This window comes from Alphaproteobacteria bacterium (assembly GCA_040220875.1).
Taxonomy (GTDB): Bacteria; Pseudomonadota; Alphaproteobacteria; order JAVJVX01; family JAVJVX01; genus JAVJVX01.
In genome coordinates this window covers 111,199-168,520 of record JAVJVX010000007.1, presented here as the reverse complement: position 1 = coordinate 168,520, position 57,322 = coordinate 111,199, and the positions used below count along the sequence as shown (strand labels likewise).

Annotated in this window: 53 protein-coding genes (2 of these 53 running past the window's edge); 13 read left to right on the top strand and 40 right to left on the bottom strand. The window is 63.1% G+C overall.

Annotated elements, in window-relative coordinates:
- The 4 genes from trpC to lexA all read left to right on the top strand — a co-directional run.
- Window positions 1-751, top strand: partial view of an indole-3-glycerol phosphate synthase TrpC gene (trpC, locus tag RLQ26_09375; GenBank protein MEQ9088937.1) — the 3' portion only. The gene continues 107 nt to the left of window position 1, outside the view; the window shows 751 of its 858 coding nt (coding positions 108-858); its start codon lies off the left edge, out of view; it ends in the stop codon at window positions 749-751.
- Entirely contained in the window at window positions 741-1,235 is a 495-nt protein-coding gene (gene moaC / locus RLQ26_09370; GenBank protein ID MEQ9088936.1) for a cyclic pyranopterin monophosphate synthase MoaC, read from the top strand. The genes trpC and moaC overlap by 11 nt, the downstream gene beginning before the upstream one ends.
- Window positions 1,232-2,452: a molybdopterin molybdotransferase MoeA gene (locus RLQ26_09365; GenBank protein ID MEQ9088935.1), complete on the top strand. Its 1,221-nt coding sequence runs from the start codon at window positions 1,232-1,234 to the stop codon at window positions 2,450-2,452. The genes moaC and RLQ26_09365 overlap by 4 nt, the downstream gene beginning before the upstream one ends.
- A 94-nt stretch (window positions 2,453-2,546) precedes the next feature.
- Window positions 2,547-3,278: a transcriptional repressor LexA gene (gene lexA, locus RLQ26_09360; protein ID MEQ9088934.1), complete on the top strand. Its 732-nt coding sequence runs from the start codon at window positions 2,547-2,549 to the stop codon at window positions 3,276-3,278.
- A 25-nt stretch (window positions 3,279-3,303) separates the two neighbouring features.
- Here the strand turns inward: lexA and RLQ26_09355 are convergent, their stop codons facing one another.
- Window positions 3,304-5,625 carry a ComEC/Rec2 family competence protein gene (locus tag RLQ26_09355; protein MEQ9088933.1) on the bottom strand — a complete coding sequence of 774 codons (2,322 nt, stop codon included), beginning with the start codon at window positions 5,623-5,625 and terminating at the stop codon, window positions 3,304-3,306.
- A 163-nt stretch (window positions 5,626-5,788) separates the two neighbouring features.
- Between RLQ26_09355 and gltX the strand changes: the two genes are divergently transcribed.
- The 5 genes from gltX to RLQ26_09330 all read left to right on the top strand — a co-directional run bounded on the left by gltX (window position 5,789) and on the right by RLQ26_09330 (window position 11,756).
- Entirely contained in the window at window positions 5,789-7,219 is a 1,431-nt protein-coding gene (gene gltX, locus RLQ26_09350) for a glutamate--tRNA ligase (protein ID MEQ9088932.1), read from the top strand.
- Window positions 7,220-7,436: 217 nt separating this feature from the next.
- On the top strand, window positions 7,437-8,726 hold the full coding sequence (gltA, locus tag RLQ26_09345) for a citrate synthase (protein MEQ9088931.1): 1,290 nt from the start codon (window positions 7,437-7,439) through the stop codon (window positions 8,724-8,726).
- Between the two features lie 205 nt (window positions 8,727-8,931).
- Window positions 8,932-9,201, top strand: coding sequence for a hypothetical protein (locus RLQ26_09340; protein ID MEQ9088930.1), 270 nt, complete (start codon window positions 8,932-8,934; stop codon window positions 9,199-9,201).
- Window positions 9,202-9,778: 577 nt separating this feature from the next.
- Complete coding sequence (locus RLQ26_09335) at window positions 9,779-10,075, top strand: hypothetical protein (GenBank protein MEQ9088929.1); 297 nt, start codon at window positions 9,779-9,781, stop codon at window positions 10,073-10,075.
- Window positions 10,065-11,756, top strand: coding sequence for a sensor histidine kinase (locus tag RLQ26_09330; GenBank protein MEQ9088928.1), 1,692 nt, complete (start codon window positions 10,065-10,067; stop codon window positions 11,754-11,756). The genes RLQ26_09335 and RLQ26_09330 overlap by 11 nt, the downstream gene beginning before the upstream one ends.
- Before the next feature lie 12 nt (window positions 11,757-11,768).
- Here the strand turns inward: RLQ26_09330 and RLQ26_09325 are convergent, their stop codons facing one another.
- Window positions 11,769-12,425, bottom strand: a complete 657-nt coding sequence (locus RLQ26_09325) for a response regulator transcription factor (protein ID MEQ9088927.1) — start codon at window positions 12,423-12,425, stop codon at window positions 11,769-11,771.
- 603 nt (window positions 12,426-13,028) lie between these two features.
- The gene (locus RLQ26_09320) at window positions 13,029-14,060 is read right to left on the bottom strand and encodes a sigma-54 dependent transcriptional regulator (GenBank protein MEQ9088926.1); all 1,032 of its coding nucleotides are present in this window, start codon (window positions 14,058-14,060) and stop codon (window positions 13,029-13,031) included.
- A 552-nt stretch (window positions 14,061-14,612) separates the two neighbouring features.
- Between RLQ26_09320 and RLQ26_09315 the strand changes: the two genes are divergently transcribed.
- Entirely contained in the window at window positions 14,613-16,004 is a 1,392-nt protein-coding gene (locus RLQ26_09315; GenBank protein MEQ9088925.1) for an acetate kinase, read from the top strand.
- Window positions 16,005-16,084: 80 nt separating this feature from the next.
- Here RLQ26_09315 and RLQ26_09310 read toward each other — a convergent pair whose 3' ends face one another.
- The 6 genes from RLQ26_09310 to RLQ26_09285 all read right to left on the bottom strand — a co-directional run bounded on the left by RLQ26_09310 (window position 16,085) and on the right by RLQ26_09285 (window position 22,419).
- The gene (locus RLQ26_09310) at window positions 16,085-17,503 is read right to left on the bottom strand and encodes a hypothetical protein (GenBank protein ID MEQ9088924.1); all 1,419 of its coding nucleotides are present in this window, start codon (window positions 17,501-17,503) and stop codon (window positions 16,085-16,087) included.
- 13 nt (window positions 17,504-17,516) lie between these two features.
- The gene (locus RLQ26_09305) at window positions 17,517-18,224 is read right to left on the bottom strand and encodes a C39 family peptidase (protein MEQ9088923.1); all 708 of its coding nucleotides are present in this window, start codon (window positions 18,222-18,224) and stop codon (window positions 17,517-17,519) included.
- 33 nt (window positions 18,225-18,257) lie between these two features.
- Window positions 18,258-18,611: a hypothetical protein gene (locus RLQ26_09300; GenBank protein MEQ9088922.1), complete on the bottom strand. Its 354-nt coding sequence runs from the start codon at window positions 18,609-18,611 to the stop codon at window positions 18,258-18,260.
- Between the two features lie 95 nt (window positions 18,612-18,706).
- The gene (locus tag RLQ26_09295) at window positions 18,707-21,124 is read right to left on the bottom strand and encodes a hypothetical protein (protein ID MEQ9088921.1); all 2,418 of its coding nucleotides are present in this window, start codon (window positions 21,122-21,124) and stop codon (window positions 18,707-18,709) included.
- A 285-nt stretch (window positions 21,125-21,409) separates the two neighbouring features.
- Complete coding sequence (locus RLQ26_09290) at window positions 21,410-21,973, bottom strand: peptidoglycan-binding domain-containing protein (GenBank protein MEQ9088920.1); 564 nt, start codon at window positions 21,971-21,973, stop codon at window positions 21,410-21,412.
- 110 nt (window positions 21,974-22,083) lie between these two features.
- Window positions 22,084-22,419 carry a hypothetical protein gene (locus RLQ26_09285; GenBank protein MEQ9088919.1) on the bottom strand — a complete coding sequence of 112 codons (336 nt, stop codon included), beginning with the start codon at window positions 22,417-22,419 and terminating at the stop codon, window positions 22,084-22,086.
- Between the two features lie 367 nt (window positions 22,420-22,786).
- Here RLQ26_09285 and RLQ26_09280 point away from each other — a divergent pair, with 367 nt between their 5' ends.
- The 3 genes from RLQ26_09280 (at window position 22,787) to RLQ26_09270 (ending at window position 24,221) form a co-directional block, all read left to right on the top strand.
- Window positions 22,787-23,218, top strand: a complete 432-nt coding sequence (locus RLQ26_09280; protein ID MEQ9088918.1) for a DUF3775 domain-containing protein — start codon at window positions 22,787-22,789, stop codon at window positions 23,216-23,218.
- A gap of 32 nt (window positions 23,219-23,250) precedes the next feature.
- Window positions 23,251-23,682 (top strand): DUF2267 domain-containing protein, encoded by a 432-nt coding sequence (locus RLQ26_09275; protein MEQ9088917.1) that lies wholly within the window; start codon window positions 23,251-23,253, stop codon window positions 23,680-23,682.
- Between the two features lie 125 nt (window positions 23,683-23,807).
- A complete protein-coding gene (locus RLQ26_09270; GenBank protein ID MEQ9088916.1) occupies window positions 23,808-24,221 on the top strand; it encodes a CBS domain-containing protein in 414 nt (137 codons plus the stop codon).
- A 106-nt stretch (window positions 24,222-24,327) separates the two neighbouring features.
- On the opposite strand, the gene gloA is transcribed toward RLQ26_09270, so the two are convergent.
- The 31 genes from gloA to nuoK form a co-directional block, all read right to left on the bottom strand.
- The gene (gene gloA, locus RLQ26_09265) at window positions 24,328-24,729 is read right to left on the bottom strand and encodes a lactoylglutathione lyase (GenBank protein ID MEQ9088915.1); all 402 of its coding nucleotides are present in this window, start codon (window positions 24,727-24,729) and stop codon (window positions 24,328-24,330) included.
- A 12-nt stretch (window positions 24,730-24,741) separates the two neighbouring features.
- Window positions 24,742-25,935: a lipid-A-disaccharide synthase gene (gene lpxB / locus RLQ26_09260; protein MEQ9088914.1), complete on the bottom strand. Its 1,194-nt coding sequence runs from the start codon at window positions 25,933-25,935 to the stop codon at window positions 24,742-24,744.
- Window positions 25,932-26,774 carry a UDP-2,3-diacylglucosamine diphosphatase LpxI gene (gene lpxI, locus RLQ26_09255; GenBank protein ID MEQ9088913.1) on the bottom strand — a complete coding sequence of 281 codons (843 nt, stop codon included), beginning with the start codon at window positions 26,772-26,774 and terminating at the stop codon, window positions 25,932-25,934. The genes lpxB and lpxI overlap by 4 nt, the downstream gene beginning before the upstream one ends.
- 12 nt (window positions 26,775-26,786) lie before the next feature.
- Window positions 26,787-27,650, bottom strand: coding sequence for an acyl-ACP--UDP-N-acetylglucosamine O-acyltransferase (gene lpxA, locus RLQ26_09250; protein MEQ9088912.1), 864 nt, complete (start codon window positions 27,648-27,650; stop codon window positions 26,787-26,789).
- A gap of 2 nt (window positions 27,651-27,652) precedes the next feature.
- Window positions 27,653-28,120 carry a 3-hydroxyacyl-ACP dehydratase FabZ gene (fabZ, locus tag RLQ26_09245; protein MEQ9088911.1) on the bottom strand — a complete coding sequence of 156 codons (468 nt, stop codon included), beginning with the start codon at window positions 28,118-28,120 and terminating at the stop codon, window positions 27,653-27,655.
- The gene (gene lpxD / locus RLQ26_09240) at window positions 28,121-29,149 is read right to left on the bottom strand and encodes a UDP-3-O-(3-hydroxymyristoyl)glucosamine N-acyltransferase (GenBank protein MEQ9088910.1); all 1,029 of its coding nucleotides are present in this window, start codon (window positions 29,147-29,149) and stop codon (window positions 28,121-28,123) included. It lies immediately after the preceding gene.
- 2 nt (window positions 29,150-29,151) lie between these two features.
- The gene (locus tag RLQ26_09235) at window positions 29,152-29,703 is read right to left on the bottom strand and encodes an OmpH family outer membrane protein (GenBank protein MEQ9088909.1); all 552 of its coding nucleotides are present in this window, start codon (window positions 29,701-29,703) and stop codon (window positions 29,152-29,154) included.
- A 14-nt stretch (window positions 29,704-29,717) separates the two neighbouring features.
- Window positions 29,718-32,420, bottom strand: a complete 2,703-nt coding sequence (gene bamA / locus RLQ26_09230) for an outer membrane protein assembly factor BamA (protein MEQ9088908.1) — start codon at window positions 32,418-32,420, stop codon at window positions 29,718-29,720.
- The gene (gene rseP, locus RLQ26_09225) at window positions 32,420-33,616 is read right to left on the bottom strand and encodes an RIP metalloprotease RseP (protein MEQ9088907.1); all 1,197 of its coding nucleotides are present in this window, start codon (window positions 33,614-33,616) and stop codon (window positions 32,420-32,422) included. Before rseP ends, bamA begins: the two co-directional genes overlap by 1 nt.
- 5 nt (window positions 33,617-33,621) lie before the next feature.
- Window positions 33,622-34,818: a 1-deoxy-D-xylulose-5-phosphate reductoisomerase gene (locus tag RLQ26_09220; GenBank protein ID MEQ9088906.1), complete on the bottom strand. Its 1,197-nt coding sequence runs from the start codon at window positions 34,816-34,818 to the stop codon at window positions 33,622-33,624.
- Window positions 34,809-35,636 (bottom strand): phosphatidate cytidylyltransferase, encoded by an 828-nt coding sequence (locus tag RLQ26_09215; GenBank protein MEQ9088905.1) that lies wholly within the window; start codon window positions 35,634-35,636, stop codon window positions 34,809-34,811. The genes RLQ26_09220 and RLQ26_09215 overlap by 10 nt, the downstream gene beginning before the upstream one ends.
- Window positions 35,626-36,351, bottom strand: a complete 726-nt coding sequence (locus RLQ26_09210) for an isoprenyl transferase (protein ID MEQ9088904.1) — start codon at window positions 36,349-36,351, stop codon at window positions 35,626-35,628. Before RLQ26_09210 ends, RLQ26_09215 begins: the two co-directional genes overlap by 11 nt.
- 2 nt (window positions 36,352-36,353) lie before the next feature.
- Window positions 36,354-36,911 (bottom strand): ribosome recycling factor, encoded by a 558-nt coding sequence (frr, locus tag RLQ26_09205; protein ID MEQ9088903.1) that lies wholly within the window; start codon window positions 36,909-36,911, stop codon window positions 36,354-36,356.
- A 5-nt stretch (window positions 36,912-36,916) separates the two neighbouring features.
- Window positions 36,917-37,681, bottom strand: a complete 765-nt coding sequence (gene pyrH, locus RLQ26_09200; GenBank protein MEQ9088902.1) for a UMP kinase — start codon at window positions 37,679-37,681, stop codon at window positions 36,917-36,919.
- An 82-nt stretch (window positions 37,682-37,763) separates the two neighbouring features.
- A complete protein-coding gene (tsf, locus tag RLQ26_09195; protein ID MEQ9088901.1) occupies window positions 37,764-38,690 on the bottom strand; it encodes a translation elongation factor Ts in 927 nt (308 codons plus the stop codon).
- Window positions 38,691-38,773: 83 nt separating this feature from the next.
- Window positions 38,774-39,583: a 30S ribosomal protein S2 gene (gene rpsB / locus RLQ26_09190; protein ID MEQ9088900.1), complete on the bottom strand. Its 810-nt coding sequence runs from the start codon at window positions 39,581-39,583 to the stop codon at window positions 38,774-38,776.
- A gap of 230 nt (window positions 39,584-39,813) precedes the next feature.
- Window positions 39,814-43,299 (bottom strand): DNA polymerase III subunit alpha, encoded by a 3,486-nt coding sequence (gene dnaE, locus RLQ26_09185; protein ID MEQ9088899.1) that lies wholly within the window; start codon window positions 43,297-43,299, stop codon window positions 39,814-39,816.
- A 92-nt stretch (window positions 43,300-43,391) separates the two neighbouring features.
- The gene (locus RLQ26_09180; GenBank protein ID MEQ9088898.1) at window positions 43,392-44,072 is read right to left on the bottom strand and encodes an ABC transporter ATP-binding protein; all 681 of its coding nucleotides are present in this window, start codon (window positions 44,070-44,072) and stop codon (window positions 43,392-43,394) included.
- Window positions 44,073-44,078: 6 nt separating this feature from the next.
- Window positions 44,079-45,332 carry a lipoprotein-releasing ABC transporter permease subunit gene (locus tag RLQ26_09175; GenBank protein MEQ9088897.1) on the bottom strand — a complete coding sequence of 418 codons (1,254 nt, stop codon included), beginning with the start codon at window positions 45,330-45,332 and terminating at the stop codon, window positions 44,079-44,081.
- Window positions 45,329-46,633: a proline--tRNA ligase gene (locus RLQ26_09170; protein ID MEQ9088896.1), complete on the bottom strand. Its 1,305-nt coding sequence runs from the start codon at window positions 46,631-46,633 to the stop codon at window positions 45,329-45,331. Before RLQ26_09170 ends, RLQ26_09175 begins: the two co-directional genes overlap by 4 nt.
- Before the next feature lie 159 nt (window positions 46,634-46,792).
- The gene (locus RLQ26_09165) at window positions 46,793-47,296 is read right to left on the bottom strand and encodes a hypothetical protein (GenBank protein MEQ9088895.1); all 504 of its coding nucleotides are present in this window, start codon (window positions 47,294-47,296) and stop codon (window positions 46,793-46,795) included.
- Between the two features lie 442 nt (window positions 47,297-47,738).
- Window positions 47,739-48,296: a DNA-3-methyladenine glycosylase I gene (locus RLQ26_09160; protein MEQ9088894.1), complete on the bottom strand. Its 558-nt coding sequence runs from the start codon at window positions 48,294-48,296 to the stop codon at window positions 47,739-47,741.
- 4 nt (window positions 48,297-48,300) lie between these two features.
- A complete protein-coding gene (locus RLQ26_09155; GenBank protein ID MEQ9088893.1) occupies window positions 48,301-48,552 on the bottom strand; it encodes a DUF1467 family protein in 252 nt (83 codons plus the stop codon).
- Window position 48,553: 1 nt separating this feature from the next.
- The gene (gene mce, locus RLQ26_09150) at window positions 48,554-48,958 is read right to left on the bottom strand and encodes a methylmalonyl-CoA epimerase (protein MEQ9088892.1); all 405 of its coding nucleotides are present in this window, start codon (window positions 48,956-48,958) and stop codon (window positions 48,554-48,556) included.
- A gap of 45 nt (window positions 48,959-49,003) precedes the next feature.
- Window positions 49,004-50,701: a ribonuclease J gene (locus RLQ26_09145; GenBank protein MEQ9088891.1), complete on the bottom strand. Its 1,698-nt coding sequence runs from the start codon at window positions 50,699-50,701 to the stop codon at window positions 49,004-49,006.
- The gene (locus RLQ26_09140; GenBank protein MEQ9088890.1) at window positions 50,698-51,477 is read right to left on the bottom strand and encodes a type III pantothenate kinase; all 780 of its coding nucleotides are present in this window, start codon (window positions 51,475-51,477) and stop codon (window positions 50,698-50,700) included. The genes RLQ26_09145 and RLQ26_09140 overlap by 4 nt, the downstream gene beginning before the upstream one ends.
- Window positions 51,477-52,232: a biotin--[acetyl-CoA-carboxylase] ligase gene (locus RLQ26_09135; GenBank protein MEQ9088889.1), complete on the bottom strand. Its 756-nt coding sequence runs from the start codon at window positions 52,230-52,232 to the stop codon at window positions 51,477-51,479. The genes RLQ26_09140 and RLQ26_09135 overlap by 1 nt, the downstream gene beginning before the upstream one ends.
- A 9-nt stretch (window positions 52,233-52,241) precedes the next feature.
- Window positions 52,242-53,687, bottom strand: coding sequence for an NADH-quinone oxidoreductase subunit NuoN (gene nuoN / locus RLQ26_09130; GenBank protein ID MEQ9088888.1), 1,446 nt, complete (start codon window positions 53,685-53,687; stop codon window positions 52,242-52,244).
- 9 nt (window positions 53,688-53,696) lie between these two features.
- The gene (locus RLQ26_09125) at window positions 53,697-55,238 is read right to left on the bottom strand and encodes an NADH-quinone oxidoreductase subunit M (protein MEQ9088887.1); all 1,542 of its coding nucleotides are present in this window, start codon (window positions 55,236-55,238) and stop codon (window positions 53,697-53,699) included.
- Between the two features lie 3 nt (window positions 55,239-55,241).
- Window positions 55,242-57,173, bottom strand: coding sequence for an NADH-quinone oxidoreductase subunit L (nuoL, locus tag RLQ26_09120; GenBank protein ID MEQ9088886.1), 1,932 nt, complete (start codon window positions 57,171-57,173; stop codon window positions 55,242-55,244).
- A gap of 8 nt (window positions 57,174-57,181) precedes the next feature.
- Window positions 57,182-57,322: the 3' portion of an NADH-quinone oxidoreductase subunit NuoK gene (nuoK, locus tag RLQ26_09115; protein ID MEQ9088885.1), read on the bottom strand. It continues 171 nt past the right edge of the window; only the last 141 of its 312 coding nucleotides appear in the window; the start codon falls outside the window, past its right edge; its stop codon occupies window positions 57,182-57,184.

Genomic DNA, 57,322 nt, shown 5'->3' with positions numbered 1-57,322 from the left:
CGCGGATGCGCCGCACCCGCGCGACTTCATCGGTGCCCTCGCCGCCCGTGCTGACGGCGGTAGCTACCCGCTAATCGCCGAAATCAAGAAGGCCTCGCCCTCCCGCGGCCTCATTCGCAAGGATTTCGATCCCGCTGCGCTCGCCCGCATCTACGCCGAAAACGGGGCAAGCTGCCTGTCCGTTCTCACGGACAGGCCCTACTTCCAAGGAGAGGACGCGCATCTCCTCCAGGCAAGAAAGTCTGTGGATCTGCCTATTCTGCGCAAGGATTTCACCATCGATCCCTATCAGATCTTTGAAGCGCGGGTACTTGGGGCCGATGCCGTCCTGATTATCCTGGCCGCGATTCCGGATAATCTGGCAGCGGAGCTGATCGGCCTGGCCGATGAGCTGGGACTGGCCAGCCTGGTCGAGATTCATGACCGGGCCGAGCTGGATCGGGCGGTCGCGCTCGGCGGAAAAATGATCGGTGTTAATAATAGAAATCTCAAGACATTAGAGGTTAATCTTAAGATTTCCGAAGAGCTTATTCCCGCGCTTCCCCGCAACGTACTGGCAGTCGCGGAAAGTGGCCTTGGCACACCCGAGGATCTGGCCCGCGCCTGGCGCGCGGGCGCGCGCGCCTTCCTGATCGGCGAGCGGTTCATGCGCGAGCCCGATGTCGGCGTTGCCGTCCGGGCGATGATCGACGACGGCCCGCCGGACGATGGCGCGGGCCACCGCGACCAGAGGAAGCGGGATGACGGATAAGTCCGACCAGTTCACCCATTTTGACGAAGCCGGCCATGCCCGGATGGTCGATATCGCCGACAAGGCGGTTTCAAGCCGGATTGCGGTCGCGGGCGGACGGATCGTCATGCGGCCGGCAACCCTCGACAAGATTCTGGCCGGTTCGATGGACAAGGGCGATGTCCTTGGTACGGCGCGCCTCGCCGGCATCCAGGCCGCCAAGCGGACGTCGGACCTCATTCCGCTGTGCCATCCCCTGGCGCTTTCCTCGGTGGCGGTGGAGTTCCGGCCGGTGCCGGCGGAATCCGCGCTTGAAATCACGGCCGTCTGCCGGGTTACCGGGCGAACGGGGGTGGAGATGGAGGCCCTGACCGCGGTTTCCGTGGCCGCGCTCACCATCTACGACATGTGCAAGGCGGTGGATCGGGAGATGGTATTGGGCGAGATTCGGCTCCTGCGCAAATCAGGCGGCGCGTCAGGCGATTTCGAGCGCCCGGACACATGATCCCGGTCGAAGAGGCGATTGCCCGGGTCCGGGCCGGGCTCGAGCCGGTCGAAAGCGAGACCGTCCCGCTCGCCGCCGCCCTCGAGCGCGTGACGGCGGCCGCCATTGCCGCCCGCGTCGCCCACCCGCCTCAGGATATGTCGGCCATGGACGGCTACGCCGTTCGCGCCACCGATATCGCCAGCCCGCCCGTCGAACTCGGCGTCATCGGCGAGGCGCCCGCCGGTGCCGCCTACGCAGGCGTGGTGGGCCCCGGCCAGGCCGTCAGGATTTTCACTGGCGGGCCGGTGCCCGCAGGCGCCGACACCGTCGTCATTCAGGAAGATACCGAGGCGGTTCCGGCCCGGCACCGGGTCCGCATCCTTCAGTCGCCCGAGAGGGGCCGATACATCCGGCCGGCCGGCATGGATTTCATGGCAGGCGAAACGGTGATCGCGGCCGGCCGGCGTATTACCGCCCGGACACTGGCATTGCTTGCAGCGATGAATATCGCCGAAGTGCCGGTGCGCCGCCGGCCCCGCATCGCCCTTCTTTCGCTCGGCAGCGAACTGGTCGAGGTGGGCGCGCAGCCGGGCCCCTACAGCGTGATCAATTCCAACAGCCACGGCCTGGCCGCCTTCTTCCGGGCGGAGGGGGCCGAGGTCACGGATCTGGGGATCGCGCCCGACGACGCGGCCGCCACCGGCGACAGGCTCGAGCAGCTCAAGGATGCCGGGGCGGATCTGCTGGTGACGACCGGCGGCGCGTCCGTCGGCGACCACGATCTGATCCGGGACGTTCTGGGAGACCGCGGTTTCGAGACCGCCTTCTGGAAAGTCGCGATGCGGCCCGGCAAACCCTCGTTCTTCGGCCGGTTGAGGGGGCCGGGTTTCGGGAACCTGCCGGTGCTGGGCCTGCCCGGCAATCCGGTCTCGGCCCTGGTCTCGGCGGTGCTCTATGCCCGTCCCTTCCTGGCCGCCCGGCTGGGCCGCGCCGAAGCGGTAAACCGCCCCGTCGCAGCCCGGCTGACCACTGCCCTTGCGGCCAATGACTCCCGCCAGGATTACCTGCGCGCCGCCGTCGAACTCGACGAAACGGGAATGTATCGGGCGAGCCCCTTCCCCCGGCAGGACAGCGCCATGATCCTGCCTCTCGAGCGGGCGGACGGGCTGATCGTGCGCCCGCCCCACGCGCCCGCCCGGGCCGCCGGCGAAACCGTCCCAGTAATTCTCCTCTGAAAGTTGCGGCGCTTGACGGAAGGCCGGAACTAAACTAGAACATGTCGCGATGTTTTTGGTTTGTTCTATATCTAGTAGGTGAGAAGCCGCAGTCATGCTGACACGCAAACAGGCCGAACTGCTGACATTCATCAACGAGCACTTGCAACGGAGCGGCGTGGCGCCGTCCTTCGACGAAATGAAGGACGCCCTTGGCCTCAGCTCGAAATCAGGCATTCACCGTCTGATCACCGCCCTGGAGGAGCGCGGCTTCATTCGCCGCCTTGCCCACCGCGCCCGTGCTCTCGAGGTTCTGCGCCTGCCTGACGCAACAGCGCTGGGCCAGGCCGGGTCCGGCGATGCATCGCAACCGGTCCGCCGGCCGAGTTTCAAGCCAAACGTAATCGAAGGCGATTTCGGCGGTGCTCTCTCTGGGGCGACCGGCTCGGCCAACGACGAGTCCGTGGGGCTTCCGCTTTACGGCCGTATCGCGGCCGGCACTCCCATCGAGGCGCTGCGCGATCCGGGCAATTTCATCTCGGTCCCTGGATTCATGCTTGATGGAAGGGGCGAGCATTACTGCCTTGAAGTCGCTGGAGATTCCATGGAAGAAGCCGGCATCGTCGATGGTGACACGGTCATCATCCGCCGGGCCGATACGGCCAATAGCGGCCAGATCGTGGTGGCGCTGATCGATGACGAGGAAGTGACTCTGAAGCGGCTGCGCCGACGGGGCGGCTCGATCGCGCTCGAACCCGCCAACAGGGCCTACGAAACGCGGATTTTTGGCCCCGACCGGGTCAAGGTGCAGGGCGAACTCGTGGGGCTCCTGCGCCGCTACCACTAAGCCGGCACATGGCCCGAGAAACCGGCTAATCCGCGCCCGGCCGCACGCGCCACGGCCGGTCACCCTGGCGCTCAGCCACAGTCTCGATCCCGATGGCCTGGGGCGACAGCCAGACAGCGTGCCCGCCATTACGCCAAAGATCGAAACGGTCGATCAGCCGCACCCCGCCGCATCGTCCGGTATCGGGCACGGCCGCGATCACGAGACGGGCTGCCCTGCCGCAATCTTCGGCGAGTGCGGCCCAGCCGGCGCCAAGAGAAACCTCGCTGCCATCGGCCGTCCGCAGGACACAGGCAAGGGAATCGCACGCCAGGCGCGCTGATCCGAGCCGGGCCAGAACGAGATCGAGAGCGCCGGCTCCGGGCCCGGGGAACGTTCGTATCCGGGAGGATTCGTGCCCGAAATGGCGCGCCCAGGCCGTGCGTTCGAAATCATTTTCACGGCCAGGCGAAACGAACGCGGCGCCATCGGCCGACCGGACCATGAATGTGCGCCCGTCCCCCGTAACCAGTATATCCGGCCCCTGAGGGGCAACCGGCAGGATGGCCAGGCCAAGGCCAATGGCGCCGAGGCCGTAGAGGCGCCAGCGCGTTCGCCAGAGACAGAGCCAGAGACCGCCGATGACGAGGAGCGCGAAACTCGCCGGGGGCATGGCCGGGTGGGAAAAGGCCGCCATGGGCCACGCCGCGATGGCCGTCGCCGTGCCGATCACCGCATCGATCCCCCACCCCATGGGACCGAGCGCGACGGAAGCGAGGCCGAACGGCATCAGCGCCAGGGCAACGACGCCGAACGGCATGATCCAGAGCGCCGTCAGCGGCACCGCGATCAAATTTGCGACCAGACCGAAGGCCGCGACCCGGTTGAAGTGAAAGGCCGCAAAGGGGCTGGTCGCCAGGCTGGCGACCAGTGTCGTCAGCGCGGTACCGGCCAGATAAATGCCGACAAACAGCGCCACGCGCAGGAGCGGGTTCGCGCTCTCCTGAGCCCTGCGCTGCATGCTTCGTCGCCACCCCCGGTCCCGATACAAAGCCTCGTACGCCGCGACCAGCGCGATAACCGCCGCGAAGGACATCTGAAACCCCGCCTCCATCAGGCTTTCCGGGGCGAAAATCAGGATGAGCGCGGCCGCCCAGGCAACGATCCGCATGGAGATCGCCTCGCGGTCGACCGCGACCGCGATCATCACCAGCCCCAGCATGATCACTGCGCGTTGTGTCGGGATCGTCGCGCCCGACAGGATGAGATAGAACGCGGCCCCGAGAAATCCGATCAGCGCGGCGTATTTCTTGATCGGATGACGAAGCGCCAGGGACGGCATCGCCGCCATCGTCGCACGCGCGGCGAAAAACAGGATCCCCGCGACCAGCCCCACATGCAATCCCGAAATGGCGAGCAGATGCGCGAGCCCCGAATCTCTCACGGCCTGCATGACATCGGGCGGAATAGCGCTTCGATCCCCGGTCAGCAGGGCGACCGCAATCGCCCCGGTGGCACCGTCCAGCTCTTGTGTGACCTCCTGAAAGACGGCCCGGCGAAGCGCCTCGACCCGGGCCTGCAGTTGAAAGCCCGGGCCCGACGGCGCCATTTCGGGCGCTGCTTCGGGCAGGGAGAGCGCGAAGCCATAGCCGCCGATGCCCTGAAAAAAGGACCGGCGCTGAAAATCGTAGCCGCCCGGCAAGGCGGGCCGTGGCGGCGGCACCAGAGCAGCGCGAAACCGGACGCAGGCACCGGGCCTGAGATTTGCCGCGCCCTCCCCGGCAAGCGCCGCATGCCAGAGCTTGATACGCAGTTCGCGGGGAAGGGTGCCTGGGGCAAACCCGTCGATCTGCAGCGGTACGATGAGGACACGGGGCCCGTCGGGCCGCATGTCGATGCGCCGGACACACCCGGCCAGAGTGACGGGCCGGGTCTTTTCGGCGATCACCGGCGCGCGCAGCAACTCGGTCCGCAAGGCGGCGGAACCGAATCCGGTCCCGCCAAGAAGCAGGCCGAGACACAGAAGAACGGACCAGAGTGCTCCCGGCCCCTCTTGCCCCAGTCCTTGCCCCAGTCCTTGCCCCGGTCCTTGCCCCGGTCCTGGCGCCCGGCCGCGGCGAAACAGGCCGACAAGACCGAGCCCGCCGGCAAGCGCGACGAGCGGACCTGCCCAGAGAGGCGGCTCGCTCCCGAGAGCGAAGTACCAGGCGATCCCGCCGCCAAGTGCGACCGGCATGAAGAGCACCCAGCGCTCGCGCTCCGCGAGACCAGCGGCCATCAACTCGCGCGCCCGCCAGGGCAGCACCGGGATCGCGCGCCGTTTCGGGCCGCCCCCGGTTTCCGACTTTGCCGCCCCCGCCAGGTCCATGCTAAACACCCGCGTCCCAGTCTCCGCGCCCTGCCCGACCAGCCTAGCGCATCGGCCCGGAGCGGACTCCGGAAAAAAGGGCGTTTACGCGCCTGCCATATCCGTCAATCCTGCCGGCCCAGCAATCGCACGAGGCCAAAGCGTCGGGGAGCCCATCGCAACCATGACCACCGTGACCCGTTTCGCCCCTTCGCCCACGGGGTTTCTCCACATCGGTGGCGCCCGCACGGCGCTTTTCAACTGGCTTTACGCACGCCATACCTCGGGCAGTTTCCTGCTGCGCATCGAGGATACCGACCGCGCCCGTTCGACCGAGGAGGCGATCGCCGCCATCCTCGACGGGTTGCGCTGGCTCGAGCTCGACTGGGACGGCGCCGAAATCTACCAATCCTCGCGGCGCGATCCGCACGTGGCGGCCGCGGAACGCCTTCTGGCCGACGGCAAGGCCTATCGCTGCTATTGCACGCCCGAGGAGCTTCAGGCCATGCGCGAGAAAGCGCGGGCGGAGAGCCGGCCATTACGGTACGACGGCACCTGGCGTGACCGCGACCCGGCCACGGCACCGGCAGAGGCACCTTTCGTCATCCGTTTTCGCGCGCCGCAGACCGGGGAGACGGTGATACAGGACCGGGTCCAGGGCGAGGTAAGGGTCCAGAATGCCGAACTCGACGACATGGTCCTCCTGCGCGCCGACGGCAGCCCCACCTACATGCTGTCGGTCGTGGTTGACGATCACGACATGGGCGTAACTCATGTGATTCGTGGTGACGACCACCTGACCAACGCATTTCGCCAGACCCAGCTGTTCCAGGCGCTGGCCTGGGCACCGCCGGTCTACGCCCATATCCCGCTCATTCACGGTCCCGACGGAGCCAAGCTGTCCAAGCGCCACGGTGCGCTGGGCGTGGGCGCTTATCGGGAGATGGGAATACTGCCCGAAGCGCTGTGCAATTATCTCCTTCGGCTTGGCTGGGGACACGGCGACGACGAGATCATCTCGCGCGAACAGGCCATCGAATGGTTTGATCTGCCGCAGGTGGGCCGATCGGCCGCGCGGTTCGATATGGCGAAGCTGACCGCCCTCAATGCCCATTACTTGCGGGAGGCAGATGATGCGCGGCTGGTCGGCCTCGTGCGCCCGCTCCTCGAGACGACTCTCGCCCGAACCCTTGCCGAGAGCGAATGCGAGATGCTGCGCCAGGCCATGCCGGGGCTGAAGCAGCGGGCAAAGTCGGTCGTGGAACTGGCCGGGAATGCCGCGTTTTACGTGCGCGCGCGACCGCTTCCCTTCAATGACGGCGCGCGCAAAATTCTCGATGCCGCTGGACTCGCTGCCCTCGAGACGGCTACGGCCGTCCTGCGCGAACTGGCGCCTGAGGACTGGAGCCAGGCGACGCTGGAAGCGCGAATCCGGATTGTGGCGGACGACGCCGGGTTGAAACTGGGCAAGGTGGCCCAGCCCCTCAGGGCTGCGCTCTCGGGCTCCGACACCTCACCCGGCGTGTTCGAGGTGCTTGAGATCCTCGGCCGGGAAGAAAGCCTGGCGCGCCTCGAGGACGTGCTCACAGCCGGTGGACAACCGGGCGGCGCCTGAAACTACGCTTGTTTTCCAGCATCTTAGAGGGAAGCTTTCGGTTCCCAACACGTCAATTGCCACTGAAGCCCGCTGCCTCTATGGTGCGGCCAACCCAATCAGGCACAGGGGCCGGGTTCCCGCCTAACACCTTAGAAACTGGCGGAGAATCGCTCGGGCAGGGCTTTCGGATAAAGGCCCGCTCGCCGGTCGGCTCCCAACATAAGAGGTAGGTAGAATGACGGACCAGAAGGCGAAACTCACCGATCACAATGGCAAGGATTTCGGCTTGCCGGTCCTCAAGGGCTCGGTCGGGCCTGACGTCATCGATATCCGCAAGCTGTATGCGCAAAGCGGCCACTTCACTTACGACCCCGCCTTCACGTCAACGGCAAGCTGCGAATCGAAGATCACCTATATCGATGGCGAGGCCGGAGTGCTGCTGCACCGGGGCTACCCCATCGGCCAGCTTGCCGAGCAGGGCGATTTCATCGAGGTCTGTTACCTGCTGCTCCATGGCGAATTGCCGACGGCGGAACAGAAGGCCGAATTCAACCACCACGTCACTTACCACACCATGCTGCACGAGCAGCTGACCGGCTTCTTCAGGGGATTCCGCCGGACCAGCCACCCGATGGCGATCCTGTGCGGGACAGTCGGGGCCATGTCGGCCTTCTATCACGACAGCACCGATATCCTGGATCCCAAGCAGCGCGAGATCGCGAGCTTCCGCCTGATTGCCAAGATGCCAACGATCGCCGCCATGGCCTATAAATTCAGCGTCGGCCAGCCCTTTGTCTATCCCCGCAACGACCTGAATTACGCCGAGAACTTCCTGCATATGACCTTTTCGGTGCCGTGCGAGGAATACCGGGTGAATCCGGTCCTGGCCAACGCCATGGACAAGATTCTCATTCTCCATGCCGACCACGAGCAGAACGCCTCGACCTCGACCGTGCGCATGGCCGGCTCGTCGGGCGCCAACCCCTTCGCCTGCATTGCCGCCGGCATTGCCTCGCTCTGGGGCCCCGCCCATGGCGGCGCAAACGAGGCGGTGCTCAACATGCTGAACGAAATCGGCCACAAGGACCGCATCGGCGAATATGTGAAAAAGGCAAAATCGAAGGACGATCCCTTCCGTCTCTTCGGCTTCGGCCACCGGGTCTACAAGAACTACGACCCCCGCGCCAAGGTGATGCGCGAGACCTGCCATGAAGTGCTCCAGGATCTCGGCATCGACGACCCGCTCCTCGATCTTGCCATGGCACTCGAGAAAGTGGCGCTCGAGGACGAATATTTCGTCGAGAAGAAGCTCTATCCCAATGTCGATTTCTACTCCGGGATCATTCTCAAGGCGATGGGCTTCCCCACCAACATGTTCACGGTGATCTTCGCGCTGGCGCGCACCGTTGGCTGGATCGCCCAGTGGAAAGAAATGATCGAGGACCCGCACCAGCGTATTGGCCGGCCCCGGCAGCTATACACGGGCTATACCGAACGCGATTACGTGCCGATCGACAAGCGCTGACACCGGCTCGCCAAACGGCCTCCGCGACGAGGGCTCCTTTCCCGGAAAGGTTCCGGGTTCATTGGAGGTAGCCCCAACGCCCCCCGTTGTCCACAGGCTCCGGCCACCCACTTTTGGTATACTCGTGCCACCACGGCGTCGCGGCCGCAGCGGAGCGACCAACGGCCACGCCAGGCAGGCAAACCTAACCGCGGGATGGACGACAGTGAACTCCACCAAGCCGATCAGCCAGGGCCAGCGCTTCGTGAAAACAGAAGCCCCGCGGACAGTGTGGGTCGTGGGCGAGACGCTCCATCTCCATAGCCGCTCGGCCCACGTCTCGATCTATCGGGAAAACGATCCGAGCGAGCAACGCACGATCGCCCTTTCCGCCCTCGGCAACCCGCGCCATTTTCTCGCGCTCGGCCCCGGGCCCGGCGACGCCACCGCCACGATTCATGACGCCGGCGCCCTGACGGAAAAGCTCGGGTTCTGAGCCACCCGCCCGAGCGGCCCACCCAAGCACCCCGCCCGAACCGGCCGCATGACGCCGGGTGGCGCCGCACTCCACCGCCTACCCTCCTCCTCCAGAGCGTGTAAATTTTCCGGCCCCGCTGTTTCCTGATCGTTACAGGGGCGGGCATCTCCGGTTTCTCGCCGCCAGGACTATTTCGCGCCATCGTCGCGACTTACGCCTACCCCCATTGGCGGCATGCTTCTTGCTGAGATCTGCCCGGTAACAGGCGGTGGAGACAATGCAGGTCAACAACAAACGCGGTCTTTTCGGACCGCCCTACGACGCGACGACCCCGTTTCCAACCCCTGCCTGGATCGTCGATCCGGCGGCCGGCATTCCGCGACCTGAAAAGCCGCACCCGGATAACGGACCTGACAGCAGACAGAACAACGTACCCGGCAATGGGCAGAACAGCCATGATGACGGAGAGAGCCCGAGCGAAGAGCCTGTCGAGCCACCCTTACAACCGTCACGAGGTGTTGGCGTCGCGGAGAGACGGCACGGACCACCGTCGAAAGATTCGCCGTCGAAGGCAAATCCGTTAGGGGAGTTCAACATGGATCCGCGAAAATATGCCGAGCTCATCTACGACTCCCTGCCAGGTTACTGGCGCCCTCTCGAAAGCGAAAAAGATGCGTGGATCGATTTCATGGCCTACTATCTGAAATCCGCTGTCGAAGACGAGGAGAGACTCTGGCGCGCCGCCCTTCGGCTCGCCAGGATGTCGCTGCCAAACGATGCCGAGAATGTCGAAAGAGTGGTCGAGCGCCTGAGGTCGATCGATACCGCGATGCCACTCACGCGAAACCCTTTCGAAGGGACGACGTCATTGTCGACGGAGAATGGCGGATAACGGCTCGCCCATACATTTCCGCCGCTCCCACGCATTTGATTCGCCGCGTGACCGCGAATCGACCGAAGAGGGTATCGCCTGGCTTCTGACCGCACACCCCAGGGCGGCCGGCCCGATTTCCGATGTGCTTCTGGCCGGCGGTGAAATTTCCCGCTGGCTCGAATCGGGTCGCCAGGTCCTCGAAGCATTGATCCCCGGCGGCTTCTGTCTCGCCGATGCGGATTTCGTTCCGGTAACCTGGAACGAACGCTTTCTGGATGTTCTTTCGTGCAGTGGTTCGGAGATGAAAAGCGGCGAGCGGTTCTCGAATTGTCTGGAAGCCGCGGGGCTGCTGCGCTCTGTCCGGGACGCGTTGTCCGGAAGGGAAGACACGAAAAATGAAAGTGAGCCGGTCCAACTGACCGGATTCGAAAAAACGAAAAATCACAACACCCGGTTCGAGCTGCTGTTGCTGCCCCTCGGACGCTGGTTACTTCACGAAATATCCCCGGACTCTCCAGGTCGAGGCGAGGGAGCCGCCAGCGCTGACGCCCGTTTGGCCGCCAGTGCGATGACGACACTCATGCATGATCTGCGGCAATCACTTCAGGCGCTCCGGCTGCTGACCACTTCCGTGCCGTCTGAGCCCGAAAACACGAAGTGGCACGAACATTTCGATGCGGTGCGCCATCTTGTCGAGGAATCCAACAATTACCTCTCGGTCATGGCCAGCCTCGACCCGTATCAAAAGGATGGCGTTCGACCACGACAGGCCGAGATATTTCTGCCCGATTTTCTTCACCAGCATGAGGTGATATTTCGCTCCCAGGCGGACCTTAAGGGGATCGGCTATATCACCCACAGCGCCCCCCTGACCGTTCTCTCCGACCCGCTTCTTCTGGGGCGAATCATGGGCAATGCCATCACCAACGCGATCGAACATACGAGCGGCGGTGAAATCCGGGTGGATGCGTGGCAGGACGGACCCGACGCCGTCATAGAAGTCATCGATAGCGGCAGCGGAATCCCGCAGGCCGAGCTCGCCCGGATTTTTGGCGACGGAGACAACACGCCGGCGCCCGGCGGCGGCGGCCTCGGTCTTTACATCATCAAGATGCTGGCTGACCGTCTCGGCCACCCCCTGTCAGTGACTTCCGAACCCGAGCGCGGAACCCGGCTGCGACTTCGCGTCTCCCGCGCACGCGCCTCGCCGCCGCCCCTGCCGGAGAGCATGGACCGTGCGGGGACCACCGCCGCGGCACCTGCCCTGGCGGAAGGAGCGCCGGCCAGCGGGCCCGCCACGCGCCGGGCCACACGGGTCCTCTGGCTCGGCGCCGGGCATCGCCCGGCCGAACCCCTGCTTGGGGCGCTCTCGCAGTCCGGAATTGAAGTCGCTTTCGAGGATGATCTCCCGGCGCCGCGAGGCCGGCCCGAAAGCCGGGCCCCCGATGTCATCATTCTGGAGGAGAGGCTGGCCGCTTGCTTGCCCGGGGTCAGGCTCGACACTCTCCTGGCTCACCGTTTCAGACGGGCCGTCCCCGTTCTGCTGGTTGCGACCAGGCCCGGGACGGCGCCCCCACCGGGACTCGGATCGGCGCCGGTTCTTTACGGCCCGCTCTCTGCGGACAGGCTGGAGGCGGAAGTCCTGAAGCTGGCGAAACATCCCGCAGCGGGCAGCATTCCGAGTGATGGGACAGCGTAACCGACCTGCCGGTCAGATGTTCCCCCTTCCCGGATAATGACCCGCGCCAAGCACCGCAGCCTGTGTCCTGTTCTGCACTTTCAGGCTCCGCAGGATCGCCTTGACATGGACCTTGACCGTACCTTCCAGCATGTTCAGCTCGCGCCCGATCTCCTTGTTGGATCGGCCGCCGGAAAGAAGTTGCAGGACGTCGCGCTGGCGCGGCGTCAACGAGTCCATTCTTTTCTGAACGCCGGATTCCCGGTGACCGAAATCCCAGACCGTAAAACATTCCACCGCTTTCGAGGGAATATAGGTTTCCCCCTTGAGCACCAGATCGATGGCGTGGACAAACGCCGATGGTGCCGCCGACTTCGGAATGAAACCGCGGCAGCCAAGGCGCAGAACATGGGCCATTTCGAACGGATTCTCGATAGCGGAATACGCCACGACAGGCGTTTGCCCGTCGATGCGCCTGAGAAATTTCTTCAGATCTTCGAGAGAATCGTCCCTCGGCATCTTCAGGTCGAGCAGAATAAGATCGAAATCATCGTCATGAATAAACAGACGATAAATGTCGTCATAACAAGATGCCTCGACGACCTCGGCACCATCGAAATTTTCCGTAAGAACAGATTTGGTGCCAAGGCGCATGAAGACGTGGTCATCGGCAATCAAAAAACGGAGCATGGGGTCCGACCCCGCTATCCTGCTTTTTGCACCATCGGGCATTTCACCGGACCTTCCGGCGTCCACCTTTCTGACTTCACTCTGGTTATCCATCGTTCGGCTTTCCATTTCTTGTTGCCTACCAGAAGCAGCTCCTGCAGGCATTTCCCTTGTATCCGTTTATTTTGACGCATCTGTTTATTTTGACCAGTCAGGTCGCCCATTGAACCGTCGCGGGCACCGCGCTGCCGAAACCAGTTTCAGGCCAGGTCGTTCATCGTACCCGTTGGCCTCTTGTCCGGGAGTTCGTTCCCTGCACGTCCCCATAGGCACGCGCCTTGAACGGTTCTATTATCCGGAGAAACCGGGCCGAAAACCTTGATCCTGATCAAAGTGTCGTCCCAAAGCCGACCGGCATGGCAATGAATCGATTTGCGCGTCCTGGGTTTCGTGGCTCCCGACGCCTTGCCGGAGCGTGCCCCTCCTTCAGGCGGCACGGGCCGGTGTCACGCTGCCCCTCGTTGGCGCCGGCCAGCGTGCCTCTCTCAGCCACGTCCATTAAACAGGTTCTCTATTTCATCTTAATGTTCGCGCGCCATCAATCGAGAACGGCGGAAGATTCTATCACGCGAATGGCCGTTCGGCACCTTGCGCAGTCTTTTCCGCCGAGATGCCGTGTTTCTCGAGGAGCCGGTAGAGGGTCACCCGGGAAATTCCCAATTCACGGGCAGTCTTGAGAATATTCTGACGATTCCGGGTGAGTGCCGTCCGCATCACCTGGCGCTCCGCCCGATTCCGGGCTTCACGGAGTGACAGCGGCCGGTCCGGTTCGCCCGCCGCCGGCCCTGACGTCTCGCAGCCCCCGTCCAGACCTCGCGGCGTTCCGATCAAAGCGCCGTCGGCGTCAGCACGCAGATCCGGTCGCAGATCAAGCTCGGCCGCGGTTATTTCGATACTTTCGGCCATGACGATCGTGCGGCGAAGAACAGAAATCAGTTCCCGGATATTTCCCGGCCACCCATGGGACCTGAGTGCCGCCATGGCGTCAGGTGTCAGGCGAGGACAGGGAAAACCCATTTCCCGCGCCAGGCGATGGAGAAAAAATCCGACCAGAATCTCGACATCGCCCTCACGCTCCCGGAGCGGCGGCAGAGTCAGTGTCAGCACATGGAGGCGATAAAACAGGTCCTCCCGAAACTCTTTCTTCTGAACTTTTTTCCACAATGGCACGTTCGTGGCCGCAACCACGCGCACATCCACATGAATCGGCAGCGCCGTCCCCAGCCGCTCGATCGTGCCTTCCTGGAGAAATCGCAACAGATGAGGTTGCAGATCGAGCGGAAGATCGCCGATTTCATCGAGAAAGAGCGTCCCGCCGGCCGCCGCCTCGATACGGCCCTTGCGGCGCTGATGGGCGCCGGTGAAAGCCCCCTTCTCATGCCCGAACAGCTCGGACGCGATGAGCTCGGGCGGCAGCGCCCCGCAATTGACCGGCACGAAGGGTTTGGCCGCGTATTGGGATCTTTCATGGATGGCCCGGGCGGCAAGCTCCTTGCCCGTTCCGCTTTCGCCCTGGATGAGGACGGGGGCACTGGTCACGGCATATCGGCGGAGAAGCCGGAAGGCCCGCCGCATTTGCGGGCTTTCACCGACCATGATTTCTTCCTCCCCACCCGGCACGGTCGCACCATCAGGCGCCGACACCAGGGAACGCGCGTCCCCGGCAACGCCGTTTCCTGCGCCGCGGGTATCACTTTGGAGGTCATCCGACGTGGCCCGCGAATCCTTTCGATGAGGATGCTCCGTTGCCACATGCCCCGACATAAGATACTAACCCCTTGTTTTTGCGTTCTAAAGACTCTCCCAACGCCCCTTAAGTGTTGCTCAATCGGGTATTGAATTAAACTGGTCGATTGGTACGCCTCCTACTCCCTCCGCCCTACCTCCAAAAGGCCGGCTGGGGTCCGATTTTTTCCTTTTTTCTAAGTGACTTAGTTTTTCCTCGGGAAAGATCCGAAAGGACCGGGACGAGGTCGCGCCCGAGGACATCCGGAGAGCCTGGCTCATTGCAATCAGCCCGAATAAACGGGCATAACTGTCGTCGAAATGTTGAAACAGCTATTTCTCTAGTATAGAGAACAACATAGACTGGACTTTCAGGTCCGGTTCCGACCGACGACCGGTCCGACGTTTTGGGGAGGCAGGAAATTGTCAGCAGGTCCCGTATTCTCTGGCCAGCCCGGCCAGACGCGAACGCCCCTGCGGGTGATGGACGGCCGGACGTGGCCCGCCCTTTTGGCCACCACGCTCCTTGTCGGCGCGTCCCCTGCCCTCGCCAACGAGCCGGCCCCGGCGGCCGCCACGCCTGCTTCCCAGATCGCGGCCACCGGCACCGCATCCCAAGACTATGTCGGGCGCGAAGAGTTCGAGTGGGTTCAGAAGGTTCTCCAGGCCCAGCAGCGCAAGCTCGCTGAACAGGAAGAGTATCTTCAGCAATATTCGGACATGGTGAAAATCCAGCAGGAACAGCTCGATTCCTATGTCGCGCAGATGAAGCGGCTGTCGGCCGCGGTGACACCGGGCTCGCAGACCTGGCCGCAGGAACAGCCGCGCTTCTTTCGCGCGGTATACAAGGAAACCCCGCCTCCGGACGGCCAGCAAATCGCGCAGGTGACGGGCGAGGTGGAAAAACCTCTCCCTGAAATCACGATCATCCGCGACAAGGGGGGCGCGCTCCTGCCGCAGGGCCAGATGGTGATCGAACCCTCTTTCTCGTTTACTTTCTCTCAGGTCAACCGGGTGGAGATCGCCGGTTTCTCGCTTTTGCCGGCGATCCTGATCGGCCAATTCGAACTGACAGAATCGCGCCGCAACACCTTCACAGTTGCAAACACCGTGCGCCTGGGCGTCACCAACGATTTTGAAGTCGAGTTGCGCGTGCCCTACGTCTTCCGGGACGATGAGATTACGAGCCGTCCCTTTGGAACAGGCTCGGCCCAGGACACGACCCGTGCGCTTTCGGATTCAAACCTCGGCGATATCGAATTCGCGGGACATTACCAGATCAATCGCGGTCTCAACGACTGGCCAATTTTCATCGGCAATTTCCGTTTCAAGACGCGCACCGGCGAAGATCCCTTTGAAGTCGCGCGCGACCAGAACGGGCAGGAACTGGAGCTTCCGACCGGGTCCGGCTTTTACAGTCTGCAACCCAGCATCACCGCCATTCTGCCGACCGACCCGGCGGTCCTGTTCGCCAATCTCAGCTACACATTCAATCTTGAGCGGGATGTGGGCGGCACCTTCGGTGACGTGGATTCAGGCGATGTGTTCGGGGCCAATTTCGGTGCCGGCATCGCCCTCAACGAGCGGACATCGATCTCACTTGGCTATGAGCACAGCGTTGTCGGCAAGACTGAGCAGAATGGCAGCGATGTCCCCGGCTCGGACACACTGCAGGTCGGCTCCTTCCTGTTCGGCGGGTCGTTCCGCCTGAACGATCGGGTATCGTTCAACGTCACGACCAGCCTCGGCGCAACCGAGGATGCGCCGGATACGGAAATCCTCGTCCGGATCCCCATTTCGCTGAGCGTTTTCTAGCAGTTCATCCCCGCCCATTGAAAAGGCCGCCCCCGAGGGGCGGCCTTTTTTGTGTTCGTAAGACGGGTCTGCAGTCCGCACTACCGCAGTGAGAGGATTTGCATGGTCGTCAAATCGTTCACGAGATTTGTTTTCTGAATGACAGAGGCATTGAGAACATCGACGGTGATCGCCGTCATCTGCTGGATCGTCACGTTGTTCAGGCTGTTCTGGACCACGTTGACGATACCGTTCGCCCGTTGGAACGAGTCGGTGACCACGTTGCCGGTGCCACTGTTTATAACGTTCAGAATGGCCGTTGCGGCCGCGTTCCCCGACAGGCCGGCCTGCTGATTGAACCCGTCGACGCTATGGGTGATGAGATTACCATTTGTCGCGAGGTTCATGGAGAACTGCTGCGTGCCATTGAGAAGCGTCGTCACCGTCATGCCAATATTGAGAACCATGCCATTGGGCAGGACAAATCCGCCCCGGTGACCCGAAAGCTCGCCTTCATCCAGCGCGGCAACCTGGAACGGCACTTCTTTCGCGCCGTCCACCGGAACGTCGCTCAGCTCGGCCTCCTCGATAGTATCGGCCTGGTTGGCTTCGGCAGTTCCGGCTTCCCGGGCCGGGGCGAGGGCAGCGGAAGACAAGGGTGCCGAGGATGGCTCGGGGACCGCCGGCTCGGGGACGGGGTCCGGGCGAGGCATGGGAGAAGGCGGGACGGAAATCCCGGCCTTCTCCCCGAGACGGGCGTCGGTGGGCGCCGCAGTAGCCGGGCTTTCCTCCGGGGGGCGGGTCGCAACGGCCGAGGGACTGGCCGGTTCGGCTGTCCCTCCCGTCTCGACCGCTTCGGGGGAGCCGGGTACGCGCGTCAGATCCGCCGTTTTCCCCGTCTCAAAACCTGTATCGGCAAGCGTTGGCGCGGGGCCAGTGCTCACCCGACCGACAAAATCGACCTGCCGCTGATAGGCGCCAAGCGCCACGACCACGGGCACGGGGCTTTCCTCGGCCCCGAGCTGCCGCCCGTTCTTCTCATCAGTTTCCCGGGTCCCGTTCGCGATCGTCCCTTCGGCATCTGCGGCATCTGCGGCATCTGCCGCGCCCCGAAGGGCGGCCGAAAGATAGGGGGGCGCCAGCAGCACTTCCTGCCGGGGCAACTGGCGAGCCGCGACGGCCCTGATCGCGCCATCGAGCGCCGGCGCTTCCGTTATCGCGCAGCCCGGCCCCTGCCAGGCGCCGAACCGGATATATCCGCTCTGGAGCGCCAGGATGGATCCGGCCGTTTCCTGAAGGGGCGGGCCGAAATCCAGGCGGCTGGCGGTTATGCCCGCGCGAGCGGAGGCCGGATCGTCGAACCCGCCATATTTGGCCGCGAGCTCGACCGGGCCGGCCAGGGTCAGCCCCAGGATGGTCAGGGACGCGCAGATCCGCCGTCCCTTGTCGCCCCTGTTCGGGGTGATCCAGCCTTGCGCCCGGGGGGCGCCCCCTGCCTGCAAGCTTCTTAAAATGCACATCTGGGACGTGTCCTCAAAAGTCGCCCACTCTCGGCAAATGGAGAGTGAACGAAGCCAGTTTGTGAAGGTTGAGTGCAGTGCCGAATGGGGCAGTCTGATTGACCGCCCAAATTTCGCTCTGGTTGAAGGAATCGCGGCCCTTGTTGAGCTCCTGGTTGATGACGAAGACGATGCCGTTCCACATGTCCCGGAACTCGTCCACGTCATAGGTCTTGACGCCGAGCGCGGGATCCCCGACCAGAACACGGTCGTCTTCGATTCCCTTGATGACGACGAAATGAAGATAGCCCCGCACATTGACCAGAACGATTGCCGGGATCCCCACCTCGCCCAGCTTTTCGAGAGACACCCGGTATCCGTCGGCCTTGAAGCCCCGCGAGTTGAGGTAATCTTTCATGTCCAGAAGGGAAAATCCTGCGGTCTCGATGAGGTCCTTGTCGCCGGCTTCATACATGGCATCGAAGACCTCGCGCTCCTTCGTCTCGACGCCATAATGAAAGGTCAGCAAAGTCGCGACAGCGGCCGACCCGCAGCTGAAATCATAAGCCTGCCGGATGACCGAGTTGAACCGCGCTTCGCGGATACTTGTCACGCCGACAGAAAAACTCCCTCCCGCTCCGGTGATCTCGACCGATCCCGCGAGCGAGGGGGAGGCTGTCAGCCCAAGGAAGCCAAGGCTGAGCCCTGACAGAAAGAGGAGCGATCTGATGCGGGTTTTCATTATCGAACTCCCTTTGGCTGACAACTCTCCGGTTCACTGATAGAAATTGACCGCGACCATGGTCGCCGTCTGTACGATGACATTGTTGCCGGTGTTCTGAACGACCGTGACGACACCGGTTGCTTCGTTGAACGACCCTTGCAGCATGTTGCTGCCGAACGAGCCACCCTCGGCGAAATTACCCGTCAATGTGGCATTCATTACCGCGTCCATGTCCGCATTCAGCGGAAGGGCCATCCCACGTGAGGCTTCAAGCTCGCCGTCCGAAGCGAGCTCCCATCCCGCGGCCGGAAGGCTTCCGCGGAACGCGTCATTCGCAGCGGCCGGGACGACCCCGCTCAGGGAAAAGGCGAGGACGCCGAGGGCCGTTATCCGGAGACGCTTCATCTGATTTGTCCTTTGACCGAAAAAAACTTTGTTACGGGTCACTGTCGGAACGATACCGGCGGCGGCCCAAGCCGCCGCCGGCATTGTCGGTCCGGTTACGGAACCAGGTTCAGACCACTGACATTCGCAGTCACGGTGATCGCCGACTGAACGGCGTTGTTGTCACCATTGTTCTGCTGCAGTGTGTAGATACCCTGGAAGCCGTTCATCGACGCATGGGCTGTGTTAAGCCGCCCGGGGAACCCGGCCGTCGGCTGAATGACCGACGTGTTGCCCGAAACCACTGCGGACAGGTTGGTCACCGTCGAAGCCGTCGAGAAGGTACCGTCGTCAACCGCCGCGGCGATCGATTTTGCAGCGCTGACGGCGTTGTTGCTGCCGTTGTTCTGCTGCATGGTCACAACGCCAAGGGCGTTGTTGAATGTACCACCACTCACGTTGTTGTGACGGTCGCTCACGGCATCCGAGAAGGCCTCGTTACCGATGACGTCCGCGTGTACATCCGTTCCGTTGGCAACGTTCTCCAGGGTCTGAAGAGACGTTTCAACGTTCGCGGCTACTCCAGTCGAGGAACCAATGGCGTTATTGTTGCCATTGTTCTGCTGGACCGTGAACACGCCCTGGGATCCCTGGAAGGACGACGTAACGTCGTTCCGAAGGTTGGTGCCCGAGAAGCCGACATCGCCGTCGACATTCTCGTTGTAACGAACCGAAGCGTCGACGGAGGCAACCGCATCCATCACGTTCTCGATTTCATCATCGCTGGCGATATTCGCCGACACGGCAACGGCAGAGCCGATGACATTGTTATTGCCATTGTTCTGCTGAACCGTATACACGCCCTGAGCCCCGTTGAACGACGGGTTGATGACGTTCCGGCGATCATATTCGGGCGGTGGCCCGGAGAACGCCGTATCGAAGTTCTGGTTCTCCTCGACCGTTCCTTCGGTGCTCACGACCTGAACGTCCACATCCTCATCCGCGCCCAGCGGACCGCCGGGACCGAATGTGCTGCCAAGATCGAGCTTGGCGGCAATGGCAGAGCCCATGACGTTGGCATTGCCATTGTTCTGCTGGATGCTGCCGGCACCGAAGTTGTTGTTGAAGGAGCCGGAAACGCTGTTGATCCGCTCACCATCGATTCCGTTCGATCCGCCCGGATCGTTGTCGTCGAAGGTTTCGTGGGCGTTCGATGTACCGGTTACCGATACATACTGATCAACATCGTCTTCCGATCCGCGGTTTCCTTCCTGGTAGGCCGCGACTGCGTGTCCAATGCCCATGACATTGCTGTCACCGTTGTTTTGCTGCATGGACAGCAGGCCGTCGACCGAATTCACCGACCCGTTGATCGTGTTAAAACGCTCGGAATCGTCATCCGACGAGAAGAACTCGTAGACCGAGCCCGAGACGCTCACATCCTGAGAAACGTCGCCCTGGCCCGAATTGGCGGCCACGGCGGTGCCGCTCTGGATCACATTGGTCGAGCCGTTATTCTGCTGGGTTGAGAGGATTCCCTCGCTCCCATCGAAAGCACCGGTGGTGATATTGTTGTCCCGCTGGCCTTCCGTAACGGTCGGGCCTTCGTTGGATCCAACATGCCCTTCGACATCGACCCGCTGGTCGACATCGCTATTCGACGTGCTGGCAACCACTGCGCTCGCCACCCCCAGAACATTGGCATCGCCGTTATTCTGTTGCGTGGTCGAGATGCCACCGAAGTTCTTGTAGGCGTCGTCGATATCGTTCAGACGCTCGGACTCGAGATCCCAGATATTGCCGGGTGTCCAGTTGTCCTGGACCATTCCGTCCATTTCGACGTCCTGAACAGTGTTATTGGCGGCACCCGAATGGGCGATGATCTGGGCATTGCCAATGGCGTTGCCGTTTCCGTTGTTCTGCTGCACGGAGAAAGCGCCGCTGGACCCGTTGAAGGACCCGCCATTGACCTCATTCACGCGGTCAAGATCACCACCATTCAGGTCATCGTGATCAAGCGAGTTGTCCTCGACGACCTGGTCCATATCGATGTTCTGGTCGTGGATGGTGCCGCCGGCATCCGAGAATCCGTCCGTCACGGCGAAAGATGCACCGATCGCGTTGGAATCGCCGTTGTTCTGCTGGACGGCATGGCGGCCATTGCTGCCGACATGGGACCCGTTGATGAAGTTCTCGCGCTGCCGCAGGAAGATCGAATTCTCCTCAGCCGCATTATTCGTGACCGACTGGTCAAAATCGACGTTCTGATCGCTGTCGATCAGCCCGGCCGCGACGTCGGATTCCAGCCCGATGGCATTGTTGGTGCCATTGTTCTGTTGCGTATGGCTGATTCCGTTGGCGTTGTTCGACATACCGGCCGAAACGTCGTTCGTCCGCTTCTGCCCGGAGTCGACGCTGCTATTGCCGTCGACATCCTGGTCCAGGGTGACATCCTGGTCCGCAAGGGCGGGCACGGACAGGGTGAGCGCGATCGCGATCAGCGAAGCTCCCCCAAAAAGTTTTGCCCGATTCATGGAATTTCTCCTGTTTGATTGGTTTGGATTGGCGTCTGCTTTCGCGGGCGGTTCTGACCGGCCCCGCACCCCGGTTTCTGCAACCGCCATGCCAAACAAAAAGACGGCCCGAACGGGGCCGTCTGCTTGAGAAGTGATTGTGATCGGGCGAACTTCTGTTCGCGAATGAATCTATTTTGTACCAGTTTGTCCCTCTATTCTGTTTCGCTCACTGAACACTTGGGTCATCGACGCGTGGCCGCATGGCCTTTGGTAGCGCGGGAGAATTTTTACCTGGGAGAATTTTTAGTAGAGAAGCCGGGCACGCGTACGCGCGTCCGGCAGACCGGTGGACGCTAAACCGACGCTTTCCTGGAAAGCCTTGATCGCCGATTTGGTCTGCGGGCCGTACTGGCCATCAAGCGAACCGGTGTAAAGGTCTGCCTCGGACAGCTTTTTCTGAATCCGGGCAAGTGTTTCTACATAAATCTCCACACGGCCGCTTTCGTCCTGAATCTCGAGCCGGCCGCTTTTTTTGGCGAGTTTGTGCGAGTCCATGTCCCGAACGAAAATCTGCAGCGCCGTGCTGATGGACAGCGTCCCGTCCTGTCCACAAATGTGCCCGACCGCGCCCGCGATATGGTGGACCTGCCAGTCCGGCGCCACGTCATAGGTTCCATCACCAAGTTCGTTACGGGCCGTGATATAGCCGTTGATCCAGCTCCGGAGGACGTAATCCGGACCGTCGGCCGATTTCCGGCTCTCCAGGTAATCAGCGCAGGCGACGGTCCCGATTCCGCGGGTGTTGAAGTTCTTCTGCCCATCTGCCGCAATAACGGGCGAAACGCCGGCCGCCAGCGCCAGCAACATGAGTATCCTGCCGGTTGTCAGGACGATAAGCCGGCCTGCAGGAGCCCGGCCAGATCGGTTGGGGATGAGAGGATCTATAGACAATTGGGTACCTCGTTCGAAGCGGGTTTCTAATATCCAGACCGGCTCGAGATGCGACTCGTCGACGTTCCGCCCGCCTGTCGTCCGCCGGTACCTGTCTTCATGCGTCCGGTTTCGTCCCACAGGACCACCCCAGGCAGACCGCCCTGTCCGGTCGGGCCAATGACGGACGCCTCGGCGCCGAGTGCCCGATGGGCATCGAGGACCGCCACATCCACGCCGGGATTCGCAAAGGCGGGCCTCGCCTTTTCCGACTCCGCCATCGCGACGGATGACCAGAGCGCCGCGCCGGCCACGCACGCGAAGAACAGCCGGGAATAGCCGGACCTCGGACGTGAACCGGAAGGAAGCAGGCAGTGTGACATCGCGAACGGGCCTTCTATCAGAGTCAGTTTCGCCGTATCGCCACCCTGAGAGCAGGATTTATGCCACTTGACTGGCTGAGCCCACCCTCGACACACCGCTGCCACGGGACTGAAAACCATTGCGGGCGGGCAATTTCCACTGTCCCGGCAAAAAGCCGGGATCGCCCGGTGACAGAACCTGTTCAGACAATGAAACAGCCCGTGTTAGCTGCGAGTTACAGGGAATTTTCCCCTCACCCCTGGTGAATTGACCTGTGTAAAGGCATCACGGCCGGAAATCGGAAAGGATGTTTTCCGCCCCCGCCGTCACCCGGCTTTTCGACCCCCGGGCCAAGGTCGAGGTGGGAATCGGCCCTGAGGAAGAACGATGAGGAAGAACGATATGGTGGAACATGTTGTGGAACTGAACATAGATCCGCAGGCCGCCTTCTACATCCTGGTGAAGGCGCGGGAGTTTGATGAAAAGGCGGGCGACACCGGAGCCGAACTGGACGCCGACGACGAAGACGCCAGCACTATCCTGCTCGACCGCCCCGGCGACCCTACGTACCAGGAACTGATGACCGCCCTCAAAGAACTGAATATCGACGAGCAGATGGATCTCATCGTCCTTATGTGGGTAGGCCGCGGCGATTTCGAAATTGACGAATGGGAGACTGCCCGACGTCAGGCTTTGGAGATGAGCGACAAGCACATCCCCCAATACCTGTCCACGACACCCCTTCTCAGCGATTACCTCGCGGAAGGGCTGAACAGGGCGGGCTACGCCGTCGACGAGTTCGAGCTCGGACGGTTCTAGCCGGAACGCCCACAACGAATGAGGACAAAAGAATGAGCTCCACCGGCCTGCCGGTCTTTGACGAGACCCTTCATCTCACGAATATCTGGCTCAAGGACCTCGGGGACCTTCTCGATTCCGATGACCGAAGTCTCGCCTACAGGGCCCTGCGCGAAACCCTCCACATTCTGCGCGACCGCCTGCCCGTGAATGTCGCCGCTGCGCTTGCTGCGCAGCTTCCGCTCTTGCTGCGGGGTGCCTATTACGAGGGTTGGCGCCCGGCCGCCACGCCGACGAATGTGCGTCATACCGGCGAATTTGTCGCGCAGATCCGACAGGCGTTCAGGGACACCCCCGCGGACGAGCCCGAAAGGATAGTGCGGGCCGTGTTCAGCCTGCTGAGCGCGCGGGTGAGCCCCGGCGAAATCGAGAATGTCAAAAAATGCCTTCCGGAAGAGCTCCGCCATCTCTGGGCCTCCGTCTGACCTCGCACGCAGAATGGTCCCTTGGCCGGCGCCCGCGGACTATTGAGGAGGATCAATGCCGTCGGTCCAGTACGGCGTTATCAGATACCTCGAATACCGATAGCAGGGTAAGAGGAGGTCCGACCATGCAGATCAAGGAAATCATGACGCGGAACGTCAAGGTCGTGCCTCCAAGCACCACGTTGACCGAAGCCTCGCAATTGATGCGGGACCAGAACATCGGCGCTTTGGCCGTCGGTATTCGGGATGGCCAGCTCGGCATGATCACGGACCGCGACATCATCGTCCGGGCGGCGGCCGATCACCGGAATTTTGATTCGACCACCGTGAGTGAAATCATGTCCGAGAGAGCCGCCTGCTGTCACGAAAACGATACGGTTGAGAACGTGGTGCAGGAGATGGAGTCTCGCCAGATCCGCCGCATGCCGGTGCTCGACGCAAACGATCGATTGGCCGGAATCGTCTCGTTGGGCGATATCGCCACCCACGCCGGACACGAACTGTCGGGCGAGGCCATCGAGGCCATTTCCAGCCCCTAGAGACGCGCCGGCCGGGACGAAGCCGTGCCCCACCGCGCCAGTGCGCTCAAAGTCACGCTCGGAGTTGCGCCCAGAGTTGCGCCCAGAGTCGCGCCCAGAGTCGCGCTCAGTCGCGCTCGATCAGTTCGATCTTGTAGCCGTCCGGATCCTCGATGAAGGCGATCACGGTACTGCCGTGTTTCATCGGGCCCGGCGGGCGCGGCACCGCGACGCCCTCTGCCGCGAGGGCCTCGCAAGTCGCGTAAATATCGGGGACGGCGATGGCGATGTGTCCCCAGCCGTCACCCTTGTCATAATCGTCTTCCTGATCCCAGTTATGGGTCAGTTCTATCACCGTATGATCGTCCTCGCTGCCGTAGCCGACAAAGGCCAGGGTAAATCGACCCCCGTCGAAATCCTTCTTGCGAAGCTCCTTCATGCCGAGAAGCCGGGTATAGAAGTCGAGCGATTTCTCGAGATCCCTGACCCGGATCATCGTGTGCAGCAGGCGACCCTGAACATCGGCCATGGAAAGCTCCTTTTACGCGCCGGTTGCCCTTTTTGCGGACGCCAAGTCTAGCACAATCCGGGCCGCCCGTCGGCTGGGCGCCGGCCCGCCGGCGCCGAGGCGCGCCATCGCCGCGCGCAGATCCGAAACCTGTCGCGCCCGCGCCGTATCGTCGAATAGCAGAGCGCCAAGTTCCGACGCCAGAATGTCGCCCTGGCAATCTTCCTGCAGACGTTCGGGGACCGCTTCGCGGTCCAGCACCAGGTTGACCAGCGACGCGTAGGATATGCTGACAAGCCGGCGGGCGAGCCAGACACTCACCGGGTTCGCGCGGTAGGCCACAACCATTGGCGTACCTTCCCGGGCCAGTTCGACGGTCACCGTGCCGGAAGCCGCCAACGCCGCCCGGCTGGCGGCGAAGGCGTCACGTTTTCGCTGGCTGCCGGCGGCCGACTGGCTGTCGAACACATCGACCGGGACCGGCCAGTCGGCCGTCCGCGCCTCGACCAGCTCGCGCACCGCCGCCACCGTGGGACAGGCCAGGCGCCAGCGGCCGGGCGGCATCTTGGCTGCGAGACGCTCGACCGCCTCGCGAAACGGGGCGAGATGCCGGCGCACCTCGCTTTCCCGGCTGCCGAAAAGGACCGAGACCAGTATCTCCTCCTCGGTGAGGCCGGCCGCCTTGCGATAGGTGGCGCCATCCCCAAAGGGCATCTCATCCGACGCGGCCGGATGACCGACAAAACTGCACCCCAGTCCGACCTTCTCGAAATATGGCGGCTCGAACGGCAACAGGGCCAGAACGTGATCGAGGAATTGCGCCATCTTGCGTGCCCGGCCCGGCCGCCAGGCCCAGACGCTGGGCGCGACGTAATGGATGCGGGCCGCCGCCAGTCCCTGGGAGCGCAGTCTTTTCTGGAGCCGGAATGAAAAATCCGGGCTGTCGATCGTGACGACCGCGTCGGGATCAAAGGTCCGGGCGGCGGCCGAGGCACGGGCGAGCCGCGCCAGTATCTTCGGAATACGCGGCACGACTTCCAGAAACCCCATCACCGACAGATCGCGCATGGGGAACACCGATCGGAGCCCTGCCCCCTCCATCAGCGGGCCACCCACGCCGGCCACCTCGACATCGCCCCCGCTTTCCGCCTTGAGGGCAGCGATGAGATTGGCGCCAAGCTGGTCTCCGGACGGCTCGCCCGCGACCAGGAATACGCGCGGCGTCATGAGAGAAGCCGGCCCTGGACGAACAGGCCGTAACGATCAGCGCTACGAATAACCGCTTCGGCATCGAGCAACTGCACGCCGCCGGCCTCCAGGACGAGCCCCCGGAACCCGGCCCGGTAAGCCTCCTCGATGCTGCCCACACCGATCGTCGGTAAATCGAGGCGGGCGTCCTGTCCGGGCTTGCGGAGCTTGACCAGAACCGGTCCGAGTCCGGGCCGTTTGAGGGCGCCGGCCCGCCGGATCAAGGCATCGGTGCCTTCGATCGCCTCGACCCCCAGAACAAGCCCCTGCTGAATGGCGGCCGCCTGCCCGACATCGACGGCGCCGAGGGCGCGAACCACCTCGATCCCGCGCGTGATATCCTCCTCCGCATCCCCTGGCACCGCCAGGTGTCCGATCAGCCCGTCCGGACATAACAGCCCGCCCAGAATCTCGTGTGCGCCGACGACGCGAAACCCTTTTTGTTCGAGAATTTTGGCGATCGCGCTCAGGAGTCCGTCGTCGCCCAGTGCCCGGAATCCGATCCGTGCCAGGAGCTTTGCCGTCGCCGCATCCGGGCGAAGCGAAGACAGGCTTGGCCGGTCAACGCCGCCCGCCATGACGATGTCGACGACTCCCTCCGCCTTTAACCACTCGATCCCGCTGGCCGCCTCTCCGAAACGAAGCTCGCGGCTATGAGGTTCCTCGAGCAGTACGGAATCGGCGGCACCCTTGAGGGCCAGGATCGAGACCGGGCGTTCGCTGGCCTTGCAGGCCGCGAGAAGACGACGGGGCAACTCGCCCTTCCCGGCGATAAGTCCCAGCCGGGCATTGCCGTCGGTGGCGGGGTTACGCGCCATCCCCGATGCCCTTCACCCGCTGTCCGCGGAACTGCCGCCCGGCTCGGCCGTGGTTTCCTGGCGTTCGCGGGGCCGACAGATGGCGCGCGAGGTATCACCACGGAGAAAATCCACCACCTCCTCGACCGCTGCATACCCGGCAAAATCCCGCGCGACCTCGTCGATCCGGTCCGAGAGACTGCCGGTCCCGGCGAAGAGCGCGCGATACGCGCGCCGCAGCGCGTGCAGATCGTTCTTCTTGAAGCCTCGGCGCTTCAGCCCGACGATATTCAGTCCCTGAAGCCAGCCGCGCTCGCCAATGACGGAGCCATAGGGGATGACGTCGTTTTCCACGCCGGACATGCCGCCGATCATGGCATGCGCCCCGATTCGCACGAACTGGTGCACGGCCGTCAACCCGCCGAGAATGGCAAAATCGCCGACCACCACATGCCCCCCCAGCGTGGCATTATTGGCCAGGATCACGTGGTTGCCGATCTGGCAATCATGGGCGACATGCGCGGCCATCATGAACAGGCAGTTATCGCCCACGCGGGTGATCATGCCACCGCCCTCGGTCCCGGGATTCATGGTGACATGTTCGCGAATTCGATTGTTGCGGCCGATTTCAAGGCGCGATTTCTCGCCTTTGTACTTGAGATCCTGCGGGATTGTGCCAAGCGAGGCAAAGGGAAAGACCTCGGTCCCCTCGCCGATTGTCGTGATGCCGTCGACCACCACATGGCTTTTAAGACGAACGTTGTCGGCCAATGTCACCTCGGGACCGATGACGCAGAATGGCCCGATTTCGACCCCGTGGCCGAGCCGGGCTTCAGCGGCGACCACGGCCGTCGGGTGAATAAGCGTCTCCTGTATCCGGCTATCCAAGTCGGCCACCCTCAGTCATTCACGATCATGGCCGTGAAAACAGCTTCCGCCATCAGGTTGTCTTCGACCATCGCCTTGCCTTCGAACCGCCAGACATTGCCTCGGGCCTGCTGTTTGATGACGGGAATCCTGAGTTGATCGCCCGGATGAACCGGCCGGCGGAACCGGGCCTCGTTGATCGACATGAAATAGACGAGCTTGCCCTCGCTTTCCTTGCCCAGCGAGTGAACCACCAGCGCGCCGGCCGTCTGGGCCATGGCCTCGACGATCAGCACGCCAGGCATTACGGGATGGCCCGGAAAGTGTCCCTGGAAATACCACTCGTTGACGGTGACGTTTTTTATACCCGTCGCCGTCTCGCCCGCCACCATATCGACGACCTTGTCCACGAGAAGGAAGGGATAGCGGTGCGGGATGACCTCCTGCAGCCGATTCACATCCATTTCTGTTTCGGGCTCTTGCCCTGCCGCGCTGTCCATTTATTTTTCCGCCCGCGTTTTGGAGCGTGCAATCCGGGCCAGGGCCACGGTCTGGCGGTGCCAGTCCTTCAGCGGTACGGCCGGCGAGCCGCCCACCGCCCCGCCATCGGGGATGTCCCGCATCACTCCCGCCTTCCCGGCGATCTGGGCCCCCGTGCCGATCGTCAGATGGCCGGTCAGCCCCGCCTGTCCCCCCATCATGGCGTAGTCGCCGACTTTCGTGCTGCCGGAAATCCCGGTCTGCGCAGCGATGACGCAACCACGGCCAAGCACCACGTTGTGCCCGATTTGAACCAGATTATCAATAATGCAGCCTTCCCCGATCACCGTGTCGGGGCCGGTGCCGCGGTCGACCGTGGTATTGGCGCCGATCTCGGTGCCGTCCCCGATGATCACGCGTCCGAGCTGGGGAACCTTGACGGGCCCCGATTTCTCGAGCGCGTATCCGAACCCGTCCTGCCCGATCCGCCCGCCCGGGAATATCCGGACCCGCCTGCCAAGGTGACAATGGCTGAGAACGGCACCGGCGCCGATCCAGCAGCCGGCACCGATGATAACGCCGGGCCCGATGACCGCGTTCGCCTCGATCTTCGACGAGTCCCCGATCGTCACGTTCGCGCCGATGACGGCGCCCGGCCCGATCTCGACCTCGTCCCCGATCGCGGCCGAGGGATCGATGATTGCCGAGACATGGCGCTCACCCGTGGATGCCGCTTGCGGAAAGAAGGCTTGTGCCGCAAGCGCGAAACTTCGATAGGGAGTTTCGCTGATCAGAAGCGCCATCGATGCAGGTGCCCGCGCCACCATCTCAGGGTGCACGCAACAGGCACCGGCTTCACTTCGGGAAAACGCATCCGCATATTTGCGGTTATCGAGAAAGCTGAGGTCCCCCGGTCCCGCCTTATCGAGCGGCGCGACGCTTTCGATAAGGGTGTCGGGCGCACCTCGCTCCAGTCGCGCCCCGGCAAGTTCGGCGAGCGCGGCCAATGTAAGTGGCCCTTTCGACGAAAAGAACCGGGGATCAGGCATCGCTAGCTTTTCTCGACCTGCAGTTTGACGGTGCTGATTTTCTTGTTCAGCGCGATCAGGGACCGTTGAGTAATGTCGAGATCGGCCCCGACATAGAAGACCTGCCCCTTGACCAGCACGAGGTCGATGTCTCCCTCATCGGCGATTTTCTGAACCACCTGGTTCAAGGCCACTTCGATTTCCTTGAGACCACGGTTATAAGCCGCCTCCAGCGTGCGGCGGGCGGCGTCAGCCTCCTTCATCACCTGGGAGGCCTTTTGCTTCAGCGCCTGTGATTTTTCCTTGAGCTTGTCTTCGGCAAGAACCGTCGCCTGACGCTTGAGCTCCTCATCCTCGGAGCGCAGCTCGTTCTCCTTGCCCTTGAATTCCTCCTGCAGGGAGGTGTTGTATTTCTCGACCTGCGTTCGCAGGTCGGCCGCCGCGACAGATTCAGCGATAATCCGCTGAACGTCGAGTACCGCGACTACCGGCGGATCGAAATCGGCCGCATCCGCCTGTGTTGCGGGCGCGGCGGCAAAAAACAGCATTGCGGCAATCAGCCATAATTTCGTCATGCATCGCTTCATCGTCAAAACCTCGTTCCAAAACTGACACGGAAAGTTTCTAGTTCGTCGTGGTCTTCCTTAAGGATTGCCCTGCCCAGGTCAACACTAATAGGCCCGAAGGGCGAATCCCAACTCACGCCAATCCCGGCACTCGCCCGAAGCGAGCCGGCATCGACAATATTCGGGTCGATTTCGTCGATTTCGGTCAGCAGGCCGAAATCGGAAAAAATCCTCCCCTTGACTCCCAGTTCATCCGGGACCGGTGTAGGAAATTCGAGTTGAAGTGTCCCGGTAAAGGACTGATTTCCCCCAAGCGCGTCATCGAACAACAGGTCTCGCGGACCGATACCCGCAGGCTCGAACCCACGAAGATTATCACCACCCACAAAGAAACGGTTGGTAATCCTGACCGTACGCCCGCCAAAGCCGAAAACGTTTCCGGCACTGGCCCGAATGAGGCCAATCCAGTCCTGATCAAACGGATAGTAGTATCCGCCCCGAATTTCGGACCGGATAAAACGTTCACCGCCGCCAAGACCGGCCAGCGTGTTCGACAAGGTTGCAAACCAGCCGCGCGTCGTATTCTGCCGACTGTCCCGGGTATCGTAGGAAATGAAGTGCGAAATCGAGGACGTCGACCGTTCGCCTTCCTGCCTGCGAATGATCGGGGAGAGAAAGATCTCGGTCCCCTCGATGTCGTCCCGGCGCAGCGTGTAATTGAGGCCATGGCGAATGCGCTCGGACAGGTTATAGGCAAGGCGCAGGGTCAGCCCGACCGAATTCTGTTCGAAGGAACTCTCGTCGTCGAAATCCTGCTGGGTCAGAAAGAGATCAAACCCGGCCGACACGTCTCGGTCCAGAAAATAGGGTTCGGTAAAGCCGACATCGATCGCAGAATTTCGCTGGGAGATCGTGAAGTTCGCACGCACATCCTGGCCGCGACCGAGGAAATTCCGCTCCCGAATGCCGATCTGGCCCAGGGCGCCGGAGCCCGATGAGAATCCGGCGCCAAGGGAGAACTCTCCCGTGGGCTGTTCCTTGACCTCGACCTCAATCACCGTCAGGTCGGGCCTCGATCCGGGCCTGTTCCGCAACTCGACTTCCTCGAAAAATCCGAGATTATCGATCCGGGTTTCCGTCCGCTGCAGTTTCGCGGTGTTGAATGCATCGCCCTCGACAAGGCGGAACTCGCGACGGATGACCCGGTCGAGCGTCCGCGTGTTTCCAACGATGTTGATGCGCTCGATAAATACGCGGGGCGCCTCAGCGATCTGGAAAACCACGTGAACTTCGCGGTTTTCCCTGTCCCGCAGGGTTCGGGGCCGGATATCGACAAAGGCATAGCCAAGCTCGCCCACCCGATCCGTGATTTCGTCTACGGATTTCTCGACCTCCTCGCCATCGTAGATTTCCCCCGGTTGGACCAGAATTTCATTCTGGATCAGATCGCGGTCGATCTCCTCGATCTGCGAATTCACCTCTACCCGGCCGATCGTATACTGCTTGCCTTCTTCCACCGTGAAGGTGACGAAGAATCCCGACTTGTCCGGCGCCAATTCGGCCACCGCCGAAATAACGCTGAAATCGGCGTATCCGTTATTCAGGTAAAACCGGCGTAACGCATCCCGATCGAAGGCCAGCCGGTCAGGGTCGTAGGTGTCATTGCTCGACAAGATCCGCCACCAGGCCGTTTCCTTGGTGGCAATCACGCCTTTCAGTCGAAAGTCGCTGAATTCCGTGTTCCCGATGAAATTTATTTTCTTGATACCCGTAACTTCGCCTTCGTCTATCTCGAAGACCAGATCGACCCGATTCTGATCCAGCCGAATGATCTTTGGCTCGACCCGCGCGGCAAACCGCCCGCTTCGCTGGTAGAGTGTCGAGATCCGTCGCACCGCATTCTGGACCTTGGTTCGCGTGTAGACGACACGAGGCCTCAGGTCGATTTCCTCCTGAAGCTTGTCATCCTCGATCTTGCTGTTGCCTTCAAACACGAGGCGGTTGATGACCGGATTTTCCTCCACCTCCACCACAAGCTCGTTTCCTTCGCGGCGCACCTCCACGTCAGAAAAGAGCCCCGTCGCGAAGAGTTCCTTGAGTGAACGATCCATCCGCAACGGGTCGAAACGGTCCCCTTCCCTCAGCAGCAAATAACTCTCGACCGTCGCGCGCTCGATACGCTGGTTGCCACTGACACGGACACGCTCGACGACGCCGCCTTCGATGCCCTCCGCCGACGATCCTTCTCCCGGACCTGTCGCGGTCGCGCCGTCCCCTTCCGGGGGCGCGCTCGGCGCGGGCGCGCCGGCGCCGGGCGTCGTCGTCTCCGTGGCCGTCGGCAGGGGCTCGAGGATCGCGCCCGATGGCAGAATAATCCGCGCCGGCCGGGTGGTTGCAGGCGAATAGCGCTGAGTGGAATAGGTCTCGTATGTTGCCCCCGGCGTGCCGGCGGCGCGCGGTCGGGGGCTGGTGTAGGCCCCGCCGGGCGTCGCCGGGGCGGAACCTGGCGCCGTACTGGCGGCCGTCGGCTGCGGAGACGTGGTTACTTCCGTGACCGGGCCGTATCCGGACGAGGGCAAGAGCACCCCACCCGTCGCCGGGGCGGTCTGCTGGGCCCCGGCGCGACCGACGGGGAGCGCGGCCAGGACCAGGGCGAGCACCACCGGCATGGCATGCCCGACCGCCTTGCGTAACGCGCGAACGACTGCCCCCCACGCCCAAATCATCACGTCATCAAGGCCTTCACGAATTCCACCACCCGCAATTGGACCAGGTCATTCCAGGTGGCGAACAGCATCAGGCTGAGCACCAGCGCGAACCCGATGCGAAACCCGTATTCCTGTGCGCGCTGTCCCAGGGGCCGGCCCCGCAGGGCCTCGATCCCGTAAAATAGAAGGTGCCCCCCGTCGAGCATCGGGACCGGGAACAGATTGATCAACCCCAGATTGATCGACAGCAGCGCCATGAAATAGATGACGCTGATCCAGCCGGTCTGGGCCATCTGCCCCGACATCTGGGCGATCCGGATCGGACCGCCGAGCTCTTCCGCCGTCCGGCTGCCGGCGATGATCTGGCCCACAGCCGTCAACGTCATCGAGGTCAGCGAAACGGTTTCCTTGGCGGCCAGCCATGTGGCCTCCAGCGGATTGCGGTGAACGAGCTCCGTCGTGCCATTCGACGTCACCCCCAAAAGCCCGATCCGGTGCACCGTGCCGAACCTGTCGGTAACTTCAGTCATGCGTGGCCTGAGCGTGGCCTCGATACGCTCTCCGTCGCGCGACAGCACGGCCACGAGTGCCTCCTCGGGATGAAGGCGTACAATCTGCTGAATTTCCTCAAACCGCTCGATTTTACTGCCGTCGATCTCGAGGAAGCGGTCTCCCGGCTGAAGCCCGGCAGCAGCGGCCGCGCTGTCCGGGCGCACGTCGCCGATTTCGGGCGCCGTATAGGGTTGGCCCGCGACGACAAACAGCGCCGCCAGAAGGAAGATGGCGAAAAAGAAGTTGGCGAGGGGCCCGGCTGCGACGATCGCCGCGCGCTGGCCAAGACGCTTGTCGTGAAACGCCACACTATGATCAATCGCGTTGCCGGTCGCGGCCGGCGCCGCGGTGCCGCCGTCATTGGCCGGCCCGTCGTCCGGATCCGTGTCTGGCGTGCCGTCCCCGCCTGCCCTTGCCGGCCGGCTTATCGCGTCCTCGTCCCCGTGAAAGCGGACATATCCGCCAAGCGGTATCCAGCTGATTTTCCATCGGGTCTCCGCCCGGTCGGTCCAGCCGAAGATCTCGGGTCCGAAGCCGATGGAGAAGACCTCGACCCTGACGCCGTTGCGCCGGGCAACCCAGTAGTGGCCGAGTTCGTGGACGAACACGAGGATCGTCAGCACGACCAGAAACGGGATCAGATAACCGGTAAGAAAATCCATTTTTTCTAACCCCGTTGCCGGCGAGCGTTCATGAGTTCGTGTGCCAGGCGGCGCGCCTCCTGATCCACCGCGCGGACATCGTCGAGGCTGCGCAACGGCGCGCCACCCATAATTTCCATTGTACGCTCCACAATACGGCAGATATCGAGGAACCCGCTCGCGCCGGCGAGAAAGCCCGCGACCGCCACCTCGTTGGCCGCATTCAGGACGGTGGGCGCGCTGCCGCCCATGGCGAGCGCCTCGCGCGCCAGCCGAAGGGCCGGGAACCGTGCCGGTTCCGGTTTCTGAAAGGTCAGTTCGCCGATTTCGGCGAGATCAAGCGGCTTGACCGGGGCGGCCATGCGGGCCGGCCAGGACAGGGCATAGGCGATGGGCGTACGCATATCGGGCGAGCCCAGATGAGCAAGCACCGAGCCATCGACATAGCTGACCATGGAGTGAACGATGGATTGGGGATGTACGATGATTTCAATGCGGTCCATGTCGACGGGAAAGAGATGATGGGCCTCGATCACTTCCAGTCCCTTGTTCATCATGGTCGCCGAATCGACAGAGATCTTCGCCCCCATGCTCCAGTTTGGATGCGCGACCGCCTGTTCGGGGGTGACCGCCTCCATATCCTTCAGGTCCATGGTACGAAACGGGCCGCCCGAGGCAGTCAGGATGATCTTTTCAATTCCATCCAGGCGGTCAAAATCGAAAACCTGAAAAATTGCCGAGTGCTCGGAATCCACGGGCAGCAGCGTCGCGCCGCTCTTCGCGATTTCCGCCGTCACCAGATCGCCGGCGCAAACCAGGCTTTCCTTGTTCGCCAGCCCGACGATCGCGCCCTGGCGAACCGCGGCCAGAGTCGGTTCAAGTCCCGCCGCTCCCACGATCGCGGCCATGATCCAGTCGGCCGGGCGCGACGCCGCCTCGACGATCGCCACGGGGCCTGCGGCGACCTCGATCCCGGTGCCGGCCAGCCCGGCCTTAAGCGGCTCGTAAAGGGTTTCGTCGCCGATGACTGCCAGGGCCGGGCGAAATTCTGTCGCCTGTTCCACCAGCTTGGCCACGTTGCTGTGGGCCGTCAGCGCCTCGATCTCATAGGCCCCGTTGCCGCGCCGGATCAGATCGATCGTGGAGCATCCGACCGAGCCGGTGGACCCGAGGATGGAAATACGCCGCCGCCCGGGCTCTCGCTGCGAAATGGTTACAGCCATGCGCCGATGCCTCCGGGCGTGAGAAGATGGAAGCCGGCCAGCACCAGCGTTGCGGCCAGCAGGGAATCGATACGATCCATCAGCCCGCCATGGCCCGGAATGAGCGTGCCCGTATCCTTGAGGTGAAAATGGCGCTTGAGGCCGGATTCCAGCAGGTCACCCCCGATCGCGAGAAGACCGAGAATGGCCGACAGCACCAGGACCGGCCAGCCTCCCGTCCCGCCAGTCCCAAGTGATACGCCATAGCCGACGACAAGAGCGGCGAGGAAACCGCCAATCGCGCCCGACCATGTTTTCTTGGGGCTAACGTCCGGGGCGAGCTTCGGTCCGCCCACGAGGCGCCCGACAGCGTAGGCCGCAATATCCGTGGCCCAGACCACGAAGAACAGGACCAGCACGGCGCCCAGCCCGGCGGAGGCGTCACGAATCCAGATCAGGCACAGGATCGGCAGACCGATGACCCAGGCCCCGAGGCCGATCCACATCGGCCGGGAATCGCGCATCAGGCGCAAAAATGCCCAGAGCGCGGCCGACGTTACGCCAAGCGCGAGGAGCGCCAGCCCGGCATGGCCGCGCGCCGCCAGCGCGCCCACGACGACAGCCACGCCCGCGAGCGGCAAAAAAGCTCCCCGTCCGCCCGAAGCGGCCGAGAGTCCCGACCATTCCCAGGCCAGGATCACACCGGCGCCAATCACCAGCAATTCAAAAACGATGCCGCCCATGATCGCGGCTGCAACCACGACCGGCGCGAGAACGGCGGCCGAAATCAGCCGCAATCCCAGACGGTCCGGCTGCGCGGTCTGCTGCTCAGGCCCCATAACGCCGCTCCCGGCTGTGGAATTCCTCGATCGCGCGGGTCAAATCCTCTTTTCCGAAATCCGGCCACAGCTTCTCGAGAAATACGAACTCGGCATACGCCGCCTGCCAGAGAAGGAAATTGCTGATCCGTTTCTCACCGCTGGTGCGGATAATGAGATCAGGATCGGGCATGTCGGCCGTAAACAGGTGTCGCGCCAGAGAATCCTCATCGATCTTGGCGGGATTAAGGCGCCCTGCGGCCACCTCTTCGGCCAGAAACCGGGCCGCAAGCACGATTTCCCGACGGGCCCCGTAACTCAGCGCGATAGTCAGCGTGAGCGCCGAATTGTTGCGGGTGGTTTCCTCGCCGCGCTCGATCAGTTGGACGATCTCGGGCTCCAGCCGGTCGCGCTCGCCAATCACACGGAAGCGAACATCATGGCGGTGCAGCTCGGCGATTTCCGAGCGCAGATAATGACGAAGAAGCTGCATCAGATCGACAACTTCCCAGGACGGCCGCTTCCAGTTCTCCGAGGAAAAGCCAAACAGCGTGAGATAGCCGATCCCGAGCTCGCGAGCTGCCGTCACTGCGCGCCGGACCGACTCCGCGCCCTTCCGATGGCCTTCCGTTCGCGGAAGTCCGCGCGCGCGCGCCCAGCGTCCATTGCCATCCATGATGATGGCGACATGGCCGGGCGTTCCACGCTCGCCCTTTTTGGGATCGATCGCCTGCATCATCAGACCGTCATGATTTCCCGTTCCTTGTCGGCCAGAAGCTTGTCGATCTCGCCGACCGCCTTATCAGTCAACTTCTGGACCTCGTCACCAAGGTCACGGTGCTCGTCCTTCGAGATTTCGCTGTCCTTTTCCATTTTCTTGAGCTGGTCCATCGCGTCCCGGCGCACGTTGCGAGCCGCGATCCGGGCCTGCTCGGCGTATTTGGAGGCGACCCTGGCCAGTTCGCGCCGGCGCTCCTCGGTCAGATCCGGCACGGGCACCCGCACCATCTGCCCTTCCACCATGGGATTGAGGCCGAGATTCGACTCACGGATCGCCTTTTCGACCGCGCTCACCAGCCCCTTGTCCCAGACCTGGACCGAGAGCATGCGCGGCTCCGGCACGCCAATGGAGCCCACCTGGTTCATCGGCATCTGCGAGCCATAGGCATCCACCATGAGCGGCTCAAGAAGCGACGCGGAAGCCCGCCCCGTTCTCAGCCCCGCCAGCTCCCGATGAAAGGCCTCGACGGCGCCATCCATCCGGCGACCGAGTGTCTTGAGATCGAGATCGGCCATGAGGTTCAGTCCTCCCCGCAGATTACGGTCGCCCGGCCCTTGCCCGTCATGACTTCGGCAAAAGCGCCTGGCGTGTGAATTGAAAACACCAATATGGGAATCTTGTTTTCCCTCGCCAGCGAGATGGCCGACGCATCCATTACCCGCAGGTCATTGGACAACACCGCCATATAGGTCAGGCTGTCATAGCGCGTGGCCGACGGGTTTGTGACGGGATCCGCCGTGTAAACGCCGTCCACCTTGGTTCCCTTAAGCAGCGCGTCGCAGTTCATTTCCGACGCGCGCAATGCGGCCGCGGTATCAGTTGTGAAAAACGGGTTACCGGTGCCAGCGGCGAAAATTACCACTCGGCCCTTTTCCATGTGGCGGATGGCGCGACGGCGAATGAACGGCTCGCTGACACTGCTCATCGGGATGGCGGACTGGACACGGGTCGGGACCCCGGCTTGCTCGAGCGCGCTTTGAACCGCCAGCGCGTTGATCACGGTTGCGAGCATGCCCATGTTGTCACCCGTGACCCGGTCCATTCCGGCGGCCTGGGCGGCGATGCCGCGAAAGATGTTGCCGCCGCCAATGACCAGGCAGACCTCGACACCGAGATCGACGACGGCGCGGACCTCCTTGGCGACACGGTTGACGGTATCGGGATCGAGGCCGTAATCCCGGTCCCCCATCAGGGCCTCGCCGGAAATTTTCAGAAGAACGCGACGGTATCGGGTCTTGCCCGACGCGGCCTTGTCGGCGTTGTTCGTTCCCGCTTCGCTATCCATCCCAGGCGTAATGGCCGTGCTCCCTCAGGCGGACGGCCTGCGCCGCCCCATCTTCGACTCCCCGTAACGGCGCTGTCTCGGACTAGGCGCCGACCTGTTCCGCCACTTCAGAGGCAAAATCCTTTTCCTCGCGCTCGATCCCCTCGCCGAGTGCAAACCGGACGAAACCCGTCACTTCGATGGGCGCGCCGGCGTCCTTGGCCCAGTCATCGAGCACCTTTTTTACCTTCGATTCGCCGTCGATAACGAATGTCTGCTCAAGCAGCGCCACGGTTTCGAAATATTTCCGCAGCCGGCCTTCCACCATTTTTTCGATCACGTTTTCCGGTTTGCCGGATTCCCGCGCCTGCTCCGTCAGCACCGCACGCTCGCGCTCGACCGACTCGGCGTCCACCTCGTCGGCGCTGACCGCCAGCGGCATCGCGGCCGCGACATGCATCGCGATCTGCTTGCCAAGATCACCGAGCACGCCATGATCGCCCTCGGATTTTAGGGCGACGATGACGCCGATCTTGCCGAGGCCGGGCTTGACTGAATTGTGCACGTAATGGGCGACGACCCCGGGCGAGACCTCAAGCGAGGCCGCGCGCCGAAGGCCCATGTTCTCGCCGATGGTCGCGATAAGGTGGTTCAATTCCTCGCCGACATTGCGTTCGGTGCCCGGATACGGGACCGATTTCAGGGCCTCCATGTCGTCCCCCGTCTCGAAACAGAGCTCGGTGATCTCGGCCGCGAATTTCTGGAAATCTTCGTTCCGGGCGACGAAATCGGTCTCGGCATTCACCTCGACGACAACGCCTGCACCCTCGCGCGTGGCCACGCCGACGAGCCCCTCGGCCGCGACCCGGCCGGCCTTCTTAGCGGCAGCGGCAAGCCCCTTCGTGCGCAGCCAGTCCACGGCGGCGTCGAGATCGCCATCCGTCTCGGTCAACGCCTTCTTGCAATCCATCATCCCGGCTCCGGTCTTCTCGCGGAGCTCTTTCACCAGGGCTGCGGTGATTTTTGCCATATTTCCAAACCTTTATCCGTAAAACTTCAACCGTTGCCCGGGGGCCTCACGCCCGCGAAGCCTGCCCGGGCCGCGCTTGCCACCTACTCCGCCGGCTGTGCCGGCGCAGCCTGATCGCCCGCGCCGTCCCCGGCCGGCCGGGCCTCGCCGAGCGCTTCGACAGCGGGCTCTTCCGAGGCCCCGATATCCCCGCCACCGGCCGCCATTTCGGCCTGAAGACCGTCGAAGACGGCCGCCTTGACCAGATCGCAATAGAGCGAGATGGCGCGAAGCGCATCATCGTTGCCCGGGATCGGGTGGGCGATCCCCTCGGGATCGCTGTTGGTGTCCAGGATCGCCACGACCGGAATGTTCAGTTTGCGAGCCTCCAGTACCGCGATCGCCTCCTTGTTGGTGTCGATCACGAACAGGATGTCGGGCAGGCCACCCATTTCCTTGATGCCACCCACCGCGCGCTCCAGCCGGTCGCGCTCACGCGTAAGCTGCAGCATTTCCTTCTTGGTTCGGCCGGTCTCTTCCTTGCCGAGCTCCTCATCGAGCTCGCGCAGGCGCCGGATGGAGGCGGAAATCGTCTGCCAGTTGGTGAGCATGCCGCCCAACCAGCGATGGTTCACGAAATGCTGGCCGCAGGCCTGGGCCGTTTCGGCAATTTTCTGCTGCGCCTGGCGTTTCGTGCCGACGAAAAGGACCCGGCCGCCATTGGCCACGACGTCGCGGATCACAGCGAGGCCGCGATACAGCATGCCGTAAGTCTGTTCCAAATCAACGATATGCACGCCGTTGCGGACGCCGAAGATGTAAGGCCCCATCTTCGGGTTCCAGCGCCGGGTGTGATGACCGAAATGAACGCCAGCTTCGAGTAGCTGGCGCATCGTGTAGGCGGGAAGCGCCATGGTTCTCTCCTTCTCCGGTTAATCCGCCGCGGGAGGAAAGTCCGGTCCGGGACCGAACACCGGATCGGCCGTCCGACTTGTGGCCGGGGGCCGCGATCCCGCGTGAGGTTTATGGGCAGGGTGATACAGGCTGGGGCCCGCTTTGGCAAGCCGAAAACCTTGCCAAATCAGGAGTTTTTGTCCGTATTCCAAGGATTTGACCGCTGCCGCCGGCGTAGTCGCCGGGTCGCTTACTCGGCCGCCAGCGCGCCGAGCGGCCGGACCCCCGGCAGGGCCTGGAGCTGGGCCCGAAGCTGGCCCGAGAGAGCGTAGCGCTGGCGCAGTTCGACCTCCACCGTGCCCCCCTCGGCCAACGGCACAATCAGGGTAACCTGGCTCCGTCCGGGGCCGTCAGCCTCGAAAAGCCGGGCCAGGCGATCCACGGCAGCGCGGTCCTCGAGCACGAGTTGCAGCTCGTCCCCGAGGCGGGCCACCGCCTGATCAAGCGGCTCCAGCTTCTGCGCGATCAGCCGCGCGCCGCCTTCCTCCATGCGGCCCTCGACGGCGAGAAGCAGCGGCTTGCCGGATTCGAGAAGGTCGCGATGATCGCGCAGCATCTCGGAAAAGACCGTGACCTCGAACGTGCCCGTCGGATCGGAAAGCTGGACAAAGGCAAACCGGCTGCCTTTGGCCGAGGTCCGCTCCTGCTTGCCCGTCACGGTCCCGGCCAGCACAAGCCGTCCGGTCGTCCCTGACAGCCTGTCTTCAACCCCGGCCGCCGGGACCACCCCCAGCCGGGCCAGGCTGGGGCCATAAGCATCCAGCGGGTGGGCCGAGAGATAGAACCCCATGGCATCGAACTCTTCGGCCAGACGATCGAGGACGGCCCAATCCTCGCAATCGGGGATTTCGAGATCGCGGCGGAGCTCGACCGTATCCTCGCCGAAGAGAATGGGCTGGTCGGTCTGGCGGTCCTCATTGGCCGCGCTGGCGATCTTGAGGATGCCGTCGATGGCGCCAAAGACGCCGGCACGGTTGTCGTTCAGCCTGTCGAAGGCCCCGGCCTTGACCAGGTTTTCCAGCTGGCGGCGGTTCATGGCGCGCGGATCGAGCCGCTGGGCGAAATCCTCGAGCGAGGCGAAGGGCCCGTTCGCGCGGCGCTCCGCCACGATCTGTTCCATCGCATGTTCGCCGACATTGCGGATGGCGCCCAGCGCATAGCGCAGGGCCGGCCGGCCGTCAGTGTCGTCTTCGACCGAGAAAACGGCTTCCGAGCGGTTGATGTCAGGCGGCAACACGCGAAATGCCAGTCGCTCCACCTCCTGCTTGAAGACCGCAAGCTTCTCCGTCCGATCGAGATCGAGCGTCATCGTGGCGGCGAGGAATTCCACCGGGTGGTTCGCCTTGAGATAGGCCGTCTGGTAGGCGATGAGCGCGTAAGCCGCGGCGTGGGATTTGTTGAAGCCATAGCCCGCGAACTTGTTCACCTGCTCGAAGATGTTCTGGGCGACAGGTTCATCCACCCCGCGCGCCACCGCGCCCTCGATGAACGCCTGACGCTGCGCCTCCATCTCGGATTTGATCTTCTTGCCCATGGCACGCCGCAGCAGATCGGCATTGCCGAGCGAATAGCCGGACAGGACCTGCGCAATCTGCATCACCTGTTCCTGGTAGATCATGATCCCGAAGGTTTCCTTGAGGATGTCCTCAAGCGTGGGATGCAGATAGTCTGGCTTTTCGCGGCCGTGCTTGCGGTCGATATAGCTTGGAATGTTTTCCATCGGGCCCGGGCGATAAAGCGCGACGACGGCGATAAGATCCTCGAAACGGTCCGGTTGCAGCTTGCGCAGGACGTCGCGCATGCCCGCGCTTTCCATCTGGAAAACGCCCGTGGAGTCACCCCGGCCGAGCATCTCATAGGTGGCGCGGTCGTCGAGCGTGAGAGTCTCGAGGTCGATCGCGGTTCCCCGCGCGCGCAAGTGGCGAATGGCGTAGGCCAATACCGTCAGCGTCTTGAGTCCGAGGAAATCGAATTTCACCAGCCCCGCCGCTTCGGCGTACTTCATCGAGAATTGCGTCACGGGCATGGCCGCGCGCGGATCGCGGTAAAGCGGGATCAGCTCGTGCAGCGGCCGGTCGCCGATCACCACCCCGGCCGCATGGGTGGAGGCGTGGCGGTAAAGGCCCTCCAGCTTGAGGCCGATATCGACCAGCCGGCGGACGGACGGATCGTTTGCGCGCATATCCTGCAGCGCCGGCTCGCCATCCACCGCCTCTTGAAGTGTGACCGGGTTGGCGGGGTTGTTGGGCACCAGCTTGCAGATCCGGTCCACCTGCCCGTAGGGCATCTGGAGCACACGTCCCACATCGCGCAGCACGGCGCGCGCCTGCAGCTTTCCGAAGGTGATGATCTGGGCGACCCGGTCGTGCCCGTAGCGGTCCTGCACGTAGTGAAGCACCTCATCGCGGCGCTCCTGGCAGAAATCAACATCGAAGTCCGGCATTGAGACCCGCTCGGGGTTGAGGAAGCGTTCGAACAGGAGGCCGAACCGCAGCGGATCGAGATCGGTAATCCGCAGCGCCCAGGCAACTACCGAACCGGCGCCCGAGCCGCGCCCTGGCCCTACCGGAATCCCCTCGTTCTTGGCCCAGCGGATAAAGTCGGAGACGATCAGGAAGTAGCCCGCGAAACCCATCTTGACGATGATTTCGATCTCGAAATCAAACCGCCGATGGTAGGCTTCGGCCGTGCCCGCCATTTCCTCCGCCCGCAGCCTGGCGAGGCGGTCGTCCAGCCCGGCCTTCGCCTGAGCATGAAGTTCCGCCGCCTCGTCCCGACCTGCGGCCGTAGGGAAGGCCGGCAGAATGGGGTCATGCGCGGTTGGGAAATAGGCGCAGCGCCGTGCGATGGCGACGGTGTTCTGGATTGCTTCCGGGATGTCCGAAAACAGCGCCGTCATCTGGTCCCCAGGCTTCAGCCAGTGATCCAGCGTCTCGCGGCGACGGTTTTCGTCCTCGACATATTTCCCTTCCGCGACGCAGAGCAGGGCATCGTGGGCCTCGAACATATCGGGATCGCGGAAAAACACATCATTGGTGGCGACAAGCGGCAGGTCGTGGCGATAGGCGAGAGACAGGAGCCCCGGCTCGATCCGGTCCTCGATCTCAAGCTGGTGGCGCATCAGTTCGATGTAGAACCGTCCGGGGAAGATACCCGCGAGGCGGGCAAGGACGGTCTCGGCGCGGGCCTCCTGGCCATCCGCCAGAAGCCGGCCGACGGTACCCCGGGGACCGCCCGAGAGCGCGATCAGGCCCGCGCTCCGGTCCGCCAGCGTCTCGAGCGAAATCTGGGGCGTCTGGCCAGGCTCGGTTTCGAGGAAAGCCGCGCTGACAAATCCCATCAGATTGCGATAGCCCGTCTCGTTCTGCACGAGCAGGATGAGGTGATCCGGTTCCGCCGCCCGTCCGCCTCTTTGTCCATCGAGTTCGGACTCCGCCTCAGGCCGGGTCACATTGATCTGACAGCCAATGATCGGCTGGATGCCCCGCGCCGCGCATTTCTGCGCGAATTCGAGCGCGCCGAACAAATTACCACTGTCGGTGATGGCGATGGCGGGCATGCCATGCTCGTGGCAGAGCGCCACGATCTCGTCGGTCTTGAGCGCGCCTTCCAGCAGCGAATAGGCGGAATGGACGCGCAGGTGAACGAAACCGGGATCGACCTTGGCTACGGGCATGCCCAAGGATTCCATACTCCGCCCCCGCGCTCTAGCTCTCTTCGGCGCGTGTCTTTAATATCTTGTGGAAAACTCCCCGGTTCCGACGCCTGTCAGGCGACGGGCACCAGATGCCCGTCCTCGAGGCGCGTTGTGCGGTCCATACGCCCGGCCAATTCGCCGTTATGCGTGGCGATCAGGGCGGCCGTGCCGCTGTTCCGGACAACGTCGAGGATCGAACCGAAAACCTGCTCGGCCGTGCCGGGATCGAGATTTCCCGTGGGCTCGTCGGCGAGGATGAGAGCCGGCCGGTTGGCCATGGCCCGCGCGATTGCCACGCGCTGCTGCTCACCGCCCGAGAGTTGCGCCGGGCGATGATCCGCCCGCGCGGAGAGACCCAGTTCGCCGAGAAGGCGGTCTGCCCGTTCGCGCGAAACCTGACGCGGGAGACCCGCAATCATCTGCGGGATCATGACGTTTTCGCGTGCCGTAAACTCGGCCATCAGGTAGTGGAACTGGTAGACGAACCCGAGCTGCACACGCCGGATCCGCGTGCGCGCCTCGTCCGCCAGGCGGCCGCATGGCTGACCCGCGATTTCGACCTCGCCCCCGTCGGGACGCTCCAGCAGTCCGGACACGTGCAGCAGCGTCGATTTGCCGGAGCCCGACGGTCCGAGCAGGCCCACCACCTCCCCGCGCCCGACCTCGAGATCGCACCCGCGCAAGATCTCAAGACGCCGGTTGCCCTGGACGAAGGTCCGGGCAATCCCCCTGAGCGCAAGCACGACGGTCACGGCAGCCTACTCATAACGAAGCGCCTCCACGGGATCCAGACGTGCGGCCCGCCAGGCGGGATAGAGCGTGGCGAGAAACGACAGGCCAAGCGCCATTGCCACAACGAGGAGAACATCCATGGTCTGAATGATGGATGGAAGCGTGGACAGGAACCGCAGCTCGGGCGACCAGAGCTCGGTCCGGGTCAGACCTTCGATCCAAACCCGGATGCGATCGACATTGCCGGCCACGAGCAGTCCCAGTCCGGTCCCCAGCAGCGTCCCCAGAACGCCGATACTGGCCCCCGCCAGCACGAACACGCGCAGGATCGTCGCCCGCGACGCGCCCACAGTACGCAGGATGGCGATGTCCTTGCCCTTGTCCTTAACCAGCATAATCAGACTCGAAATAATGTTGAAGGCGGCGACCAGGATGATCAGCGTGAGGATCAGGAACATCACGTTTCGCTCCACCTTGAGGGCGGTGAAGAAACTGCTGTTGGCCTGCTGCCAGTCGACGATCCGAAGTCGCGTGTCGCCGGCCGCCTCGATAATGGCGGGTCGCAAGGCATCGACAAGATCGGCATCCTCGAGAAAGACCTCGATCAGCGTGGCCCCGTCCCTGGCGCGCAGGAATGTCTGGGCCGAAGCGATCGGCATGTAGATCATGCGGCTGTCATATTCGAACATGCCGACATCGAGCAGCCCGCCTACCCGGTAGGCGCGCGTCCGCGGCAGTGTGCCGAAAGCGGTTGCGGTGACCTCGGGCGAGATCAGGGTCACATGGTCGCCTTCGCCGAGCCCGAGGCGACGCGCCAGTTCGTGACCGACAATCACGTTATCGGGGTCCCTGAGCGCCTCGGCGCTGCCGATCTGGACGCCACGGGCCAGGATTGGGCGGTCGGCAAAGGCGTCCGGATCGAGCCCGAAAACGACCGCGCCCTGGGCCCGGCCGTGGGCTGTCGCCATCACCTGCCCGTCCACGATCGCCGTCGCCCGCGCCACGCCGGGCGTTTCGGCGAGGCGCGCGGCCAGCGCATCATAGTCGGAGATCAGGCGGTGCTCGGCGCCATAGAGCGCAAGATGCCCGTTGAGACCGAGAATCCGGTCCATCAGTTCGGCCCGGAACCCGTTCATGACACTCATCACCACGATCAGCGTGGCGACCCCGAGCGCGATCCCCAGAAGGGAGAACCCGGCGATGAGGCTGATCGCCCCTTCCTGACGCCGGGCCCGCAGGTAACGAAAGGCGATCCAGCGCTCGATCGGGCGAAACATCACACCCCCGCCTTGCGGTCGGGTCCCCGGCTCAGCCGGTCGAGGGCCGCATCAATCGATATTTCCTCCTTTTTGCCGGAGGCGCGGTTCTTGATTTCCACCGTTCCCGCCTTGACCCCGCGCGGCCCGATCACGAGCTGCCAGGGAAGACCGATCAGGTCCATGTCGGCGAACTTGGCGCCGGCGCCGAGATCGCGGTCATCGAGCAGCACTTCCTGCCCGGCCTCGCAAAGCCGGCGATACATGTCATCGGCGGCCTCGCTCGTCGCCGCATCCGACACCCGAAGGTTCACGATACCGATGCGGAACGGGGCGACTTCCTCGGGCCAGATGATGCCGGCCTCGTCGTGATAGGCCTCGATAATCGCCCCCACGAGGCGCGAGACGCCAATGCCGTAGGACCCCATCTCGACCGGGACAAGGTCGCCCGACGGGCTGGCCACCAGCGCCTCCATGGGCGCTGAATATTTCGTGCCAAAATAGAAAATATGCCCGATCTCGATGCCCTTGGTCGTTCGCAGGCGATCGGGCGGCACGGGGCACGCGGCCGGATCGTGCTTTTCATCCGCCGCGGCGTAGAGAGTCTTCAAGGTCTCGATATCGCCGTCGGGATCGAGCGAATCAAAGGCAGCATCATAATAGAGGTCGCTTTCGCCCGTTTCCGCCAGGATATGAAACTCGTGGCTCATATCGCCGCCGATCGCGCCAGGATCGGCCTTCACCGGAATGGCACGAAGCCCGAGACGGCGGAACGTCCGCAGATAGGTCTCGAACATCAGGTCGTAGGAACGCCGGGCGCCCTCGAAATCGAGGTCGAACGAATAGCTGTCCTTCATCAGGAATTCACGTCCGCGCATCACACCAAAACGCGGGCGGACCTCGTCGCGGAACTTCCATTGCACGTGATAGAGAATCTGCGGCAGGTCACGATATGACTTCACGTAGGCCCGAAAGACTTCCGTGATCATTTCCTCGTTGGTCGGCCCATACAGCAGATCGCGCTCATGGCGGTCGCGAATGCGCAGCATTTCCTTGCCGTAATCATCGTAGCGCCCTGATTCCCGCCACAATTCGGCCGGCTGGATGGTCGGCATGAGCACCTCCAGCGCGCCCGCCCGGTCCTGTTCGGCGCGAACGATCTTCTCGATCTTGCGCAAGACCCGGAAACCCAGCGGCAACCATGTGTAGATCCCGGCGGCCGACTGCCGGACCATGCCGGCACGCAGCATCAGCCGATGCGATGCGATCCGGGCTTCCGACGGGGTTTCCTTGAGAGTCGGCAGGAAATAACGCGACAAGCGCATCTGGCGGGCCTCGGGCAAGAGAACGGGCGGAAAAGGGTTGAACGCTGGCCCGCGACTCCGGACGTCCGGGAGGACCGGGCGGACTTTAGGCCAGGCGGCGCCCGAAAGGCAAATGCGCGCCGCCCTTGCGCCGACCCTCGCCCGCGCCACCCGCTCTGCTCAGTCCCCCTTTACCAGGCGCCCGCAGGCGGCTTCCAGTTTTGCCTGCGATTCGTCGCGCAGGGGCTGACCGTTGAAAAAAACGCGCCCATCCCGATAGGTGGCGACGCCGATATAGGCTTCGCCTTCGTACTGTCCGGAATTTTCGGGCAGGCCGAACCGCTCCTGCAACTGGATATCCACGCCGATCACCACCTCGTCCGGCACGTCGATGGCACCGCCGCCGGGCAGGTCGGCCGGCGCCACGGCCCGACCCTTGACGTCCACGCCCGGTGCGTAGGCGACATCGTTTGACGGAGAATGGGTGACCAATTCGCGACAGGTCCGGTCGCTCACCCGAACCACATGCCCGTCCCCGGTCCGGACCACGAGGCCCGCGCCGTCCTTGTCCGCCGCCCGGGCGTCCACGGCCCAGGCGTCCACGGCCCAGACCAGCGCTCCCGCCATGGCGGGACCGGCATACAGGCTGAGCAAAAGGATAAGGCGGAGAAACGACGTTTTCATGCAAAACCCTGTATCAAACTGTTGTAAAGAATACGTAAATTGTGCCTGTCCACAGGAGACGGGCGAAGCCGGAACGCCCGTCCGCCCCTGCCGCTCCCTCTCGGCCAACCGCCGCTAAGTGGCGGAATATAAGGGAATTCCCTGAGCCCGGCGGGCCAGAAACACCATGACGAACAGTCCGGAATGACATACATTCGTCCGCACTCGCGTCATAACGACGCATCGCCCGGGTTTGGGGAGAGACTGGGCAAACGCCTGCCCGGGCCGACCGATTTCGGACCAACCGATTCGGCAAAGATCGGCCCGGGGAAATCTGGAGGGACCGCGCCGCCCCCCTTCGCCTGCTTGGCGACGGGACGCGGACGCAGCGACAGCCCCGCAAGGGGGCAGGAAAACGCAAGACGGGCATCTGCCGGTTTTGCGTTTTTCTTTGACCCGCCTCCTACGCCGCCATCCAAGGTGGCCGCTGGCGGGCGATACGCTCGAAAACCGGGCAGTCCGGGTGATGGGCCCCGGGCAGATAGCCAAGGCTCATCAGAAACTCCCCGGTGATCTCGCCGCCGGTGAACTTGAAGGTTTTCCTGAACAGTTTGACCCAAGCGGGCTTCGACAGCGGATGGTGGGCGCGGAGCCAACCGTCGAACGACCCGTGCCGGGCAATCAGCTCGAGCACGCGACCGGCATTTTCGATCACGGCATCGACCTTGAGCCGGTTACGGATGATCGCGGCATCGGCCAGCAAGCGACGGCGGTCGCGGGCCCCGAACCCGGCCACGGTGGCGGGGTCGAAGCCGCGGAAGGCCTCGCGAAACGCCGACCGCTTCTTCAGGACCGTGAGCCAGGACAACCCGGCCTGGTTGATCTCGAGGCAAAGCCGCTCGAAAAGCACCGCGTTATCGACCTGGGGAAAGCCGTATTCCCGATCATGATAGGGGCCGTGCCACGGGTGGCCCGGCGCGATGGCACAGTAGGTCTTTTCGAAGGCCGGCGGGTCCGCCATCGGCTCACGGCGCCACGGTCGGACGCAGGGAAATGATTTCGGACGCGATCAGCCAGTAAACACCGGCCCATGCGATCCCCGCGATCACCGTCGTGATCGCCATTTTCAGCAAAATCCGCGGATTGCTCGGGGCCGAGGTCGCCTGCCCCGCCTCCATGTCTTCGGGGTCGGGCACCCGGTTGCCCCAGGGCAGCACGGTGAACAGGACCAGCCACCATAAGATCACGTAGACGACCAGGCCGGTGACCCAGTTCATGTCAGACCTCTTCCAATTCGATCAGCGTGCCGCAGAAATCCTTGGGGTGCAGGAAAAGGACCGGCTTGCCATGAGCTCCGATGCGCGGGCGCCCGTCGCCCAGAACACGGACGCCATCAATCTCCAGCTTCTCTCTCGCGGTCTCGATATCATCGACCTCGAGGCAGACGTGGTGCATGCCGCCGGCAGGGTTGCGCTCGAGAAACCCGCGGATGGGCGAGTCGTCGCCAAGCGGGTGCAGCAACTCGATCTTGGTGTTGCCAAGATCGACAAAAACCGTGGTAACGCCATGCTCGGGCAGGTCCTCGGGAGCGGACACGCGGCCCCCCAGCGTATCGCGGTAGAGCGCGCTGGCCGCCGCCAGATCCGGGACCACGACGGCCACGTGGTTGAGCTTGCCTATCATATCAAATATCAATCGTAATTATTTGTTTTTATTATATAATCATTCTTACGCATTGGGCAGATGGAGGAGGTGGATGTCGGTCATCGGCTTGCGCCCCGTGGCCTGAAAGAGACTCCGCCGGATCGCCCGCCGGGCGGCTTCACGCCGGACATCATCGCCTTCCCTCACCGTCGCTTCAAGCGCCGCCTTGACTGCCGTTTCAGCCGCCTCGCGTGCCGAATCCCAGGCTTCCTCCTCCAGCACGCCCTGGAGCGAAAGCTGGAGCGGCGCCGCCAGCATCCTGTCGGCGCCCAGGACGATCGTCGCCACCGCCGCCCCGTTGAACAGGAGCTTCTGCCGGTCGCGAACGACCTTGCCGCCGAAGGGCACGACCCGTGCGCCGTCGAGGCAGAGCCGGCCGGCCGGGACCTGGGCGACCACCGCCGCAGGGCCCGGTGCCAGACGCAGCACATCGCCGTTTTCCACCTCGAACGCCTCGCGCGCGCCCCAGTTTCGGGCCAATTCGGCATGACGGCGCAAATGGCGCCATTCCCCATGGACCGGGACGGCGATGGCCGGTTTAACCCAGCCATACATACGTGCCAATTCGTCTTCCGCCGGATGGCCGGACACATGGATGAAGCCGTCTTTTTCCGTCAGCACGCGCGCGCCCTGCCGCCGGATCAGGGATTGCAGCCGGCCGATGGGCTTCTCGTTGCCGGGAATGATCCGGCTCGAAAAAATCACCAGGTCGCCCGGATGAATCCGGGCCCGCGGATGGGCATCCGTCGCCATACGGTACAGGGCGGAGCGCGGCTCGCCCTGGCAGCCGGTGCAGATGATCATCGCGTGCTCGTCCGGGACGAGGCCGATATCGCGCTCACTGACAAAGGTGATGTCGTCCGGCAGATACCCGGTCTCGCGCGCGATCTCGACGATCCGCCAGAGCGAACGGCCCACCAGCCCCACGTCACGGCCGCATTCCCGGCCGATCCGGGCGAGCGAGAGCAGTCTGGCCAGATTGGAGGCGAAGCAGGTGGCGACCACCCGCGCGGCGCCCGCGTCGGCGATGATCTTGCGGAGAGAATCGCGAACATCGGCCTCGGAACCGGCTTCGCCCGGGCGCAGCGCATTGGTGCTGTCGCATACCATGGCCAGCACGCCGGCCCGCCCCAGATCGCTGAGGGCCTTTTCATCCGTCGCTTTCCCGACCAGCGGATCGGGGTCGAGCTTCCAGTCGCCCGTATGCAGGACGCGCCCGTAGGGAGTCTCAATCGCAAGCGCGTTGGGCTCGGGGATCGAATGGGTGAGTGTGATGAAGGAAAGCCGGAAAGGGCCGATATCCATGCCGCCCGAGAGCGGGATTTCATACAGCGGCACCTCGTCGAGGAGCCCGGCCTCCGCCAGCTTCCGTCGCAGCATCGCGGCCGCGAACGGCGTGGCGTAAACCGGGCAGTTGAGGCGCGACCAGAGATACGGTACGGCGCCGAGATGATCTTCATGGGCATGAGTCAGCACCAGCCCCGCCAGGCGGTCGCGCTGGGCGACGATGAACGCCGGATCGGGCATCAGCACATCGACTCCCGGCGTGGTGTCATCGCCGAACGTGATGCCAAGATCGACCATCAGCCACGTCCCGTCGCAGCCATAGAGGGTGAGATTCATGCCGATCTCGCCCGCCCCGCCCAATGGCAGGACACTCAATTCAGCGCCGGACACGTAATCGCCGGGCAGCGTGCCGGCCGGGATCGAGACCGCGCTCATGTCACAAGCCCGTTGCCGCGCGCCACGAGATACAGGCCGAAGAGCGTGAGATCGCTGTCAGCCCTCGAGATCGCCGTGACCTCGTCGAGAAAGAGGGGGGCCAGCCCGCCCGTGGCGACGGCGGCCATGCGGGGGTTGCCCTGTTCCTGTCTGATCCGTTCAATCATGCCTTCCACCAGGCTGACATAGCCCCAGTAAATACCCGACTGCATCGCCTGGACGGTGGAGCGACCGATCGCCCTCTCGGGCCTTTCGATGGCGATGTCCGGCAGCTTCGCGGCCGCGCGATGCAGCGCGTCAAGCGAGAGATTGATGCCGGGTGCGATGGCGCCCCCCAGATAGGCCCCGTCTGCCCCGACGACGTCGAAAGTGGTTGCGGTCCCGAAATCCACGACAATCAGCGGGCCGCCATAGCGCGCGAACGCGGCAATCGCGTTGACCAGCCGATCGGCGCCGACCTCACTCGGGCGGTCCAGCCTGACCTCGATACCAAGATCGACGTCCGGATCGCCGATGACAAGGGGGGTCAGGGAAAAATGGCGGGTAAACATGCGTTGCAGCATCAAATCGGCCGACGGGACCACGTTGGCGATCGCGGCTGCCGTGACCTGCCGCGCCTCGATCCCGGTCTCCGAGAGTGCGGTTTCCAGCCAGGCGTACAATTCGGCCGCCGTGCGGTCCCGGCCGGTTTCCCGCCGCCACGAACCCAGCAGCCTGTCACCCCGGTAAAGCCCTGCCACGAGATTGGTGTTTCCCGAATCGATCGCGACCAGCATCACAGAGGCTCCCGATCTTGGGGTGGCCAGAATACTTCACCGGCGTGGATCCGTCTTTGCCCCCCTCGCCCGGCAACCAGAAGCGCCCCCTCGTCGTCGAGGTCGACGAGCCGCGCCTCGAAGGTCTCATCGGCGAGGCGGAGCTCGGCCATTTCACCCAGGCCCACCGCTTTTTCGCGCCAGCGCGCCCGGATGGCAGCGAACCCGTCCCCCGTCCACATCCGATAGAGGGGAGCGAGAGCCGCCAGCACCGCGTCGAGACAATCCCCCGGTTCGGGCGCGACGACGCCTTCAGCCAAAAGATCGGTCGCCGGGAAAATCGCATTGGTCGGGTGATTGCGCAAATTGACCCCGAACCCGGCCACAACCCATTCCGCCCGATCCCCCCGGAAACTTGATTCCAGCAGAATACCCCCTAGCTTGCGTCCGTTCAGCAGCACGTCATTCGGCCATTTGTACCCGATGGCCGCGCCGCCCGCCGCCGCCGGGTCCGACAGTGCCTCGCCGATCGCGAGGGCGAGGACGAAGGCGAGTTGGCCCGTCTCCCGCGCCGCCCGTTCGGGCCGCAGAATGACCGAGGCCGTGAGATTGTCCGTTCCCGCCATCCAGGCCCGGCCCCGTCGCCCGTAACCCGCCGTTTGTTCGCGTGCCCAGATGACGGCCCCTTCCCGCGCGCCGGCGGCCGCCTGCGCTTGCGCCTCACGGTTCGTGCTCTCCAGCCGTTCGAACGACCGGATGTCCCAGGAGAGGATCAAGATGTCCGCCTAGCCGGCAAACAAAGATGCCGCCGCCGTCCGGGCCCCGGCCGTGATCGGCGCGGGATAAACAAAGAAAAACAGGACCACGACGGCGGATACAGCCAGCACCACGGAAATTTCACGTCCGATTGGCCGGTCGAACAGATCGCCCGGCACGTCAAAATACATGATCTTGACGATGCGCAGATAATAATAGGCAGCCACGACACTTGAGAGGACGCCGATTACCGCAAGGATGTAGCGTCCCGCCTCGACCGCCGCCAAGAACACGTAAAGCTTGCCGAAAAAGCCCGCGAGCGGGGGAATCCCGGCCATCGAGAACATCAGCGCGGCGAGGATGAAGGCCAGCACGGGCTGGTTTCGCGACAGCCCCGCAAGGTCGGTGATTTCTTCCGCCATGATGCCGCGCTGGCGCATGCACATGATGCAGGCGAAGGTGCCGATCACCATGAACAGATAGATCGACATGTACACCAGCAGGCTGTTGACGCCGCTTTCGGTCGCCGTCGCAAGGCCGATAAGCGCATAGCCCACATGGCCGATGGAGCTGTAGGCCATCAGCCTCTTGATGTTGCTCTGCCCGATCGCCGCAAAGGCAGCCAGCACCATCGAGGCAATGGCGAGCAGAACGATCACCTGTGACCACTCGGCCGAAAGGTCCCCGAAAGGTCCGATTAGAACCCGGACGAAAAGCCCCATCGCGGCGAATTTCGGGGCGGCCGCGAAAAACGCGGTCACGGCCGTGGGCGCGCCCTGATAGACGTCGGGCGTCCACATATGGAACGGCACCGCCGACACCTTGAAGGCGAGACCCGAGATCAGGAATACCAGCCCGAAAACCAGCCCGACCGACACCTCGAACCCGTCCGCGAACATTGTCGAGAGGGCACCGAATTCAGTCGTCCCGGTAAAACCGTAGATGAGCGAGCAACCGTAAAGAAGCATGCCGGAGGACAGCGCGCCGAGGACGAAGTATTTGAGCCCCGCTTCGGTCGAGCGGGTCGAATCGCGCTGAAAGGCGGCCAGCACGTAGAGCGCCAGGCTCTGCAGCTCGAGTCCGACATAAAGGGCGATCAGCCCGTTGGCCGAGACCATCATCATCATGCCGAGTGTCGCGAAGACAATCAGAACGGGAAATTCGAATCGGCGCATGCCCTCGCGTTCGGCGTAATCCATGGACAGGAGCAATGCCGCCGAGGCACCCAAGAGAACCAGCGTCTTGATAAACCGCCCGAACGGGTCGGTAATGAAAAGATCGTTGAAGACCACGGCACCGGTCGGAACGACCGTCCAGAGAAGCACCGCCGACAGCGCGAACGCGCCAAGAGCCATCCAGGATACAGCGCGCACCGCCTGCTGGTTGGTATAGACGCCGGCCATGAGCAGCCCCATCCCCGAAAGGGCGAGAAACAGCTCCGGCGACGCGGTGAGAAGATCGTTAAGGCCTTCCATCCAGCTCTCCTATCGTCCGCCGCCGAGCCAGGCGAAGTCGACCTCGACGCGGCCCGTGGCATTCGCTGCGGCGAGCGAGGTTTCATAATCCTGGATCAGGTTGGCGACGGAGGCATGGAACACGTCAAGAATCGGTGCCGGATAGATGCCCATCCACAGCACGACGAGAACGAGCGGCGCGAAGATGATGATTTCCCGCGGAGAAAGATCCAGAAGGTTCTTCAGATCCGGCTTCTCCAGCTTGCCGAAAACGACACGCCGGTACAGCCACAGCATATAAGCCGCGCCGAGGATCACACCCGTCGCCGCAAGCGCCGCCACCAGCGTGCTCACCTGATAGGCGCCGGCCAGGCTGAGAAATTCGCCGATAAATCCGCTGGTGCCGGGAAGTCCGATCGAGGCGAGAGTGAACACCAGGAAAACCGCAGCGTAGACGGGCATCCGATGGACCAGGCCGCCATAGCGCGCGATCTCGCGCGTGTGCAGCCGATCGTAGACGACACCGACACACAGGAACAGCGCACCCGAAACGATGCCGTGGCTCAGCATCGTGAAAAGCGCGCCCTCGAGCCCCTGCACGTTGACCGTAAAGATACCCATCGTCACAAAGCCCATATGAGCCACCGATGAATAGGCGATGAGCTTCTTCATATCCTCCTGCGCCAGCGCGACGAGGGAGGTGTAGATCACGGCGATCACGCTCAGCGTAAAGATGAAGGGCGTGAAGAAGGCGGACGCCTCGGGCAGCATCGGGATAGAGAACCTGAGAAACCCGTAAGCACCCATTTTCAGAAGCACGCCGGCCAGGATGACCGATCCCGCCGTCGGCGCCTCCACATGAGCATCGGGGAGCCATGTATGCACCGGCCACATCGGCACCTTCACGGCGAAGGAGGCAAAAAGCGCCAGCCACAGCCAGATCTGCATGGCGTAGGGAAAATCGGTCTTGAGCAGCGTTGGAATATCGGCCGTGCCGGCCTGCAGATACATTGCCAGCAGTGCCACCAGCATCAGGACCGAGCCCGCGAGCGTAAACAGAAAGAACTTGAAAGCGGCGTAGACGCGCCTCTCGCCGCCCCAGACACCGATGATCAGAAACATCGGAATCAGGACGCCCTCGAAGAACAGATAGAACAGCACGTAGTCAAGCGCCACGAACATACCCACCATCATGGTCTCGAGGACCAGGAAGGCGATCATGTATTCCTTGACGCGTGTCTTGACCGCGCCCCAGCTCGACAGAATGCAGATTGGTGTCAGAAACGTGGCGAGCAGAACAAAAAGCATCGAGATGCCGTCGACGCCCACGTGGTAGGCGATGTTCAGCTCGGGGAACCAGTTGCGCCGCTCGACAAACTGGAAATCCGCTGTCGATGTATCGAAATTGATCCAGAGGGCCAGTGACAGGGCAAAGGTGACGAGTGAAGTCCACAGCGCCACGCTGCGCGCATTATTGACTACCGTCTCATCCTCGCCCCGGATGATGAGAACGAATGTTGCGCCCAGGAGCGGCAGGAAGATCAGCAGGGACAGGAGCGGCCAGTCGTTCATGGTCTAGCCCACCAGTCCGAAAAGATACCAGGTCACGAAAATCACCACGCCGATCAGCATGGCGAAGGCGTAGTGATAAACATAACCTGATTGCAGCCTGACGGCGCGCCGGGCGAGGTTGCGTGTCACCGCCGCGAGCCCGTCCGGCCCGACGCCATCGATCAGGTCGCCGTCGCCTCCCTTCCAGAGGCCCCAGCCCAACCGCTTGGCCGGCCTCACGAAGATCCGGTCATACAGCTCGTCGAAATACCATTTGTTGAAGGAAAAGAGATACAGCTCGCGGAAATGCGTGGCAATCCAGCCGGGCAGGCGCGGCCAGACCATATAGAGCAGGTAGGCGAGGAGGATGCCGGCCGCCCCCATCACGATGGGCGACAGCTTCACCCAGCCCGGCACATGGTGGGCACGCTCGATGATGTTCGGATCGCCCAGCATCAGGAGGGAGTTACCCCAGAAGGCCGAGAGATTGTCGCCCACGAAATGCCCGTAACCGATATAGCCCGAAAAGATCGCGCCGGCGGCCAGCACCAGAAGCGGCACGATCATGACCTTGGGCGATTCGTGGACATGTGCCATGACCGCCTCGTCGGCACGCGGCCGGCCGTGGAAGGTCATGATAATGAGCCGCCAGGAATAGAAGGCCGTCATGAGCGCTGCGATCAGGCCAAAGACGAAGGCGTACCGGCCGAGGCCCGACTGGGCCGCCCACGCGGATTCGAGGATCATGTCCTTGGAGTAATAGCCGGCGAAGAAGGGGACGCCCGCCAGCGCCAGCGAGCCGATCCACATCAGCGCATAGGTCAGGGGGATTTCCCGCCAGATGCCGCCCATCCGGCGCATGTCCTGCTCATCCGACATGGCGTGGATCACGGAGCCCGCGCCGAGGAACAGGAGCGCCTTGAAGAAGGCATGCGTCATCAGGTGGAACATGGCCGCGCCGTAGGCTCCGACACCTGCGGCGAAAAACATGTATCCCAGCTGGCTGCAGGTGGAATAGGCAATCACGCGCTTGATGTCGTTCTGCGTAAGCGCCACGGTGGCGGCGAAGAACGCCGTCGTCGCGCCTACGAAGACGACGACATCCAGGGCCGCCGGCGCGTATTCGAAAACCGGTGACATCCGGCACACCAGAAAGACTCCGGCCGTTACCATTGTCGCGGCATGGATCAGGGCCGAGACGGGCGTCGGGCCCTCCATTGCGTCGGGCAGCCAGGTATGCAGCGGCAGTTGCGCCGATTTGCCCATGGCGCCCACGAAAAGCAACAGGCAAACCAGCGTCAGCGCATCGATCTCGGCCCCGAGAAACTCAAGCACCATGCCGGCCTTTTCGGGCGCGGCGGCAAAGATCGCATCGAGCTGCACAGTGCCAAACAGCACGAAGCAGGCAAATATGCCGAGCGCAAAGCCGAAATCACCCACCCGGTTGACAAGGAACGCCTTGATCGCGGCCGCATTGGCGCTGGGCCGGTCATACCAGAACCCGATCAGGAGGTAGGAGGCCAGCCCGACCCCTTCCCAGCCGAAATAAAGCTGCACCAGGTTGTCCGAGGTGACCAGCATGAGCATGAAGAAGGTGAAAAGGCTGAGATAGGAGAAGAATCGCGGGATCGACTTGTCGTGGTGCATGTAGCCGATGGAATAGACATGCACCATGCTGGAGACGACCGTAACGACGAAGATCATCACCGCGGTAAGGCTATCGATCTTGAGCGCCCAGTCGAAGGCCAGACCGCCCGAGCTCACCCAGCTCAGCACATGGACATTATAGACGTTCTGCTCCAGCGCGACGTCTTGCAGGATCAGCACGGAGAGCACGGCGGACACCAGCATGAAGCCGCTGGTGACCACCTCGGCCCCCTTGTCGCCGAGCACGCGGCCGAACAGCCCGGCCAGCACCGCCCCCAGAAGGGGCAGGAATACGGTGACGATAAAGATCAACCCCCCTACCCCTTCATCAGATTGATGTTCTCGACCTCGATCGTCCCGCGGTTGCGGAAATAGATCACCAGAATCGCAAGGCCGATTGCCGCCTCGGCCGCCGCCACGGTCAGGACGAACATGGCGAAGACCTGCCCCACGAGGTC

Excerpts from the sequence above, each read along its gene's own strand:
- bamA (MEQ9088908.1), bottom strand. The coding sequence starts at position 32,420 with ATGATTTGGGCGTGGGGGGCAGTCGTTCGCGCGTTACGCAAGGCGGTC.
- rseP (MEQ9088907.1), bottom strand. The coding sequence starts at position 33,616 with ATGGATTTTCTTACCGGTTATCTGATCCCGTTTCTGGTCGTGCTGACG.
- RLQ26_09325 (MEQ9088927.1), bottom strand. The coding sequence starts at position 12,425 with ATGCTCCGTTTTTTGATTGCCGATGACCACGTCTTCATGCGCCTTGGC.
- RLQ26_09160 (MEQ9088894.1), bottom strand. The coding sequence starts at position 48,296 with ATGGCGGACCCGCCGGCCTTCGAAAAGACCTACTGTGCCATCGCGCCG.
- RLQ26_09330 (MEQ9088928.1), top strand. The coding sequence starts at position 10,065 with ATGGCGGATAACGGCTCGCCCATACATTTCCGCCGCTCCCACGCATTT.
- RLQ26_09300 (MEQ9088922.1), bottom strand. The coding sequence starts at position 18,611 with ATGAAGCGTCTCCGGATAACGGCCCTCGGCGTCCTCGCCTTTTCCCTG.
- RLQ26_09335 (MEQ9088929.1), top strand. The coding sequence starts at position 9,779 with ATGGATCCGCGAAAATATGCCGAGCTCATCTACGACTCCCTGCCAGGT.
- RLQ26_09170 (MEQ9088896.1), bottom strand. The coding sequence starts at position 46,633 with ATGCGCTTGTCGCGTTATTTCCTGCCGACTCTCAAGGAAACCCCGTCG.
- dnaE (MEQ9088899.1), bottom strand. The coding sequence starts at position 43,299 with ATGCCCGTAGCCAAGGTCGATCCCGGTTTCGTTCACCTGCGCGTCCAT.
- RLQ26_09275 (MEQ9088917.1), top strand. The coding sequence starts at position 23,251 with ATGAGCTCCACCGGCCTGCCGGTCTTTGACGAGACCCTTCATCTCACG.
- mce (MEQ9088892.1), bottom strand. The coding sequence starts at position 48,958 with ATGATAGGCAAGCTCAACCACGTGGCCGTCGTGGTCCCGGATCTGGCG.
- RLQ26_09140 (MEQ9088890.1), bottom strand. The coding sequence starts at position 51,477 with ATGCTGGTCGCGATCGATTCGGGAAACACCAATCTCGTGGCAGGGCTT.
- RLQ26_09235 (MEQ9088909.1), bottom strand. The coding sequence starts at position 29,703 with ATGACGAAATTATGGCTGATTGCCGCAATGCTGTTTTTTGCCGCCGCG.
- RLQ26_09155 (MEQ9088893.1), bottom strand. The coding sequence starts at position 48,552 with ATGAACTGGGTCACCGGCCTGGTCGTCTACGTGATCTTATGGTGGCTG.
- RLQ26_09355 (MEQ9088933.1), bottom strand. The coding sequence starts at position 5,625 with ATGGACCTGGCGGGGGCGGCAAAGTCGGAAACCGGGGGCGGCCCGAAA.
- rpsB (MEQ9088900.1), bottom strand. The coding sequence starts at position 39,583 with ATGGCGCTTCCCGCCTACACGATGCGCCAGCTACTCGAAGCTGGCGTT.
- gltX (MEQ9088932.1), top strand. The coding sequence starts at position 5,789 with ATGACCACCGTGACCCGTTTCGCCCCTTCGCCCACGGGGTTTCTCCAC.
- gloA (MEQ9088915.1), bottom strand. The coding sequence starts at position 24,729 with ATGGCCGATGTTCAGGGTCGCCTGCTGCACACGATGATCCGGGTCAGG.
- RLQ26_09165 (MEQ9088895.1), bottom strand. The coding sequence starts at position 47,296 with ATGAAAACGTCGTTTCTCCGCCTTATCCTTTTGCTCAGCCTGTATGCC.
- RLQ26_09305 (MEQ9088923.1), bottom strand. The coding sequence starts at position 18,224 with ATGAAAACCCGCATCAGATCGCTCCTCTTTCTGTCAGGGCTCAGCCTT.
- gltA (MEQ9088931.1), top strand. The coding sequence starts at position 7,437 with ATGACGGACCAGAAGGCGAAACTCACCGATCACAATGGCAAGGATTTC.
- RLQ26_09310 (MEQ9088924.1), bottom strand. The coding sequence starts at position 17,503 with ATGTGCATTTTAAGAAGCTTGCAGGCAGGGGGCGCCCCCCGGGCGCAA.
- pyrH (MEQ9088902.1), bottom strand. The coding sequence starts at position 37,681 with ATGGATAGCGAAGCGGGAACGAACAACGCCGACAAGGCCGCGTCGGGC.
- RLQ26_09320 (MEQ9088926.1), bottom strand. The coding sequence starts at position 14,060 with ATGGTCGGTGAAAGCCCGCAAATGCGGCGGGCCTTCCGGCTTCTCCGC.
- lexA (MEQ9088934.1), top strand. The coding sequence starts at position 2,547 with ATGCTGACACGCAAACAGGCCGAACTGCTGACATTCATCAACGAGCAC.
- RLQ26_09290 (MEQ9088920.1), bottom strand. The coding sequence starts at position 21,973 with ATGTTGCTGGCGCTGGCGGCCGGCGTTTCGCCCGTTATTGCGGCAGAT.
- RLQ26_09295 (MEQ9088921.1), bottom strand. The coding sequence starts at position 21,124 with ATGAATCGGGCAAAACTTTTTGGGGGAGCTTCGCTGATCGCGATCGCG.
- lpxB (MEQ9088914.1), bottom strand. The coding sequence starts at position 25,935 with ATGACGCCGCGCGTATTCCTGGTCGCGGGCGAGCCGTCCGGAGACCAG.
- RLQ26_09215 (MEQ9088905.1), bottom strand. The coding sequence starts at position 35,636 with ATGGGGCCTGAGCAGCAGACCGCGCAGCCGGACCGTCTGGGATTGCGG.
- moaC (MEQ9088936.1), top strand. The coding sequence starts at position 741 with ATGACGGATAAGTCCGACCAGTTCACCCATTTTGACGAAGCCGGCCAT.
- tsf (MEQ9088901.1), bottom strand. The coding sequence starts at position 38,690 with ATGGCAAAAATCACCGCAGCCCTGGTGAAAGAGCTCCGCGAGAAGACC.
- RLQ26_09145 (MEQ9088891.1), bottom strand. The coding sequence starts at position 50,701 with ATGAGCGCGGTCTCGATCCCGGCCGGCACGCTGCCCGGCGATTACGTG.
- RLQ26_09285 (MEQ9088919.1), bottom strand. The coding sequence starts at position 22,419 with ATGTCACACTGCCTGCTTCCTTCCGGTTCACGTCCGAGGTCCGGCTAT.
- RLQ26_09280 (MEQ9088918.1), top strand. The coding sequence starts at position 22,787 with ATGAGGAAGAACGATATGGTGGAACATGTTGTGGAACTGAACATAGAT.
- nuoN (MEQ9088888.1), bottom strand. The coding sequence starts at position 53,687 with ATGGAAGGCCTTAACGATCTTCTCACCGCGTCGCCGGAGCTGTTTCTC.
- RLQ26_09125 (MEQ9088887.1), bottom strand. The coding sequence starts at position 55,238 with ATGAACGACTGGCCGCTCCTGTCCCTGCTGATCTTCCTGCCGCTCCTG.
- frr (MEQ9088903.1), bottom strand. The coding sequence starts at position 36,911 with ATGGCCGATCTCGATCTCAAGACACTCGGTCGCCGGATGGATGGCGCC.
- RLQ26_09365 (MEQ9088935.1), top strand. The coding sequence starts at position 1,232 with ATGATCCCGGTCGAAGAGGCGATTGCCCGGGTCCGGGCCGGGCTCGAG.
- lpxD (MEQ9088910.1), bottom strand. The coding sequence starts at position 29,149 with ATGCCTGATCCCCGGTTCTTTTCGTCGAAAGGGCCACTTACATTGGCC.
- lpxI (MEQ9088913.1), bottom strand. The coding sequence starts at position 26,774 with ATGGCGCGTAACCCCGCCACCGACGGCAATGCCCGGCTGGGACTTATC.
- RLQ26_09220 (MEQ9088906.1), bottom strand. The coding sequence starts at position 34,818 with ATGGCTGTAACCATTTCGCAGCGAGAGCCCGGGCGGCGGCGTATTTCC.
- RLQ26_09210 (MEQ9088904.1), bottom strand. The coding sequence starts at position 36,351 with ATGCAGGCGATCGATCCCAAAAAGGGCGAGCGTGGAACGCCCGGCCAT.
- RLQ26_09270 (MEQ9088916.1), top strand. The coding sequence starts at position 23,808 with ATGCAGATCAAGGAAATCATGACGCGGAACGTCAAGGTCGTGCCTCCA.
- fabZ (MEQ9088911.1), bottom strand. The coding sequence starts at position 28,120 with ATGGACAGCGCGGCAGGGCAAGAGCCCGAAACAGAAATGGATGTGAAT.